The sequence below is a fragment of the Albidovulum aestuarii genome (assembly GCF_029961185.1).
In the GTDB taxonomy this organism is placed as follows: domain Bacteria; phylum Pseudomonadota; class Alphaproteobacteria; order Rhodobacterales; family Rhodobacteraceae; genus Albidovulum; species Albidovulum aestuarii.
In genome coordinates, this window is the sequence record NZ_JASBQQ010000001.1 from 393,117 (window position 1) to 449,923 (window position 56,807).

A 56,807-nucleotide genomic window follows, 5' to 3' on the forward strand; every position below is an offset into this window, starting at 1 on the left:
TCGAAGATCGCGATGACTTCGCGCAGCAGAGAGTCATCACCTTTCTGGAATGCGCCCAAAAGCCGGGGCACAAGAGTGGCGGTTCGGGCATCGATCAGTTCCGGATCGATCTGCGGGCGGCGCAACGCACCTGCAAAGACGACACGGGTGACGCCCTCGCGCGCGAGATGATCGAGAAAGGGGGCAAGCCGTTCGATCCGGTAACGGACGGGATCGGCGCCGGGGATGTCCGCGGGGAACCCCTCCATCTCAGCGATGAGATGTGCCTCGCCCGATGCCTTCAGCGCAGCGGCGAGACGGACCGGCAGACCGCCCTGCCCGGCAATGAGTGCGGTTTTTGTCATCGTGGAGTGAGGAAGGACCGGTCGGAGGGCCCCAGGATAAAATCCAGCACCTCGCGGACCAGTTCGCTATCGGTGCCCGCCTCGGCACGCGCGCGCGCGGTTTCTCGGAAAGTACCCTGCCCGAGCTCGCCTATCAGATCTCGAAGTGCTGCAATATCGGCACGCCCCGCCCCGCGCCGCTTCAGCCCGACAACATTCAGCCCATCCAGCGTGCCGCGCGGCCCCTGGACCAGCCCGTGCGGTATTACGTCGGCCGTGACCATGGTCACGGCACCTATCATAGCCCCGCGGCCGATGCGGACGAACTGATGGACGCCGGAAAGGCCTCCGACGATGACCTCGTCTTCCAACACACAATGGCCGGCAAGGGCCACGTTGTTGACAAGGATCACCTTGTTGCCGATCTGGCAGTCATGGGCGACATGGCATCCGGTCATGAAAAGCCCGTCATCGCCGATCCGTGTAACGCCGCCACCGCCTTGGGTGCCGGCATTCATCGTCACACCCTCGCGGATGCGGTTGCGTTTGCCGATGACCAGTCTTGTCTTTTCGCCCTTGAACTTCAGATCCTGCGGCACCTCTCCGAGCGTCGAGAAGGGAAATACCACCGTCTCCTCACCGATCTCGGTCTCGCCGGTGACTATCGCATGACTTTTGAGTTCGACTGCGCGCGCCAGCGTCACCTCGCCGCCGACAACGCAGAACGGACCGATCCGGCAGTCCGGACCGATCACGGCCCCCGGTTCGATAACGGCCGATGGGTGGATCGCGGCGCTGTCGGCGATGGTCATCTGGTCAGTCCCGAAGATCCATCATCGCCGCGATGTCGGCCTCGCAGGCCAGCTCGCTGCCAACCTTCGCCGCGCCATGGAACTTCCAAATCTTGCCGCCACCACGCTTGACCGTCATGTGCAGTTCCAGAACGTCTCCCGGCACCACCATGCGGCGGAATTTGCAGCCGTCGATCGAGAGAAAATAGGTCAAGAGATCGCGCCCGACCACATCCATCGAGATGCCGACGAGAACCGCCGCCGCCTGTGCCATCGCTTCGACGATGGTCACACCGGGCATGATCGGCTTGGCCGGGAAATGGCCCTGGAAATGCGGTTCGTTGAACGTGACGTTCTTGATGCCCGTGCAGCGTTCGTTGGGAACGATGTCCACGACCTTGTCGATCAGCAGGAATGGGTACCGATGCGGGATGATCCGCTGAATCAGATGGATATCTGCCTCGGTGATCGGCGTTGCGGTCATGCGTTCTTCTCCCGGAGGGACATGTCGGTCTGGCCTTGCTAACAACTCGGCCTCACACTGGCAAGCGGGAGCACTTAGTCGCCGTTCGCTGCACCGGCTTCTGGCTGAACGATATCAGCTGCGTCGGAATCTTTACCGGCGCCAAGTTCCGTATCGATACGTTCAATCAGGATATCGGTAATATCGATCGCATCTGCGGCAAGAAAGATCGCCCGTGAATCGAGCACGGCAACCGCCCCTCGGCTGCGGACGACTTCGCCGATTACGGGAAAGGCCGCAGCGAAAAATCGCTGGCGCTCGGTCTCCTGCAGGCGGCCGATGGCGCGAAGTTTCGCATCCTGAGTCTGGCGGATCTCGGTCACTTTGGCATCAAAAGCGTCGGCAGCCGCCCGGAACTCGTCCGGTGTCATCGTCGCCCGGAGGTCGGTCAACGTCCGCTCCTCGACCGTCAGTTCCCCTTCGATCTGCCGGTTCTCGGCGGCCAACTCGGCAGAAGTCGCCGCGATACGGTCTGCCGCCCGCTTGCCCCATTGGGTTTCGGTAAAGAGCCGTTCCTGATCCAGCGTCAGGATCGGACTTTGCAGCGGCGCAGGCGTTTCCTGCGCACCCGCGCCGCCAAACCCGGCGGCGAGGGCCAGAACCACCAGCGCCGCCAACAGCCCGCGCATCAGAACCGTGTCGAAACGGTCAGGTCGAAATTCTGCTCCTTGTCGTAGCTTTCCTTCTGCAACGCCTTGGAGAAGTTGAAGCGCAACGGTCCGAGTGGGGTATCCCAGAAGATCGAAACGCCAATCACGCTCCGAAGCTTCAGGTCATCATCGATTGCGCCCCCGAGATTGTCATCCAATCCCCAGACCGAACCCACATCGGCGAAAAGACCGCCGGTGATGCCATATTCCTCAGGCAGACCCAGGGGGAATTCCGCCTCGAAACGCGCTACTGCGAAGAAGTTACCGCCGAGCGCGTCCTCGTTTACCACGGTAAGATCGCGCGGGCCGATACCATTCGGTTCAAACCCCCGGATTTTGCCGTTGCCGGTAAAGCGGTCGAGCAATCGGCTGTCGCCATTGGCCGTCACAACGGCGCCTCCCTCGACCTCAGCGCGCAAAGTAACCTCTTCGCGGAAGGCTTTCTGTTGATACGACGCCACCGCGTTTGTCGTTACAGACTGGATATCGCCACCGACACCTGCGAAATCCTGACCGAATCTCAAGCGGAGCGAGCGGTTCGGGTCGAGACCGCCAATGCGGGTGTCATATGTATAGGCATAGCCAAGCGAACTGGTGATCTGAGCGCCTAGCGCTTCTTCATTCATGAGCAATGTCGAGGAATTCGCATCTACATCGAACAAATCGTCCTGCGAGATGCTGTAACGCAGCTCCAGCCTGCCGAACTCGCTAATGGGAAACTCGATGGACGGTGAGAACCCGATGCGCTGCGTTGAATAGTCCGCATTGGCGTTTTCCGTGGTGTTGTAATAACCGGCAAAACGGAACCGCAGATCACGATCGAGGAAGGCAGGTTCAACGAAGGTAATCGAGCTGTTCTGGTTGTCAGTTCCTGCCGAAAGATTAACACCAACGAACTGGCCGCGGCCAAGAAAGTTCGACTCAGTCAGGCCAATATTGAAGCCGACACCGTTCGACACGGAATAGCTCGCGCCAAAGGTCAACGACCCGGTGGGTTTTTCCTCCACATTGACATCGACGATGACCTGATCCGACGCCGTCCCCTGACGTGCGTCAACCTCTGCCGTCTCGAAGAAATCGAGCGCGCGAATTCGCTCAGCGCCCTCGCGAATTTCGCGCGCATTGAACGGGTCGCCTTCTACTGTCTTGAACTGACGGCGGATGACCTTGTCGAGTGTCGTGGCATTGCCCTCGATATCGATGCGCTCGACAAAGACGCGCGGGCCCTTGGTCAGCGCAAAAACAACGTCCAGAGTCTGGTCGCGCTCATTCCGCGTGATCCGGGGAACGACCGCCATGAAGTTGACGCCTTGCTTGAGCGCGACCGCTTCGAGCCGGTTGATATTGTTGTCGATATGGTTCGGGGAGTAGGTCTGACCGGAGCGCAGTTTAACAGCCTTTGCGTACTCGGCGACATCCACACCTTCGTATTCGCTTACGGTGGAAATATTTCCGAACTTGTAGCTCAGCCCCTCGCGCACCGCGAAGGTCAGGAAAAACGCGTCGCGTTCCTGTGAAAACTCGCGCGAAACCGACAGTACCTGAAAGTCGATATAGCCGCGCGAGCGGTAGAAATCGGTCAGGAGCTGTTTGTCGAACTCGACCCGGTCGGCAATGAAGGTGTCACGCTGAATGATGTTGCGCAGCAAACCGGCTTGCTTGGTTTCCAGCACCTGGCGCAGACGACGGTCCGAATAGGCGCGGTTGCCGGTAAAGGACAGCCGCTCGATCTCGGTCACCCGGCCTTCGCGGATTTCAAACACCAGATCCACGCGGTTGCCGTCGCGTTCGATGATCCGGGGTTCGACCCGCGCTGCGAGCCGACCCGCGAGGGCGTAGGCCTCGGTTATGGCTGCCGCATCGGCCTCCGCCTGCAAGGTCGAGTAGACGCGCCGCGATTGCGATTTGATCACACCGGCGAGTTGCTCATCCTTGATCCGTTTGTTGCCCTCATAGGCGATAATGTTGATCGTCGGGTTCTCCACCACCCGGATGACCAGAGTGCCGCCCGAGGGCACAACGTCCACGCTTCTGAACAGACCCGAGGCATTCAGCCGCTGAACCGCATCGTTGAGCGCGCCCGCTGTGACGCTTTCGCCCTGGGCGATTCCGGCGAATTTCACGATCGTGGCGGGTTCGATATGTTCATTGCCCTCGACCACAATACGCGAGAACGCGTAGTTCTGCGCGATCGCTGAGGTAAAGAAAAGACCGCAAAATATTGTAATAAAAACAAAAAGTGACGCCTTTATACGACCCGCGAGAGCATGCCCTGCGCCCAGTACGCCCTGCCCGTCCGACACCATGATCTGCCCCCTGGATAAATGCCACTATCTTTGGAAACGTGACTACCGATAAAGCCGATGCTTGTCAAAAGCGACGGCGCGCCACCGAGAGGGGCGCGCCGAAAAAAGTCAGTGCCGGAGGGGCGGTGTCCTCAGCGAATGAAATGCTGCTCTGGCTTCTGTACCTGGGTGAGTTCTGCACCGATCATCGCGCCGCCCGCAAGTCCGACCACGATCGCAAGAGGAATGATGATCCGGTCGAGGCCAAGATCCATCATAAGGGAAAAGCTCCGATATCCGTTCTGGATCAATTGCATTGTCCCGCGCCTCTTGCAGAGTTCAGTTACCCAAAACGCTAGATAGCGAATGTGGCGGTTTTGCGGCTTATTCGCGGTGACAAAGCGCTTCTTGCGTCCTTCAGACGCAGAACAAGTCGTTGCTCAGCCCAAAGACCATGAGCGCCAGGACGATCGTCAGACCGATCGCCATCGCCGCATTCATCACCTTGTCGGACGGCGGCCTTCCAAACGCCCATTCATAAGCGTGGAAGACCAGATGTCCTCCGTCGAGAACCGGAATCGGGAACAGGTTTAAAAGCCCGATCGCAGTCGAGAGCGCCGCTACAAGCCAGATGAACGATGACACCCCGGCACTTGCCGCCGTGCCGGTTGCCTGAGCGATGGCGATCGGTCCGTTAATATTACAACTGGAGATTTTGCCGCCAACAACGCTGCCGATACCGATGAACGTACCTTCGATCACGCGGTAAGTCTGCATCACTCCGATCCGCGCCGCCTCGGTCAGACCGGGAAGACGGGTCATCGGCTCAAAGACATAGCTCGAGCTGAAGCCAATCAGATACCCCGTTTCCAGACCGCCATCGTCGGCCTCAACCGGGCGCGGGCGAGGCTTGAGCCGGGCTTCAAGGCTTTCGCCCGCACGCCAGACAGTCAGCGTCACCTCTTGCCCACCGCCCGAGCGGATCAGGTTTTGGACATCGGAAAACCGCGGCGTGGGCTTGCCGTCAACGGCGGTGATGACATCACCGATCATCAGCCCTGCATCCTGCGCGGCGCTCTTGGGCTGGATGCCGCCGATCATCGGCGGCATCAGCGTCGGCCCGGTTACGTTTACCTCTGCCCCGTCGCGCAGCACCCGGTATTCCACCGTATCGCTCGCGGGGAGCGTATCGACAGCCTCGTTCAACGCCTCATAATCCGGCGTTTCATGTCCGTTCACCTCGAGAATGCGGTCCCCCGGGGCAAGTCCATTTTCCACAGGCACCGGCATCAGCGCGGCGATTTCCGGCCGGTCAGTGGCAATGCCGGTCGCAAACGGCATTGCCGCGAAAATCAGAAAGGACATGACGAAATTGAAAAGAGGACCGGCAAACACCGTCGCAGCACGCGCCCAAAGCGGAGCCCCGTGCATCGTGTGGCGGCGCTCTTGGTCGGACAGACGTGACATCGTGTCTTCGTCCGCACCCGCCGAGGCCGCATTGGCATCACCGAGGAACTTCACGTATCCGCCGAAGGGGATCGCGGCCACCTGCCAGCGGGTGCCGCGCTTGTCGACGCGCGACCAGAGTTTAGGCCCGAAACCGAGGGAAAAGACTTCAGCATGGATACCGGACCAGCGCCCGACGATGTAATGGCCATATTCGTGAACTGCCACGATGATCGACAGCGCGACGATGAAGGCGCCAACGGTCTGCAAGGTATCAAGAGCGGAAGCCAGAAGGCCGGGAAAATCCAAGGTCACGTCCTCTGCATATCTTTAATCACTTCAACAGTCATGCGGCGCGCGGCGCGATCCGCATCCAGAACCATATCGAGGCTTGTGGCCGATTTGCCAAGCCCCGTATCCCGCGAAAGCCGTTCCAGCACGTCCTCGACCACGTCGGCCATCTTGGTGAAACCGATGCGACCGTCAATGAAGGCATCAAGCGCAGCCTCCTTCGATGCGTTGAACGCCGCGCCAGTCAGCCCGCCCGCCGCCATCACCTCGCGCGCGAGGCGCAACGCGGGATAGCGCGCCGGGTCGGGGGCCGAGAAGGTCAGTTGCCCGATCTTCGCGAGGTTCAGCCGCGACACCGGTAGATGATTGCGTTCGGGCCAGTTCAGCGCATAGCCAATCGCGTGGCGCATATCCGGCGCCCCAAGATGGCCGATAACGCCGCCGTCCCGGAAACCGACAAGCGCATGGACGAGGGATTCCGGATGAACGAGAACTTCGATCCGTTCAGGTTCGATACCGAAGAATTCGTGGGTTTCGATGATCTCCAGCGCCTTGTTGAACATCGACGCGGAATCGATAGTGATCCGCTGTCCCATCGCCCAGTTGGGGTGGGTGGAAGCCTCTGCCACCGTTGCCGTCGCCAGCCGTTCGAGCGGCCAATCACGAAAGGCGCCGCCCGAGGCGGTGATGGTGATCGCTTCCACCGCCTCCATTTCTTCGCCGACCAAAGCCTGAAAAACCGCCGAATGTTCGCTGTCCACGGGCAGGATACGGGCACCATGGGCCCGCGCCTCGGCCATCAGCAAAGGCCCGGCGGTCACGAGGCTTTCCTTGTTGGCCAAGGCCAGAGTGCCTCCATGCGACAGGGCACGGAATCCGGGCGCAAGACCGGCGGCACCGACGATACCGGACATGATCCAGTCGGCGGGGCGGTCAGCGGCTTCCATAAGCGCATTCTGCCCGGCTGCCGCGACAGTACCAGAACCGTGAAGCGCGGCTTTCAGGTCGGGCAGCAGCGTCTCGTCGGCGATAACGGCGATCTCGGCCTTCAGTGCCTTGGCCTGTTCGGCCAGTCGCGCAACATTGCGACCGCCGGTCAGGGCAACCGTCCGGTAGGCCTGCGCCCCACCCTGCCGCATCAGCAGGTCAAAGGTGCTTTCGCCAATGGAACCTGTGGCGCCGAAAACCGATACGCTGCGCATCGCCTCAGAACCGGACGACGGGGACGGGTGTGAGCTGGGCCACAAGCAACATGAAGAGTGCCGCCCCCAGAAGCCCGTCGAACCGGTCCATCAAGCCGCCATGGCCAGGGATGAGGCGCGAGCTGTCCTTGACGCCCGAGCGCCGCTTGATCGCGCTTTCGGCAATATCGCCAAGCTGCGACGCAAAGGCCAGAAGCGCCGAAATCCAGATCAGGTCCCGTCCGGCGGTGGAAACCTGAAGGAAGATGAGTCCGACAATTGCCGCCGCGATCCATCCCGCGGCAGTGCCTGACCAGGTCTTCTTGGGGCTGAAGCGGGGCCAGAATTTCGGTCCCCCGAAGATGCGGCCCGCGAAATATCCGGCAATGTCCGTCACGACGACAACTAGGATCAGCCACAGAAGCCAAAGCATTCCGTAGCCTTCGCGGAAGGCGACGAGCCCGTAGCAAGCGATCATGATCGCAAACGAATAGACACCGTAGTCCACCCGCATCGGCCGCCCGGGCCGCACCAGCCCGACGATCGTCGGCAGCACCAGAAGCGGCAGGAGGAACGGATCGCGGGTGAAAAGCACGATGGCCAGGGCAAAGGCAGCGAGAACCGCAAGGACCACGGCCTCGGACGGGCGTCCCTGATCGGTCATCGCCGCCAGTTCCCAGACCATCAGCGCACCTGCGACGATGGCCAGTGTCGCGAACCACGGGCCTCCAAGCCAGACCAGAAGCAATCCGCCAAGCGCCATCGCCGCGCCCGAGATCAGGCGCGGCGCGAGGTCGCCCCATTTACCGGATGCATCGCTCATGCGGTCATTGCGCCGCCGTAACGGCGTTCGCGGTCGGTGAAGCGGGCCATGATCGCTTCCAGCTCAGCCGGGGTGAAATCAGGCCAGAGCGTGTCGGTGAACTCGTATTCCGAATAGGCCGACTGCCAAAGAAGGTAGTTCGAGATCCGCGTCTCGCCCGATGTGCGGATCACAAGATCTGGGTCCGGCAGGTCGTGGGTATCAAGGCGTGCCTCGATCGCTGCCTCATCGACCTCATCAGGCGTCAGGCGACCGGCGGCGACATCCTCGGCGACCTTCCGCGCCGCGCGCATCAGTTCGTCCCGGCCCCCATAGTTGATGGCGACGGTCAGATGCAGCCGGTCATTTTCCTTCGTGCGCTCCTCGATCCCCGCCATCAGCTTTTGCAACTTCTTGTCGAGCCGTGACCGCTCGCCAATAAAGCGCAGCCGAACACCCTCTGCCGAAAGCCGTTCTGCCTCGGACTGGATGTAGCGGGCGAAGATCGTCATCAGGCCGATGACCTCTTCGGTCGAGCGCTTCCAGTTCTCGGTCGAGAAAGCGTAAAGCGTAAGGTAGCGGATACCGAGCCCCGGTGCCGCCTCGACGATGGTGCGAACACGTTCCGCCCCCCGACGGTGGCCGACAAGACGAGGCCAGCCGCGGCTGGTCGCCCAGCGGCCGTTGCCATCCATGATGATGGCGACATGCGCCGGAACGCTGCCTGTGATGTCCTTCGCGGCCATCGGCCTGCCCTTTCCGCCCCCGGGACCCACAGGTCCTCAGACCTGCATGATCTCCGCCTGCTTTTCTTCCAGCGCCTTGTCGACAAGCGCGATGTGCCGGTCCGTCATGGCCTGAACTTCGTCATGCCAGAACTTCTGGTCGTCCTCGCTCATGCCGTCGCCCTTGGCCTTCTTGATCTGGTCCATGCCGTCGCGGCGCACATTGCGAATCGCTACACGAGCATTTTCGGCATATTGTGCCGCAACTTTGGTCAATTCGCGGCGACGCTCCTCGTTTAGCTCCGGAATCGGCAACATAATGATCGTGCCGTTGAGTTGCGGATTGATGCCGAGCCCGCTTTCGCGGATCGCCTTTTCGACCTTGCCGACCAGTCCCTTGTCCCAGACATTGATCGTGACCATGCGCGGCTCGGGCACGTTGATCGTGCCCACCTGATTGATCGGCGTCATCGCGCCGTAAGCGTCGACCATCACCGGTTCGACCATCGTCGCCGAAGCCCGTCCCGTGCGCAAAGTGCCGAATTCGTGCCTGAGAGCGCCAAGCGCGCCGTCCATACGGCGCTCAAGGTCATCGGTGTCGATCTCGATATCGTCGGACATGGGGTATTCCGTCTTGTGCTCGTTAATCTTTTCGTTTTGCGCCCTTTAGCACGAAAACGCGCTGAAAGGATAGGATTTCAACCGCCGACCAGCGTGTAGGTTCCGTCACCCGACAGGATGCCGCGGAAACCGCCCGGCTCATCAAGGGAAAAGACGATGATGGGCAGGCGATTGTCGCGGGCAAGCGCAATGGCCGAGGCATCCATGACGCCCAGATGCTTTTGCAGCACCTCGTCATAGCTGACCTTGTCGTAGCGTTTGGCGTCGGCGTGCTTTACCGGGTCCTTGTCATAAACCCCGTCCACCTTGGTGCCCTTGAAGATCGCCTCGCAACTCATCTCATTGGCGCGCAAAGTCGCGGCGGTGTCGGTGGTGAAATAGGGGTTGCCAGTGCCGGCGGCGAAGATACAGACCCGCTTTTTCTCAAGGTGCCGCACGGCGCGGCGACGGATATAGGGTTCGCAGACCTGATCCATCGGAATGGCGCTGATCACGCGGGTATGGATGCCAAGCTGTTCAAGGGCTGCCTGCATTGCCAACGCGTTCATCACGGTGGCGAGCATCCCCATATAGTCGGCGGTCGTCCGCTCCATCCCCTGTGCAGAGCCTTGCAGGCCCCGGAAGATGTTGCCGCCGCCAATGACCATGCAGATCTCGACACCAAGATCGTGGACCGATTTCACTTCGGCCGCGATGCGGTTGACGGTCGGGGGATGCAGGCCATAGCCCTGATCGCCCATCAGGGCCTCGCCGGAGATTTTCAGAAGAACGCGTTTATAGGTGACTTTCGGTTCCTGTGACGCGTCCATGCTCTACTTCCCTTGCCGCCCCGGTGGATCGCGCGCAAAATGGAGGAAATCGGCGGCGGGTTCAACCGGACTCGGGCGGAAAGTCCGGCCGGAATTTACCTGCGGCACAAGGGCACATGAGCATCGGCAGGCAAGACACTGGATTTTATAAAGAACATAGATTCAGAGAGACCTGTCGTGATCGCCGGGGCGACCGCTTCAGGCAAATCTGCACTGGCGCTTGAAATCGTCCGGGTGCATGGCGGTGTTATCGTCAATGCTGACGCATTGCAGGTCTGGTCCTGCTGGCGGGTACTTTCCGCCCGCCCCAGTGCCGAAGACGAAGCACAGGCGCCGCACCTGCTCTATGGCCATCTGGCAAGCGATGCGGAGTATTCCGTCGGCCATTGGCTGAGGGAGGTTTCACAGATCCTGCAAGGCCCGGAACGCCCGATCATCGTCGGCGGAACCGGCCTTTACCTTACTGCACTGACCGAAGGACTTGCCGACATTCCTGCCGTACCAGCCGCCATTCGGGCCGCGGCAGATGATCGCCTCGTCCACGCCGGGCACGAGGCGATGCTGGCCGAGCTTGACCCCGCCACCGCCGCCCGCATCGACCGACGGAATCCCGCCCGCATCCAGCGGGCATGGGAAGTGTTGTATGCGACCGGGAGGGGATTGGCAGAGTGGCAGGCCGAGACCGGAAACCCGCTTTTGCCGCTCAGCGACTGTACCGCGCTTGTCCTCGATGCCGACCGCGACTGGCTGGCCCGACGGATCGACCGAAGGTTCGAAATGATGGTGAATACGGGCGCTCTGGATGAAGTCAGGGCGGTCCTGCCGGACTGGTCTCCCTCCGCCCTCTGGGCCAAAGCCATCGGCGCGCCGGAACTGGTCAGTCATCTCAGGGGTGAGATCACTCTGCAGGAGGCGATCGCGGCAGCACAGGCTTCCAGCCGCCAATATGCCAAACGCCAGCGCAGCTGGTTCCGGGGTCGGATGCGGGACTGGCGGCGGATTGCCCGCCCGTGACCGGTCGGCCACGCACCGCCGACCGCGCTGCAATCAGGAGTTTTCCCCTTGGGTTTCTGATTCGGCACGCATAGACTCGCCGCGCCCGCGCCCCGAGCCGCTTGCAACCCACTGGTCGATCACGTTGCGACCTGACTTTGAGGATTTGTCCCGTGAAACTCTTCACTGGCACACCACTGTCGAAATTCTCCGATCCGTCGGCAAAGCCGGACGCCCGCGGTAGTGGTGCCAGCCCGGCTGAAATGGCGGCCGCCGCCAAGACCCCGCCCGCGAATACGTCGAAGCTGCGTATCGTCCCGATCCCGCGTCTTGCGGCAGGTGGGCGCTGGCGGGTCGAAGCGATGCGGTCCTATTCCGAACCGCTTTTGTTGTGGTTCACCCGAGGACAGGGGCGCATCACGGTAAATGGGGTCACCCGCGGCTACGGCGCGCATAATGCGATCTTTATCCCGGCCGGTGTCATGCATGGCTACGACGTTGGCAGCCAGTGCTACGGGACAGCCGTATTCTTCGGGCGCTCCACCGATCTTTCCCTGCCCGACGTGCCTCATCATCTGCGCATCCGTGATGTTGGACCGCAGGCGGAACTTTCGGGACTGATCGACAATGTCCAGCGCGAGCTGGACAGCGGCAAGCCCGGCGCTGAACGTGCCGCCCATCACCATCTCGGCCTCCTTGGCGTCTGGCTTGAGAGACAGGTGGAGATCGCCAAGGCGGATGCGAAAAAGCCCGGCGCTGCAGCTAGGCTGGCCGTGCGCTATGCCGAACTGCTCGAACGCGACTTCCGGAGCGGGAAGGGCGTGGCCGAATACGCCCGTGAACTGGGTGTCACTCCGACCCATCTGACGCGGGTTTGCAATCAGAGCTGCGGCCGTTCCGCCTCGGACTTGCTGCATGACAGGGTGATATTCGAAGCGCGACTGCTTCTAACTGAAACGCGAATGCCAATCTCGCGCGTCTCGCAGGAGCTTGGCTTCACGTCTGCCGCCTATTTCACACGGGCGTTTCAACACCGCACAGGCAAGACACCGTCGGCATTCCGCAAAGCCGGCTGAAGACTGGTTCAGCCAAACTGAACTTCGGCGCCGAACTGGTCGGCAATGTCGTAAAATTTCCGAAAGTGACGGAATCCGGCGTTGACGCAGAGGCAAAAACCGGGCGCAATGCTTCGGTGAGTAATTTCGTTGCGCATGGGGGGCCGGTATCCGACCGGTCGTTGCCGCAGCGGAATAAAAAAAGTCACGCAGGGAGAAAAAGCATGACAAAGCACTTCACGCCGGATGTCCATCCGGCGGCCAAACGTTACGCCGATGAAGTTCGCGACGGTACGCTGAGCCGCCGCGAATTCCTGACCCGGGCCTCTGCGCTTGGTGTCAGTTCGGCTGCCGCCTACGGCCTTCTCGGCCTCGCAGCGCCGCAACAAGCGCGCGCCCAGACGATGGGTGGCACGATCCGTTGCCAGTTGGAAACCAAAGCACAGAAAGACCCGCGCACCTGGGACTGGTCTGAATACGCCAACTTCGGTCGTGGCTGGCTCGACTATCTGGTCGAGTACAACAGCGACGGCAGCCTGCGCGGCATGCTGCTGGAAAGCTGGGAAGTGAACGAGGACGCCACCGAATACACGCTGAAGGTCCGTCAGGGCGTCAAGTGGAACAATGGCGACGACTTCACCGCCGCCGATGTGGCCAACAACATCACCCGCTGGTGCGACGGCAATGTCGAAGGCAACTCCATGGCCGCGCGCATGGGCGCGCTCGTGGATGGTGAGTCCAAGATGGTGCGCGACGGCGGGATTACGGTGGTCGACGATCACACCGTCAAGCTGACGCTTCCGTCGCCTGATATCACGATCATGGTCGGCATGGCGGACTATCCGGCTGCCGTGGTGCACTCGTCCTTTGACGGCGGCGACCCCTCGGCCAATCCGATCGGCACCGGCCCCTATATTCCGGAATCGAATGAGGTCGGCGTCAAGCAGGTTCTGGTCCGCAACCCGGACCACACCTGGTGGGGCACCGAGGTCTATGGCGGGCCGTATCTCGACCGGATCGAATATATCGATCTCGGCACCGATCCGTCCTCGTTCCTCGCTGCGGCAGAGGCCGAAGAGATCGACATGCTGCACCGCACCGACGGTGATTTCGTCGACATCTTCGACAGCATCGGCTGGACCAAGTCCGAAGCGGTAACATCGGCGACGCTCGCCGTGCGCTTCAACCAGGACGCGGAGCTTTACAAGGATGTGAATGTCCGCAGGGCGCTGCAGATGGCGGTGGACAACGCGGTGGTTCTGGAGCTTGGTTATGCCAATCTCGGCAGCCCGGCCGAAAACCACCATGTCTGCCCGATCCATCCGGAATATGCCGAACTGCCGCCGCTGGTGGTCGATCCGGCAAAAGCGAAAGAGATGATCGACGCGGCCGGCCATGCCGATACCGAGTTCGAGCTGATCTCGATCGACGACGCCTGGCAGGCCAACTCCTGCGACGCGGTTGCGGCACAGATGCGGGACGCCGGTATCAACATCAAACGGACGATCCTGCCCGGCTCGACCTTCTGGAACGACTGGGCCAAGTATCCGTTCTCGGCCACCGAGTGGAACATGCGCCCGCTTGGCGTGCAGGTCCTGGCGCTCGCCTACAGGTCGGGCGTGGCCTGGAACGAAACCGCCTATGCCAGCGCCGAGTTCGATGCGCTTCTCGACGAAGCCATGGCGATTGCCGATGCCGATGCGCGGCGCGAGGTGATGGCGAAGATCGAGAAGCTGATGCAGGACGACGGCGTGCTGATCCAGCCCTACTGGCGGAACGTCTATCGCCACTTCCGTGAGAACGTGAAGGGCGCGGAGATGCACCCCACCTTCGAGCATCACCACTACAAGTGGTCGATCGAGGCCTGATCGGTCTTAGTGCGGCGTGCGGAGTTCATCCGCGCGCCGCTTTTTGTTGACGTGACAGCCCACGCACTCCAACCTGCCCCTACGTTCTTTGGGGGGAAGGACATGAAAAAATGCTGATATTCCTGCTCCGGCGGCTGTTGACGATGGTCCTGACAGCCCTCTGCCTGACGTTCGTCGTCTTCTTTCTGACGAACCTGCCACCAAACCTTGAAAAGCTCGCCAAGACTGAGGCAGGCAGCCGCATCACCGACGAAGAGGTGCAAAGCTGGCTCGACAAGAACGGGCACGGCAGCCCGCTGCTGGTTCGCTACGGTGAATGGCTCGGCGTCATTCCCGGCTGGACGCGCGAGGAAAATGGGGTCACGACGGGCCGCTGTATACAACGCGGACAGGACCCGGAGACCGCGTCAAGTTTCTGTGGCGTTCTGCAGGGGAAATGGGGTTTCTCCTCGGTCTTCAAGGACGAGGTGTCGACCATTGTCGGCACAAGGCTGTCGCTGACAGGCATTCTCATGTTCTGGGTCATGGTCGTGATGGTGCCCGTCTCGCTGATCATCGGCGTCCTGGCGGGCATGCGCGAGGGGTCGAAGCTTGACCGGTCGCTCTCCACCTTCTCCATCGCCACGACGGCAACGCCGGAATATGTCTCGGGCGTTATCCTGATCGCGGTCTTCGCCTCATCCATGTTCGGGCTGAAATGGTTCAAGGGCACGGCATCGAGCGCGATGGACGGCATCACGTTTGAAAACTTCTTCCTGCCGGTCATCACCATCGCGCTTTACGGCATCGGCTATATCGCCCGGATGACCCGCGCGTCGATGACCGAGGTCATGACCGCGCAGTACATCCGCACTGCAAGGCTGAAAGGCGTGTCATTCCGCAACGTTGTGATGAAACACGCTCTCAGAAACGCACTGATCGCCCCCTTCACGGTCATCATGTTGCAATTCCCGTGGCTTCTGAACGGCGTCGTCATTGTCGAGACCTTGTTCAACTACAAGGGCTTCGGCTGGACGCTCGTCTCGGCGGCCGGCAACAACGACATCGACCTCCTGCTGGGCTGTTCGGTCGTCGCCGTCTTCGTGGTTCTGGTCACCCAGCTTATATCCGACATCGGCTATGTCTTCCTGAACCCACGCATCCGGATATCCTGAGGAGGAACTGACAATGGACCCGTTAACCTGGACCGGCGCCCTTTCCGTCCTCAACCCGGTCACCATCGCCATCGCAGCCGCCTTCGCGCTTGCCATCATCGCCCAAATCGCCCTGTCGTTCGTCGCGCCAGAACCGACCATCGTGGCCAATCCCGATGGTACGGTCGCCGCGCGTGGCGGGGCCTACGGGACAAGCGAAAAGGCCGTGCGCTGGCTTTTCCTCGCCCTTGTGGTGCTCGCGGTGGTTTACCTTCTGGCGGGCGTCGTCATGCCCTATGGCAAAGTTGGCATCATCGGCGGGCTGGCCAAGCGTTTCTTGCCGGTCTGGCTGTCGCTGATCGTGCTGTATGCCGTCTCCATCCGCTACAAACGGCGGCTGGGCCTATATGGCAAGCTCTTCGATTCGACCATCGGCATGATCGGTTTCGCCATCGTCATGTTCTGGGTCTTCTCGGCGATCTTCGCCACCACGATCGCGACCCATGACGTCCTCAGCCAGATCAGCCAGATGAAGAACAAGGTGCCCGGCACCCCTACCCCGGACGATATGGGCTGGTATCTGCTCGGTGGTGATCATCTGGGCCGCGATGTCTTCAGCCGGGTTGTCCTCGGCAGCCGCATCGTGGTGCAGATCGCGCCGCTGGCGACGCTCTTTGCCTTCATGGTGGGGATCACGCTGGGCCTTCCGGCAGGATACTATGGCGGCAAGCTCGACACGTTCCTCTCGTTTCTCGCCAACCTCATCCTTGCTTTCCCGGTAATCCTTCTCTTCTACCTGCTGGTGACCCCGGAAATCGTCGCAACCGGCATGCCGCAATATATGGCGATGGTGCTCTTCCTCTTTCCCATCGTCTTCCTGCTGGTGCTGGTCAATTCGCGCTACTATGTGGTGCCCGCTCTGCGGAACAAGATGATGACGATCATCGCGGTGATCGGCGGCTATCTTTACCTGTCGCTCGTAGGTGAGGTTGGCACCAAGGTGGCGGTCCTGCCCAACATGCTGGACCTGATCCATGTGCCGGGCAATATCCTGATCGTCTTCGTCTCGGTCGTCTTCGTGAACTCGCCCACCGTCTTCCGTATTGTGCGCGGCATCGTTCTGGACGTGAAGACACGGGACTATGTCTCGGCCGCGCAGACCCGTGGCGAGCGGCCCTGGTACATCATGCTGTGGGAGATCCTGCCTAACGCGCGCGGGCCGCTGATCGTCGATTTCTGCCTGAGGATCGGCTATACGACGATCCTTCTGGGTACCCTCGGCTTCTTCGGCCTCGGCCTTAGCCCCGAAAGCCCTGACTGGGGCTCGACGATCAACGCAGGCCGTAAGCTGATGACGGTCGCGCAGCACCCCGCCATCGTACCCGCGCTCGCGCTGATGAGCCTCGTTCTGGGCCTCAACCTTCTGGCCGATGGCCTGCGCGAAGAAAGCCTCAGGGATTAAGGGAGACGGAATATGACCAAATGGGACTATGACGGCCCGATCCTTGAGATCGAGAACCTCTCGATCAGCTTCTTCACCCGGCTGAGGGAAATCCCGGCGGTGATGGATTTCTCCTGTACCGTTCAACCCGGCGAAGCCATGGGCCTCGTCGGGGAATCCGGGTGCGGCAAATCCACCGTCGCGCTCGCCGTGATGCGCGATCTGGGCAAGAACGGCCGTATCGTGGGCGGCACGATCAAGTTCAAGGGCCGCGACCTGACGACGATGAGCGAGGAGGATCTGCGCGACATCCGCGGATCGGAGATCGCGATGATCTATCAGGAACCGATGGCCTCGCTGAATCCGGCGATGAAGATCGGCAAACAACTGATGGAAGTGCCGATGATCCATGAGGGGACATCGGCGGAAGAGGCCTATCAGCGCGCCTTGGAGGTCGTAACCGACGTGCGCCTGCCGGATCCCGAGCGGATCCTGAAAAGCTATCCGCACCAGCTTTCGGGCGGGCAGCAGCAACGGATCGTCATCGCCATGGCGCTGATGTCGAAGCCCGCCCTGCTGATCCTCGACGAACCCACGACCGCGCTTGACGTTACGGTCGAGGCGGCCGTCGTCGACCTCGTGAAGGACCTCGGCAAGAAATACGGCACCTCGATGCTCTTCATCTCGCACAATCTCGGTCTGGTGCTCGACACCTGCAACCGGCTTTGCGTGATGTATTCGGGCGAGGCGGTGGAGACGGGCTCGATCAAGGATGTCTTCGACAAGATGCAGCATCCCTATACACAGGCTCTCTTCCGTTCGATCCCGCTACCGGGGGCGGACAAGAACGCGCAGCCCCTGATCGCCATTCCGGGCAACTTCCCCTTGCCGCATGAACGCCCCAACGGCTGCAACTTCGGCCCCCGCTGCGACTACTTCGCCGCCGGGCGCTGCGATGCGGGCGATATCAAGATGCGGAACGTGCCGGGCGATGACCGTCACGATACGCGCTGCCTGAAAGTCGACGAGATCGACTGGAAAGCCCCGCCACAGGTTGCGGCCAAGGCCGAAAAGACCCCGATCGGCGATGTGGTCCTGAAGATGGACGATCTGCGCAAGTATTACGAGGTCAGCGCCAATGCACTCTTCGGCGGTGGCGACAGGAAGGTCGTCAAGGCCAACGAGACGCTGAGTTTCGAGGCGCATGAGGGCGAAACGCTCGCTATCGTCGGCGAGAGCGGTTGCGGCAAGTCCACCTTCGCCAAGGTGCTGATGGGTCTGGAAACGGCAACGGCCGGTAAGATCCTGCTGCACAATCACGAGATTCAGGACACGCCGATCGAAAACCGGTCGACCGAGACAATTTCAAGCGTACAGATGGTGTTCCAGAACCCGTTCGACACGCTCAATCCGTCGATGACGGTCGGACGTCAGATCATCCGCGCACTGGAGATTTTCGGCGAAGGCAACTCCGACAAGGAACGCGAAGAGCGGATGCTGGAACTGCTCGATCTGGTGAAACTGCCGCGCGCCTTCGCCGAACGGATGCCGCGCCAGCTTTCCGGCGGGCAGAAGCAGCGCGTGGGAATCGCCCGGGCCTTCGCGGGCGGGGCCAAGATCGTCGTGGCGGACGAACCGGTCTCGGCGCTCGACGTGTCGGTTCAGGCCGCTGTCACGGACCTCCTGATGGAGATCCAGCGCGAGAACAAGACGACGCTTCTCTTCATCAGCCACGACCTCTCCATCGTGCGCTATCTCAGCGACCGGGTGATGGTGATGTATCTCGGCCATGTGGTGGAACTTGGCACGACCGATCAGGTCTTCTCGCCGCCCTACCACCCCTATACCGAGGCGCTCCTCTCGGCGGTGCCCATCGCCGACACCCGCGTGGAGAAAAAGCGCATCGTGCTGGAAGGCGACATTCCCTCGGCGATGAACCCGCCGCCGGGCTGCCCGTTCCAGACCCGCTGCCGCTGGAAGTCCAAGGTTCCGGGCGGGCTTTGCGAAAAGGACGTGCCACCGGTCCAGACGCTGTCGAACGGACATCAGATCAAATGCCATCTATCGTCGGCCGAGTTCGACCATATGGAACCGGTAATCAAGATCGCGGCCGAGTAAGGGCAGGCAGGACAAGCATCGTGGCGCCTAAGGGCGTCACGGTTGCACCGCTGCCGATCTTGAACCGGGCGAGGCCAGGTGCGGCCTTCTCATTCACATCGCCAAGATCGAGCATCCGATAACCCTGCAAGCGCAGGTCGCGGATCACATGCCAGAGAAGAAACTGATGGGCGTTCAACCGCCGCCCCTCGCCCCCTGACCAGCCGATGTGATAATTCGCCCCGGGTCGGTGCAACAGGACGAGCATCGTCGCAATCGTTCGGTCGCGCTTGCGTGCCTCGTAAAGGATCGCGCCCTCAGGATCTGCCGACAGCCAACCAGATGTGAATGACGGTGGCAGGGCCCGATAACAGAGTCGTTGTTGCTGTTCGGCTTCTTTGGTCAGGAGCCCGGCAAGATGCGCTGCGTCCGGAACCGATTGCCGGACGGATATCCCCTCCCCCTCGGCCCGCACCAGCCGGTTACGCCACTTCCCGCCAAATCCGGCGCGGATCGCCGCTGGATCAGGGCGAAGGTCGATCATCGCCTCATGCCGCGGTGCGACAAGCGGAATGCACCCCAGACCCCGCAGGGCGGTGTCCGGCGTCACGATCATGATCCCCGCACCACGCGCAAGCGCCCGCAGCGCACGGACCGCGACTTCGGGCGCAACCGGCTCCAGCCAGACCGGTCCCCGGCTGAGCAACGTCAACCGCAAGGGTCCAATCCGCCTGGAAACGACTTGTGCAAGACCGACCCGTCGCCCCGCGACGATGATTTCGGCACGGCGAACCGTTCTCCCGTGCGCACTCAACACCGATCCATAGGTCCAGTGCTGTTGCATAGGCAGCGGCAGCGCTACCGTGGCCTCGCTCCACCCCTGCCGGGCAATCCTGTCCCAAACGATCTGCATCCCGACATTTGATCGTCCGGAACCTAACGTCGTGCTAATGATGCCGAATGTTCGCGTGATACCATTTTACAGCAACACATGGCGCTCATGCCCGGGCGCCGCCGCCGAAGTCGCGCCGCACTTGATACTCCTCCCGGATTGGGCATAACAGACGGGGAATCCAGCCAGGAGATTGCACAGTCTGATGCCGGCATCCCTTTCCCTTGTGGTCGACATCGGCGGCACCAATACCCGCGTCGCGCTGGCGCAGGGTGCCAGAGTTGACCGTACAACGATCCGGCGTTTTGCGAACGCCGAGTATCCGGGATTGAGCGAGATTTTGTCGACCTATCTCGCCGCAGCCAATAGGCCGGTCTGTGCTGGCGTCTGCGTCGCGGTTGCCGGTCCCATCGACAACGGCGTTGCACGAATGACCAATCTCGACTGGAGCATAGACAGTGACACCGTTCGGGCAGCGACGCAGGCCAAACATGTCGCGATCCTGAATGACCTTCAGGCCCAAGGCCATGCACTTGGCCATATCGAGCAAAACAGCCTCGTACCGCTGATTGAAGCAACAGAGCGCCCCGGAGCATCGCAGCTGGTGATCGGTGTCGGCACCGGCTTCAACGCCGCCCCGGTTGTCGACCAGGCCGGGTACAGGACCGTTGCGCCGGCCGAATGCGGACAGATCAGCTTGCCCGTGCAAAACGAGGACGATCTGAGGTTGATGCGCTTTGTCTCCTCAAACCAGGGCTTTGCCTGTGTCGAGGATGCGTTGTCGGGGCGTGGCCTGGAACGGCTTTTCGCCTTTCACGCGCACGAGGCGGATCAGAGCCGGACCCTGGATGCAGCGTCGATCATGAAGGCATTGGCAACCAGAGAGGATTCCGTGGCCGAGGCCACCGGGCGAAGCTTTGTCAGGCTGCTCGGCGCGGTCTCTGGCGATCTGGCACTGGGATATCTTCCTTTTGGCGGCATATTTTTGATCGGCGGCGTCGCCCGGGCATTCGCGCCGCACTACCAGCGCTTCGGTCTAGCCGAAGCGTTCCGCAACAAGGGCCGTTTTGCCGCATTCATGCAGAATTTTTCGGTAGCACTGGTCGAAGACGACTATGCCGCACTCGAAGGTTGTGCACGGCACCTCGCTGCGACAGCCTCCTGATCCCACCGGCCGCATCAAGCCTATCTTAATACTTCGCGGCCTAGCCTACCCCGGCAGTTCCGACAAAGGGGAAGCCCGTGAACACTGATAGGATAGACGGGCTGGACGGTAGGTTGACTCTGATCCTCGACCCCCGTCTCGATCTGCCGGCGGCCGGGCGCCTGCACGCGGCTTTGCTGGCACGTACGGGAACACCGTTGGAAATCGATGCGACCGCAGTGTCGCATCTCGGCGCACTCTGTTTGCAGGTTTTGCTCGCGGCAGCGCGAACCTGGAAGAAGGGCGGCGTTTCGCTGGTGATCAGACCAAGATCAGCACGGTTCGAGACCGCCCTGGATACATATGGTGTATCGCTGGACGACCTGCAGTCGGACCCGGCGGAGGCCGAGTGATGGGCATCAAGGTTCTTGCGGTCGACGACAGTCGCACAATCCGCGACATGCTGGCTCTCGTTCTTGGCGAGGCGGGCTATACGGTGCAAACGGCCGAAGATGGCCAGGATGCACTCGACAGGATCGATGACTTTGAGCCAGATGCAATCATCTCCGACATCAATATGCCGCGGCTGGACGGGTTCGGATTCGTCCAGGCCGTCCGGCGGGTCGAACGGTACCGCGCCACCCCGATCCTGGTGCTGACGACCGAAAGTGCTCCGGAACTCAAGGCCAGAGCTCGTGCAGCCGGCGCTACGGGTTGGATTGTGAAGCCATTCGATGCCGAAAAGCTCGTCCGGGCGCTTCAGGCGATCGCAGGATAAAGGACAGGTCATGGTCGAACTCCACGATCCAATGTCTGAGATCCGCGCCGGTTTTTTCGCTGAATGCGCCGAACGCATCGAGCAACTGCACGACGCGCTTGCTGCATTAGAAGAAAGCTGCAGCAACGGTCGAACGGCAGATCCTGAAATCATCAATACTGCATTTAGAGCAATTCATTCGATCAAGGGCGGCGGTGGCGCGTTCGGTTTCGATAATTTGGTAAGATTCGCACATGGTGTTGAGTCAGTGTTTGACCTTATGCGTTGTGGGCAGGTCGCCCCCTCATCTGCGCTAATCGCCAACCTGACCCGCGCTGGCGACCACCTCGCCGATCTTGTCGATGCCGCACAGGCGGGGAAGGAAGTACCTGCAAATGGCAGCGAAATCCTGGAAGCACTGTCCACTCCGACATCTATAGGTGTGTCGGATCCGATGGAGTTCGGGCTCACACAGCCATGGATTTTGCAATTTCGCCCGCATACATCGCTCTATGCCTCGGGCAATGATGCGCTATTTCAGCTTGTGGCCCTGCGGGAACTCGGCGCGGCCGACATCTGCTGCGATACGTCAATGGTGCCGGATCTTGCCGCCCTTGACCCCGAAAAAGCCTGCCTTACATGGACGTTGTCGCTTCCTGCCGATCGCGATGAGGCGGAGATTGTCGAGATATTCGACTTTGTCGTCGACCTCTGCGACCTTTTGGTTCAGAGGAAAGAACTTTCGTCGGCGACCGTGCAGAACACTGTTCCTTCGGTCTCAGCGGAAACTGCGCCGTCCATGCGGGTCGACCTTGACCGCATCGACCGGCTCATGAATCTCGTCGGTGAATTGGCGATCAGTCAATCGATACTGGTCCAGTGCATCGCCGAGACACGTCCCGACCCGCAATCGCACTTGATCGAACGTCTCGAAACACTGACCGGCCTGACACGTAACCTCCAGGATAGTGTGATGACGATCCGGGCGCAGCCGGTCAAATCGCTCTTTCAGCGCATGGCGCGGGTCGTGCGAGAAACTTCCGCCGCGCTCGGAAAGCCTGCCCGGCTCCGTTTGGAGGGTGAGGAAACCGAGCTTGATCGAACCGTAATCGAAAGACTGGCCGATCCACTCATGCATATGGTGCGCAATGCGGTCGATCATGGCCTGGAGTCGCCCGCAGAACGCAAGACGCAGCAGAAGCCCGCTGAAGGAACCATCACCCTGTCTGCCGCCCATCGCGCCGGCAGGTTGGTCATCGAACTCAGCGATGACGGTCGCGGCCTCGACCGCAACCGCATCCGCGCGAAGGCAGAGGAACGCGGCCTTGTCACTGCCGACGCCGTGTTGGGCGATGCGTTGACTAACGATCTGATTTTCCATCCAGGGTTATCAACTGCCATGGGGTTGTCCGACATTTCCGGCCGCGGCGTCGGGATGGATGTCGTAAAGACCGCGATAACCCGGCTTGGAGGACGTATCTCGATCGTATCTGAGCCGGGTCGTGGCACGCGGTTCACGCTGTCGCTTCCGCTCACGCTGGCGGTTATGGACGGGATGGTGGTACGAACCGCTCGGCAGATGCTGGTAATCCCGGTTGCGGCCATTCTCGAAACCGCCGCCCTCCAAAGACTCGACCGCCGCAAAGCCGGTGATGAGGGCGAACTGGTCCGGATGCGCGACGCGTTCGTGTCGCTGATTGATACCGGCGTTGCTTTGGGAATACGCAATCCGGGATGCCCGCCCGGCAGCGCAATCGCAGTTCTGATTGCAGCAGAGGATGGTCGTCGCGCCGCTCTTATAGTCGACGCGGTTATTGATCAGCGGCAGGTCGTGGTCAAACCCCTGCGCGGCGGATTTGCCCGGAATCCGGGAATTTCCGCGGCGACCATCCTCGGCGATGGACAAATTGCGTTCATATGTGACCCCGGCGAGCTCGCTCGCAGCGTACCAACTGGTCGCGCCGATCTGACAGCAGTGGCATAGGGGAGAAAGATGCCAGAGGCGGGATCAATGATAGAACTGCTCGCCTTTCGGCTGGGCGAGGATCGCTTCTGTGTTGATGTGGCTGTCGTACGCGAGTTGCGCAGCTGGTCCCGGCCAACCCCCCTTCCCCACGCGCCCGCCTTTCTTGCCGGGGTTATCAATCTTAGAGGAACGATCTTGCCAGTACTGGATCTTGCGGTGAGGCTCGGACTTTCGCCTGTGGCGGCAGACAATAGAAACGTCATTGTCGTGGCCGAAATTACCGGACAAAGCGTGGGTCTGATCGTCGATGCGGTCAGCGATATTCACTGTGTTCCGCGCAGCATTCTCGAACCACCGCCCAGGGTGCAGGGGCCCGCGCAGTTGACGTGCATAGCCGCCCTATCGCTCATTGACGGCCAGATGATCCGGGTGATCGACGTGGCGGCGCTGATGCCCACTGGTGTGACCGGGGCTGCATGAAGAGTTCATCCAAATCTCATGACCATGACAGTATTCGGCTTGATGAACTCGCCGCGCATCTTGCCGACGAGCTTTCGAACCTGCTGCAGCTTAGCCAAACCGTTCAGCAAGCCCTTTCGGATTGCATTTTCGCAGAACCACCGGATGCCGAGACACTGTTCCGGCTCCAATCCCTCGACCGCATTGGTCAAGGTCTGGCCGATTTGTCTCGATTGATGCAATACTTGCGCGCGGATCTGCCCGAAGAGGCAACCGTGCCGATCGGACAGGTTCTGGAACATCTGCATCTGCGCGAACTCGCCGATCGGTTTTCCCGGCAGGACCGCGGCGCAGGACCTGATCGGCGTGTGATCTGCGGTGACGTGGTCTGGCTCTAACCGCCAAAGGCTCGACCGTTGTCGCCAGCAATGGCCCAAAACCAACCGGGAGCAAGGTGACCTGCGTTTGCCGACACATGGCCGGATACAATCGAGATCAGGATTTACGATCCGATCTTACCTGCCGGAACAACGGGTCGGCCGTGTCGGCGGCACCCGAGGCAAGTTCCTCCCGAGCACTCAGCACAGGTCATTGGAACCGTCGGATACCGTCCCGGTCCAGTCATCAGAATTTGTCCAAACCTGTGGGCTCGGCGGAAGATACCGATCTGCCCCCACCTACCGAAGCAATGCGGATGGGATGTGTCACGCCAGAACCCGCCTCGGCAACGGCGTGGGACAGGGCACCGGACGCATTGCGGGATGTATCTCTGGGTGCCGGCTGCCCAATCCGGAACCGGGCAATCGTCGCGGTCAGCGCCTCGGCGCCCCTGGTCAGCGATTGGCTGGCAACCGAGGCTTGACTGAACAGTGCGGCATTCTGTTGCGTCACCTGATCGATTTGATTCACCGAGATATTGATTTCTGCAAGGCCTTCCGATTGGTCCTGCGCCGAAGCTGCGATTTCCGAGACCCTTTGTGCGATATTTGAAACGGATGCGACGATGCTCTTAAGTGCGCGTCCGGCCTCATCCACAAGACCAACACCGCGTTTGACCTGAGCCGAGGATGCCGAGATGAGACTATCGATCTCGCGCGCAGCTTCCGACGAACGTTGTGCCAGTGCCCGGACCTCGGCCGCGACAACGGCAAACCCCCGTCCGGCTTCCCCGGCTCGGGCCGCCTCGACGCCGGCATTCAGGGCAAGCAGGTTTGTCTGGAAGGCAATGTCATCGATTACACCGATAATCCGCGCGATCCGTTCCGAGGAAGTCTCAATCTCGCCCATCGCCCGGACGGCCTCCTCGACCACAGCGCCCGATGCCTCGGCTGATGCCCGTGCATCGCCGACCACCGCGCTGGCTTCGGAGGCTCCGACCGCCGCTGATCGGACCGAAACCGTCAACTGGTCGAGTGAAGCAGCGGTTTGTTCCAGTGTCGCGGCCTGTTTTTCCGTCCGACCGGTCAGATCTTCGGCCGAGCGTGCAATATCTGCGGCCTCACTTTCTATTCCGGATGCGTTTTCCATAACCACGGCCATCGCTGCGGCCAGTTGCTCAATGGCGTTGTTGAAGTCATCGCGCAGGGTCTCATACTGAGCGACGAAATCACCCTCAATTCTGGCCGTAAGATCTCCTTGTGATAGCCCGCTCAATCCCACGCGAAGCGCTTCAACGACGTCGTTTTGCGCCTCCTCCAGCAACCTGCGTCGTTCCTCGGCGCTTCGCAGGCAACGTTCTGCTTCGGTCATATCGGCCCCCATCAGCACGACTTTCAGCAGTACACCGTCGTGATCATGGATGGGTGAAAGGCTTCCATCGACGACACCTTCCGGACCATTTTCGATCTTCGCCCTGAAGCGCCCAAAAACCGATGACCCCGCCATTAGGCGGTCCCACAGAGATCCGGTCTCAGCCGTCGCGTCGTCATCGAGATGCAGCAGGTCCGTGAGTTGACACGACTTAAGGTCGCGATCTGAAATACCGAGCAGTGATCGCATCTTGTCGTTGGCCCCAATCAGGCCGCCATCTGCCTCAAATTCCGCCGTTGCAAGATTGCGGTCGATCGCGGACAGAACTGCTCGGTTCATACGCTCAACGGTAACGTCGCGCCACTCAACAACAAATCCGATACGGCCCTGCCCCTCCATCTCGACCTCATTGATATCGAGTGCAAATCGGGACTCTCCGACAGGAATTTCTGCCTGGTGCGGAAGAAATTCTGCATCTGCCAGCCTTCGGCGCACTATTTCCTGTGCCGTGTGGAACGCATCCTGAGCGTGCCCAATCACGGCCTCAGGATCGAAGTCGGATGCGACCTTGCGGAACGCGTCGATATGTTGCCTGAAGAGGGTTTCGACTGATGGGTTCGCATAAGATATCACATAGTCGCGGTTCATGATCATCAAGGCGGCAGACGATGCCTCGAATGCAGCACTCTTGAACGCGGCGTCCCGGGCGATCTCGGCGCTTTTTGCCAAGCCATCACGAAACGTCTCAAGCGCGCGCGCTATGGTGCCAATCTCATCGCGCCGCGAGATATCCCGCACGGAAACGTCGTAGTTGCCCTCCGCGATTTCCCGCATGACCGTTGAATTCGCTATGAGAGGGCGTGACAGGCTGCGCGCGATCAGGAAGACAGCCCCGCCAAGGACAAACATGGAAACAAGGCCCGCTGTCACAAGGCTGGCGGTCAGGTCACGAACCGGCGCCAATGTCGTTGCCAGCGGCACCTCATGTACCAGTACCATGTCAAGTCCCGGCAGGGCGACACGACTTGCCATCACGGTCGATCTGACCCCGAACAGGCCGGGTTCCTGTGTCACGGCTTCGTCGGCGGCAAAGGCAGACCTGACCGTCTGAGCCGTGCTACGCAGGGACAGAACGGCGTTCCCGTCAAAGCCGTGGACATCCGACCGGAGTTTGAGGTCTTTGCCCACGAGATAGGTCAAACTGCCTTCAAGGTGATGTTCTGCAGCGCCCCGTGTCAGAAGTGTTACCTGTTGGGCAGAGATCTGGAAGATCAGGGCACCAACGGTCTTGTCGTCGTTGTCCCGCAACGGAACGGCCGCAAAACTCGCCGGTCCGGCACCCGATGGACTGTAGTAGGAAAAGTCGGTGAAGATAACATCCGTCTGGGGCAAGTGCATGACCCGGCGTGCGAGACGCGACAGACTGCTGGAACGCAGTTCGCCAGTGAAAAGATTCTGCCCCAGATCCTCTTCCTTGGCGACGGAATACAAGACGTTTCCCGCCACGTCGATCATGAGGACATCGTGGTAACCTTTCTGTTCGACAAAGGCAGAATAGGCACCGTGATAGCGTCCGTGTGCAATGGAATAGTCCGAAATTTCCGAGACACTCTTCAGCTTGTAGCGCTGCCCTTCCGGAAGGGGATTGAGTTCGATGAAATGGCGACGGAGCAGTGCGCCCGGCGCATCGCCCATCCGTTCCCATGCCCGGGAATAATCTCTCAGCGCGCGAGCTGTCTGCGGGCTTTCGGCCAGCGAACGCAAATCGGCAGAGACGACTGCGAACCAGGCCTCGATCTCCAGCTCCTTGGCATCGACGATTATTTCGACCTGTTCCTCCCCCGCTTTCAAGAGCGCAGCGCGGGCATAGTAGTAGCCGGTGTATCCCATCGTCAGAAGCGCCACGAGTGCGACCGAGCCGAGTACGACCGGCAGCTTCAGGGCCAGACTGACATTGTCCAGTAAACGCATGGGCATCTCCCGCCGGAAAACGCCTTGCGGCGTGTATCCCGGTCAAGATGCGTGCGTGGGCTGAAGATTCGCTTAACTACAACCGCTCAGGCGCCGCGCAGCCAGCCGACGAGCGCGCGGGTGGATCCATCCTTACCGGCCCCGTCCTCCTGTCCGGAAAGGACCGGCTCCAGCGCCAGCGCCAGTTCCTTGCCCAGTTCGACCCCCCATTGATCGAAGGAGTTGATCCCGAGGATCACGCCTTCGACAAAGACCCGGTGTTCGTAAAGCGCGATGATCTGACCGAGAACGAAGGGCGTGAGTTTCGGGTAGAGCAATGTCGTCGATGGCCGGTTGCCGGGAAAGACCCGGTGACGCGCCTGCCGGTCCAGTTCCGCACCGGTCAGCCCCTTTCCGGCCATGATCGCGCGGGCCTCTTCAAGGGATCGCCCGCGCAACAGCGCCTCGGACTGGGCGAGGCAGTTGGCGGCAAGAAGCCGGTGCTGGTGGACCAGATCGGGCTCATGACCTTCGCGGCCCATAAGAAACTCGCACGGGATCACCCGGGTGCCCTGATGGATCAGTTGATAGAAGGCGTGCTGGCCATTGGTGCCGGGTTCGCCCCAGACAACCGGGCCGGAATGGATGGCCAGATCGGTCCCGTCAATCGCCACGCGTTTGCCGTTACTCTCCATCTCCAGCTGCTGAAGATAGGCGGGCAGTCGGGCAAGGCGCTGTTCGTAAGGCAGGACCGCGCGGGTCGCATACCCGCAGATCTGGTTATGCCAGATGCCGGTCAGCGCCAGCATTACCGGCATGTTGCCGGCGAAGGGCGCGTCGCGAAAATGCGCGTCCATCGCCGCGCCGCCCTTCAGAAACTCCTCAAAATCCGCCGGCCCGACGGCGATCATCAGTGACAGGCCCACCGGCCCCCACATCGAATAGCGCCCGCCGACCCAATCGGCGAAACCGAAGACCCGGTCCGGCGCGATACCGAAGGCCGCCGTCTTGTCGGCGGCGGTGGAGACTGCGGCGAACTGCGCGGCCGGGTCGGCGACCTTGTCCGCCATCCAGCGCCGCGCGGTTTCGGCATTTGTCATCGTCTCGATGGTGGTGAAGGTCTTCGAGGCGACGACGATTAGCGTCGTTGTGGGGTTCAGCCCGGCCAACACGTCATGCACATGCGCGCCATCGACGTTGGAGACGAAATGCGCACGCGGCCCGTCAGCATAGGGCGACAGCGCGACGGCGGCCATGGCGGGGCCGAGATCCGATCCGCCAATGCCGATATTGACCACATCGGTGATGCGCCCGCCCTGCCCCGTGATGCGCCCCTCGCGGATGTCGCGGGCAAAGGCTTCCATCCGCGCATGGGTCGCGCGCACCTCGGGCATCACGTCGCAGCCATCGACCGTGACCGAGCCGTCGAGGTTGCGCAGCGCGGTATGCAGGACCGCCCGGCCCTCGGTCTCATTGATCTTTTCGCCAGAAAACATCGCATCCCGTCGGCTCGCCAGATGCGCGGCCTCAGCGAGTCGGACCAGAAGGTCGCGGGCATGGGGGTCGATGGAGGTCTTGGAATAGTCGAAATAGAGCCCATCGGCAGACACCGAGAAATTCTCTGCGCGCCCCTCGACCTTGAACAGATCAAGGATCGGGCGGTCCGAATGGGCTTCATGGTGAAAGCGCAGGTCTTCCCAAAGGGTCATGGTCTCTCCGCAGGATCAGGGGGCCCAGTGAACGGTCGCGTTGGCAAGGACGGCAGCGACCGGCGCTTCTTCGGGCTGCAGGCTTTCGGCCCGTTCGATGGCCGCGCGTTTCTCCGCGCCGGTGATGACGATGTGGCAGGCCATCGCATCGGCCAGCACGCGGGCGGAAAGCGTCATTCGCGGCTCATCCGCACCGGGCGCGCGCATCGGGATCACGATCGGCGCATCCGGGGCCAGCGCCTCGGCGAGCCGGTCTGCGCCGGGAAAGAGTGAGGCGGTATGCATATCCGCCCCCATGCCCAGAAGCAGCACGTCAATCGGCAGGCAGGGTTCGATGGCGGCGGCCAGCGCCCCGACCGCGTCCTCGGGTTCAGGCGTATCGGCGTATAGCGGCAGGAAGGTCGCGGCGGCGGCACGGCCCGTCAGCAGGCGGCGTTTCAACAGCCGCGCGTTCGAGCGTTCATGGCTTTCCGGCACCCAGCGTTCGTCGTTCAGAAAGACCGTCACCCGGTCCCAGTCGAGCTTCACACCAGAAAGGACGTCAAAGATCGGGCCGGGCGTCGTGCCTCCGGGAACGCAGAAGCTGGCCCGGTCATTCTGGCGCAGGGCGGCGGCCAGTTCGCTGGCCAGAAGGTCGGCCAGATCGAACATCATCAGTTCACTGTCTGGGTATTCGACAAACTTCATTCGCGGATCTCCCGCCACCTCCGGCCATCCCTGTGCAGAAGCATAAGCGCATCTTCCGGTCCGGACGACCCCGGATCGTAGCCTTTCGGTCGGTCGCCGCGCGCCTCCCAGGCCGCGATGATCGGATCGGTCCAGGCCCACGCGGCCTCCACCTCATCCCCGCGCATGAAAAGCGTCTGATTGCCGCGGATCACATCCATGATCAGGCGTTCATAGGCGTCCGGAATATCGGCGCCATCCTCGCCCAGAGCCTCGGCAAAGGACATGTCGAGCGGCACCTCGGTCAGACGCATGCCGCCCGGCCCCGGTTCCTTGATCATGACGCTAAGGTTCATGCCCTCATTCGGCTGCAACCGGATCGCCAGCACATTCTCGCGCCAACCCTCTTCATCGCCGAAGATCGAATGAGGGACTTCCTTGAAGACGATGGCAATTTCCGAGGCCCGCCCGCGCAGCTTCTTGCCGGTGCGGAGGTAAAAGGGCGTGCCTTTCCAGCGCCAGTTGGCAATATGCGCCTTCAGCGCGATATAGCTTTCCGTCTTCGTCGCGGGCTCGCCCACATCCTCGGCATAGGAGGGCGCTGCGCCCTTCTTGCCGCCGCCGCGATACTGGCCGCGCACGATATCCTCTGGCTCCACCGGCAGAAGTGCATGGATGACCTTCAGCTTTTCATCCCGCACCGCGTCGGGGTCAAAGCGATAGGGCGGTTCCATCGCGATGAGACACAGAAGCTGCATCAGATGGTTCTGCACCATGTCCCGCATGGCGCCCGACTTGTCGTAATAAGCGCCGCGACCGCCGACGCCTACCGTCTCGGCCACGGTGATCTGGACGTGATCGACATGGCGGGCGTTCCAGAGCGGCTCGAACAGGATGTTGGCGAACCGCACCGCCATCAGGTTCTGGACCGTCTCCTTGCCCAGATAGTGGTCGATCCGGTAGATCTGGCTTTCGTCGAAATGCTCGGCCAACGTCGCGTTCAGCGCCTTGGCACTGGCAAGGTCGCGGCCGAAGGGCTTTTCAACCACGATGCGCGAATTCGGCGTCGCGATGCCGTGGCGGTGCAACCGCTCGGCCAGATCGCCGAAGAGCGACGGACCGACAGAGAAGTAATAGGCCTGCACAACATCGCGGCGGATCAGAGCCGCCAGTTCCGGCCAGCCGCCATCGCCTTTCGCATCCACGGCGACGTAGTGCAGATGGTCGAGGAAACGCGCTACGCTGTCCGCATCACGCCTCTTCACGTCGAGGAATTCCTCGATCGCCTCGGCGACAAAGGCGCGAAAACCCGTCGCGTCCATCTCGGTTCGGGCCGAACCGATGATGCGCGACGTTTCAGGGATCTGCCCGGCGACGAACCGGCGGTAAAGACCCGGCAGGATCTTGCGCCGTGCCAAATCGCCTGTTGCACCGAACACGACCAAGTCGAACGGATCGACCGGAATCACCCGTGAGACCATGTTTCCGTTCCTTTGCGGCTTCCGTTAGCGCTAACGGTGCTGCTAATAGCGCCTTGTCGACAGGAAGTCTAGCATTGGGTATCAGGGCTGACCATCGGCATGGAGAATTCGCGAACACGACGTTTCAGGTCCCCACGGTCACACCCACCTGGACACAATCCGTCGCCATCAGCCTTGCGTTGCAAACCGCAGGGTGAAAGCCTGTCCACCAAGCGGGGAGATTGCGGGATCGGACACATGAGATTATTGCTTCTGTCAGCGGCACTGATGCTCGGGACGGCTCCAGCGGGCACCGCGCAAGAGGCCGTCTTTATCATTCGACACGCCGAGAAGGCCACCGATGGTCAAGACCCCGACATTACCGAAGCCGGGCGCGAACGCGCCAACGCATGGGCCCGACTTCTTTCCGATGCCGGGCTTGACCATGTCATCACGTCCGACGCGCGACGAACGCGTGAAACGGGCAAAATCATCGCCGATAGCCTTGGCCTGCCATTCGGCAGCCTGCCCGTTGCCGACGTCACCGGCCTTCTCGACATGCTGGAATTCGATCACATGGACGACCGTGTCCTGATCGTCGGCCATACCGAAACGATACCGGGCATACTTGAACGTCTGGGAGCCACGGACAAAATCGAGCTTGGCCAGAACGACTATGACAATCTTTTCGTGCTCGTGGCGTCAGATGCGGAACCGCGGCGCGTGATCCGTCTGCACATGCCTTGAATGCGCGAACGCAAATCGCGGTTTGCCTACTGCCCGTACATCCGCTTCTTGCGCGCCCTTGTGTCCTTCGTCCCGGCCTCTGTCCCGTCGTGGAAGGTGCCGAACCAGCGATCCCACGGCATTTCCTGATTGCCATAGTTGCACTCGTAGTATCGGTGGTGAAGCTGGTGATAGAAGGTACCCAGCGCCAGCCTCCTTTTGTCCTTGATCAGCAGGTCCTCATAGCCGGTATGCGTCATCGCCGCGCCGGGGCCCTGATAGAGAACATGAAAGATCAGATGGACCGGATGAGTGGGCACAATCCAGTGGATGGCGAAGGACGAGAAATAGAGGAACGTTTCGACCGGATGCATCGACATGCCGGACCAGGGGCCGATATTGACGTTGCGGTGATGCAGCGAATGAACGGTCCGATACAGGAACGGCACATGCAAAAACCGGTGCACCCAGTAGAAATGGAAGGCCGACCAGATCGGCAGCAGCATCAGGGCAAGAACGAACCAGACAGGGTGTTCGGCAAACCTGATCACCGGCACATGGCCGTTTGCCATCAGCCACATCGTCACCACCTGCCAGAGGGTCAGGAAGGCCACACCCGGTCCAAGCGTCCAGAACATGTTGTCATGGACCTGATCGGCGAAATTCCACAGCCGGTTGCCCCGCGCCTGATCCTTATGGTCGAATTTCAGCCGCCTGCCCTGCCCTTTCCGCATGTAGAAATACCAGTGCAGCCCGCCCGCCACCGCAACCACCAGGCCCATGTTGATCGCCCAGACCTGTGCGACCCAGCCGAGGGAAAAACTCTGTGCTGTTTCCAGCGCGGGATAGGCGGTGAGGTAGAGGAGGACGGCAAGGATCACCATCATCACCCGCTCGCTCAGCATCAGCCAATGCCGGGCAAGCCAGCGGATCAGGAACCCCGGATCAGGCGGCCAGCGAAAGATCGAGGGATCGGCAAGCGGCAGGTCCGGGTGGTAGTTCCACTCGCGGCTCATCGGCGCGTCGTCGCCAAGGCTCATCCCGTTGCCCCCGAATACGGATGCGATCGGGATCAGGCTATCGCCGGGTTCGGTTTCCCGGCAACGCCATTTGCGACCTTATGCGTCGCCCGGGTGCAATCGGCCCGCATCCGGACGACGCGCGAAACGCGCTCAAGCGTTCACGTCGACGACGACGCGGCCCTTGACCTGACCTTTCAGGATGTCGCGGCCAAGGCCGGGCAGGTCCGAAAGCGTCGCGGGTTGGATCATCGCCTCAAGCTTGTCCATCGGCAGGTCCTTGGCGATCCGCTCCCATGCGCGAACACGATTGGCATAGGGCTGCATGACCGAGTCGATGCCCAGAAGGTTCACACCGCGCAGAATGAAGGGCGTGATCAGTGCGCCCTCTATGGCGGCCCCGCCTGCAAGACCCACGGCGGCGACCGAGGTGCCGTATTTCATCTGCTTCAGCACCCGGCCCAGCATCGCGCCCGCCACCGCATCAATGCAGCCCGCCCATTGCTCGCCCTCCAAGGGCTTGCGGGTCACTTCGGTCAGCTCGTCGCGTGCGACGATCTGCGTAGCGCCGAGGCTTGTCAGATAATCCGCCGTCTCGGGCCGCCCGGTAACGGCAGCGACCTCATGACCGAGCTTGGCCAGGATCGCGGTCGCGACCGAGCCCACCCCACCGGCGGCGCCCGTCACCAGAACCGGTCCGTGGCCCGGCTCAAGCCCGTGATCCTCCAGCGCCATGACCGAGAGCATTGCGGTCAGGCCTGCCGTGCCGACCGCCATCGCCTGCCTTGTGGTCAGGCCCTTGGGCAACGGCACAAGCCAGTCGGCCCTCACGCTTGCCTTTTGGGAATAGCCACCCCAATGCGCCTCGCCCACGCGCCAGCCGGTCAGCACGACCTTGTCGCCCGCCTTGTAACGCGGATCAGACGATTTCTCGACCGTACCCGCGAAGTCGATGCCCGGCACATGGGGATAGTTGCGTACAAGCCCCCCGCCCGGCCCAATGCAGAGCCCGTCCTTGTAGTTCACAGTGGAATATTCGACCGCGACAAGAACCTCGCTTTCGGGCAGCCGGCTTTCCTCGATCGCCTCGACCGCAGCGGCGGTCTTGCCGCTTTCCTCGTCCTTCGTGACCACCAGCGCGTTGATCATCGCCTCTCTCCTCAAATCCAGAATTTCTCCTGCACGACTGCATCTCGCATGCCGTCCTGCGTTTCCACTTCGACCTTGCTGCCCGCGTCCCAATGGCTGTCGGCGATCATACCGATAGCGACATTGGTGCCGAAATCGGGGCTGCGCACGGCGCTTGTCACCTGTCCAACGGTCTCGCCCCGGGCATAGACATGCCAGAGCCGGTCGCAGGGCGGGATGTCTCCGTCTATCGCCACCGCCCTGATCATCTTGCGCGCCGGACGAAGCCCCAGCCCTGCCTTGCCGATATACTCGGCCGGCGCATTGACGAACTTGCCAAGCCCTGCCTCCATCGGCGTGTTCTCCCGCGTCATGTCGTTACCGTAGCTGAGCAGACCGCCCTCGACCCGTTCGATCAGATTGGGGCACCCGGCGCGCACGTCCATGTCTTCGCCCGCCTTGAACAACGCCTCCCAGAGCGGCATGCCAAGATCGAAATCATCGACATAGATCTCGAACCCGCCCTGTTTGGAATAGCCCGATCGGGCTATGACGAAGTCATGCCCTTCGAAGGCCAGCCGCTTGTAGCGGAAGAAGCGGATGTCGCGCACCGCGTCGCCGAAGACCCGGGCCATCAGATCATCCGATTTCGGCCCCTGAATGGCGAGGGGAGAGACATCGGGTTCCTCCACCACGACATCCAGTTCCAGCGCATCCGCGATACCCAGCACGTATTGCAGGAAATCGCTGTCGGCGATGGAGATCCAGTAGTGATCGGGGGCGAGTTTCACCGCCACAGGATCGTTCAGCATTCCTCCATTCCGGTCCACGACCGGAATATAGTAGCACTGATCGTCCGCCATCTTTGTGAGGTCTCGCGGACTGAGCAGTGTCATCAGGCGAAGCGCGTCGCGTCCCTTGACGCTTACCTGCCGCTCGCACGCCACGTCCCACACCTGAACATTGCGCTTCAGGTGATGGTAATCATTGACGAAATCCTGCCCAAACCGGGTGGGAAGCAGCATGTGGTTATAGACCGTGTAGCCCTTGACCCCGGCGGCTTCGACACCGGGCGTGAAAGGGGTTCGGCGCACGCGCCGCGAGGGGGTGATGTCGGCCATGTTTGTCCCCGATCAGGTCAGTTCGGACCATGCCAGTCGATCTGGCAGATCTCGGCCGAACGGCCATCGAAATCCCAGACCCGGCCGAAGGCGCGCACCTTGCCTTTCGAAGCTTTCGCTACGGTGATGTCCGGGCCCATCCAGTATTCGGTATTGCTGACGACGATATCCTCGCCGCCCTTGCCCGCAACCGGCGCAATCTCGCCCTTGATAGCCTTGCCCACCATCAGGCGGCGGGTCTTGCCCTCGGTCTCATAGCTGACCGGTGCGCGTTCGGCGCCCAGAAACTCGCTGACCAGCACCTTGAACAGCCCGGTCGTGCCGCGTGCCTGGCCAGTGAAGACCTTCAGCAGCCCCTCAAAGGCCTTGTCGCTGGCGCGGTCATCGATATAGGCTGCCGCCTTCCAGTTGCCACGTCCCATCTTGCCGGGGATTTCCAGGAGAAGGCCGATATTCAGGCCCGAAATATCCTCGCCGTCATAGTGGCCCTTGTCGATGCGGATACCGGCCCAGCCCATGCAGTAGCCTTCGGTCGGGGGGTGGTCGCCGAGCGAGATCACGCAAGGACAGAAGACCGTGCAGTTGCAGTTGAGGATCAGTTCCCCCTTGATGGCCCATTCGGGCAATGTGTCGGCCATATCGGTCCTCCGTCAGACGAGTTGCAATGCGCGAAGAGTGACGATACCCCCCGCAAGGATCAGCGCCCAACCGGCGGGCCGGCTGAGCCAACGCCCGATCTCGGGCAGTTTTTCCAAAGTCATGAAGAGCGTCGCCGCCCCCATCCAGATCAGGTTCATCGCGCCGCCGACGAAACCAAGGGCCATCAGCGCCCAGCAACAACCGAGGCAAAGCGCACCGAGGCGCAGGCCCATCGTCAGGGCGGCGGCGGGGCCGGGCTGCCAGTGCTGCATGAAGAAAGTCAGCGGCATCCGGCATTTCGCAAGACAGGACGCCTTGAAGGCCGAGAACTGATAGGCCCCCGCACCGAACAGCAGCGCCGCCGTCAGCCAGGGCGACAGGCTCGCCCCTGCTGGCGTCAACATGCCCTGTCGTGCCAACGCCCATTGCGTGGACGCCCCGAGAACCGACGCGACCAGCCAGACGGCGACATACCCCGCGACTAGGGCCGCAGCGCCTATCCCCGTCGTTGCCCCGGTGGCCGACAGATCATTGAAGGTTCGAAGCGCGGGCACGAAGGTCGGCAGCATCATCGCCGTGGCCATCAGCGCCCACATCGCCCAGAGGGCAATGGGGTTCGCATCGGCCGCCGAAGCGCACAGCGCCGCCCAGAATTCGGCGGGAACATCGGCAAGTTCGGCCCCTGGCAGACCGCGCGCCATCAGCGCAACGGCAATCCATGACAGAAGGATCAGCCCATAGAAACCAAGCCAACCCACCGCGCGTGGGCTGAGCCAGACAGGCCCTCGCCTTTCACCACGCAGGATCGGTGCGGACATGGTTGCCCCCAGGCAGAAAAGGATGGACGGACAGCCCCGTCCTGCCTAGGGTCTACCTATCCGGGGCAAATGTCAAACATTTAATGTCTGACAATTGAGGGCGGTGTGATGAAGGGCTTGAAACTCGGTACCGAAGGCGAATTGCCGATCCGCATCGCGGCAGCAATCCGTGACGCGATTGTGGCGGGGCGGCTCATCGTCGATGAACGCCTGCCCTCGGAACAGGAACTGGCCGAGCAGTTCAGCGTGTCGCGCCCCACGGTGCGCGAGGCGCTGAAACGCCTCGCGGCGCAAAGCCTGATCCGCACTCAGAGGGGCGCGACCGGCGGCGCCTTCATCAACCGGATATCGTATGAGGAGGCGGCGGGGCAGCAGATCACGACCTCGACACTGCTTCTCAGCATGAACGCGGTGGATTTCGAGACTGCCTGCGAAGCGCGCTACGCACTCGAACGCGCCTGCGTACCCTTTGCCGCCGAACGGCGTGAGGCCGACCATCTCGCGGCGATGCGGGCTGAAATCTTCCGCCAGACCCAGCCGGGTCTGTCGGACGAAAGCTTTTGCGCCTCGGACGTGGCCTTTCACCGCGCGCTCGTCGATGCGGCGGCCAACCCCGTTCTCTCTTACCAACTTGCCGGTGCGGTTGAGGCGATGCAGCCCCTGATGAACATGATCACATTCACCGCCCGGTCGCGCGAAAAGATCGTGTCCTTTCATACGACCATAGCCGATGCCATCGAAGCCAGGGACACAGCCACAGCAGAGGCAGCGCTGGCAGATCTTGCCGCCTATACAATCGGACTTGCCGCCGACATCCGCGCCAAACGCCTTACGACGAAAGGCGCGGCCGGGCGGTAAAGGTCTACCGGGCGCTCAATCCCCGAACAGAAGGAACGGCAGGCGCGCGGCAAGCGGCAGCGCGTTGACCTGATCGGCGCTGACCGTCGTTGCGGGCGCGGTTTCAGCGGCCGCCATTTCACCTTCACCCGAGGCTTCTGGCACGACGAATGTCGGCAAAACCGCAGGCGCTTCTGGGGCCGAGGCCTGATCCGCCTTGCCCGCAATCGTATAGGCCGCCTTACGCACCAGTTGCATCCGGTCGGGCTGACCCGGCGTGAATGGCACCGTTCCCGTCGTCGCGGCGGCCGAAATCGCCATGTCGTACCAGTCGAAAGCCAGATCCGCCCGCTGTGCGGCACCGAAGCCCTGGCTCAGATGATGGCCGAGCAACTCGCCATAGGCGCCCTCGCCCAAGGCCGCGAGTATGAGACCCGAAGCAACGGCTATATCCATATTGTCCTCGGCATAGCCAACCGACAGGCAGATCTTCGCCGTGGCGGCAAGCTGCACGGGTGCCATGCCTGAACTCAAGGCAAAGCCGCGCACATCGGCGACGACCGCCTCGGCCGGTTCCAGCGACAGTGCGGCAACCTGCGCCTTCATCGCCGGACCAAAGCCCGCACATTGCGCCGAGATATCGGCCTTCGTCACACCCGGCACCTTGGCGGCCAGTTCCTCGCCCTCGGCGATGGCGAAGCTACGGACAAGGCAGAACTGCTCGCCAAGCGCGGTCATCGGGTCGGTCATCGTCGCCGCCGTCATGTAGCCGCCATTGGTGGAGGTCATCAGCCCGATCCGGTTGCAATGCGAGGCAAGCGAGGCAGCCACCGCACCACCGCCAAGGAAGGTCGGCAGGCCCGGCGCTGCTGGTTCGGTTTCCGGCTCGGTCATGGCTTCGGTCGCTGCCGGGGCTTCGGGCGCCGGGGCGGGTGTGGTGGGCGTAACCGCGAACTGCGTCTGCGGCACAATGCCTGCCGCCTCATCCCGCCACTGCAGCAGGAGGCCACGCATACCCATCGGGTTCGCCGCGGCTTGCTGCATCGTCACCGGTCCACCCGCGATGGCGCGGTGGTAGGAGGTGATCAGATGGTTGCGCTCATAATCGGTCAGATAGCCCGTCGCCGGATAGCCGAGCGTCGACTGGTACTGCGCGATCGCGGCCCGCGACTGGCGGCCGAGAACGCCGTCAGGCGCGCCGACGGGATAGCCAAAATAGTTGAGCGCGACCTGAGTGTCGCGATTTACGGCGCGTGTCGCCGAACTGATGCCCGAGCTTGTCGACTTGCGCACGACGGTGCGCTGCCTCTTCTTGTTGGATTCGTTGACGATGGCACCGCCAATCAGCCCCCCGATGATGCCGCCGGCGATGGCATCGCCCGCATCGGCCAGAACCGGTGTCGCCGGCGTGAAGGCCAGCGACATCGCCACGGCACCGGTTGCAAATCCCTTGCAGATCATAGTCCCCTCCCAAATGGCAGACGGTCCGGACCCGCAAGCAGATGGGCCCGGCACCGCATCTCAAGAATATCAATACCCGCCAGTCTGCGCCCTTTTTGCCGATCTGGCAAATCCGGCTTCAGCCTCGATCACTCGTCACGGGTTATCCGGATGTAACTCGCCCGGTTCATCTGGGCATGGGGTGCGACCAGCCGCGTGACCTGACGCGCGGTATGCCGCGGCACGTAACGGTCGGGTTCCACGACGGGCTTGTCGTAAAGCACCCGGTTCATCTGGGCTGTGGGTTGCGGCACCTCTGCCTGCGCGGCGATGAGGACGGATGCAAACAAAAGACCTGCAATAACGGCGACCGATCCGGCCGCCACATGGAATACACTCATGGCTGCCTCCAATGGCATCTATTGAAATACGGGATGGGGGAATGCCCCCGACTTACTGGAATGGTCGCATAATGCGCCCGGCCCGGTCCTGCCGCCAGTCCGGTATTCCTGCCCCGTCAGGTTCCCAAGCGAGAGATACTTTTCACCTCTTGCGCGAGGGGGTATGTCCATGCGGAGAACGCCGCTTGAGGATCAACATTGGTCGAATGGATCACCAGCCCGGGCCTCGTGCCCTACGACCACGCGCTTGCCGAGATGGAAGCGCGGGTCGCCGCCATGGCCGAGGGCCGCGCGGGTGAGGCGATCTGGCTTCTGGAACACCCGCCGCTCTACACCGCGGGCACCTCTGCCCGCGCCGAGGATCTGACCGATCCCGATCGGTTCCCGGTTTTCGTGGCGGGACGCGGCGGGCAATACACCTACCATGGCCCCGGCCAGCGCGTGGCCTATGTCATGCTCGACCTGAACAAACGCGGCCGGGACGTGCGCGCCTTTGTCGGTCGGCTGGAAGCCTGGGTCATCGCGGCGCTTGCCGAGTTCAACATCCGGGGCGAGGTCCGTGAGGGCCGCGTCGGCGTCTGGGTCACGCGGCCCGACAAGCCGCCGCTGCACGATGGCAGCCCGCGCGAGGACAAGATCGCGGCAATCGGCGTGAAGCTGAGGAAATGGATCAGCTTTCATGGGATTTCCATCAACGTCGAACCCGACCTGTCGCATTTCGACGGGATCGTGCCCTGCGGTATCCGCGACCACGGGGTCACAAGCCTCGTCGATCTCGGCCTGCCTGTGACGATGGACGACCTCGACGGGGCACTGAAAGCGACCTTCGCGACGGCATTCGGATGATATCCTTCGCAGGGCACCGGCACCGGGTAACGCGCATTTCCTACTGACTATTGTCAGAGAAGTTTTTTGGCCGCTTCCCTCCTGATCGCAAAAACGTATGGAACTAGTATGTCAACCCGGCCATTTGACTTATCGCAAGTCGCCGGGGAACCGGCCATGCTATGCGCGCGTGACGCAGTTCACCTGCGCGCGAGTTACGACAAAGAGGACCATGATGATGAAAACCAGATTTCTTGCCCTTGCCGCCGCGCTGACCCTAGCCGGTCCCGCCTTTGCCGAAGGCGATGCCGCCAAGGGCGAATCGGACTTCAAGAAATGCAAGGCCTGCCACATGATCGTGGCCGATGACGGCACCGAAATTCAAAAGGGCGGCAAGACGGGTCCGAACCTTTACGGTGTGATTGGCCGCGCCGTCGGCTCGACCGATTTCAAATACGGTGACTCGATCAAGGCCCTCGGCGAAACCGGGCTGGTCTGGGACGAGGCGGAGCTTGCCGCCTACATCACCGATCCCAAGGCCTGGCTTCAGGACAAGTCCGGCGATGCTGCGGCGAAGTCGAAGATGACCTTCAAGCTGACCAAGGGCCAGGAAGACATGGCCGCCTACCTCGCCTCGGTCACCGCCCAGTAAGCATTTCGCGCGAAAAAACAGCGCCCCACCTCTTTTTACAAGGGGGTGGGGCGCCGTACGAGGGCACGGATTGCCCCAAGGTGCGGCAATTTTTCCTGTTCCCTGCGGCTTGGTGGATTGCCCAAGCTGAAAACGCCCACTATTACGGGGCCGGACGAGGTATCGGTGCAACGGCCGGTGCCCCCGTGCATGGAATGGGAGAACAGCATGGCCGACGCAGCCGTTCATGGCCACGGTGATCATGGGCACCCCGGGTTCTTTACCCGCTGGTTCATGTCCACCAACCACAAGGATATCGGTATCCTCTACCTCTTCACGGCTGCCGCCGTGGGTCTGATCTCGGTGATCTTCACCGTCTATATGCGTTTGGAGCTGATGCATCCGGGCGTGCAATATATGTGCCTTGAGGGCGCGCGGTTCTTCGCATCTGACGAGGTCTGCACCCCGAACGGCCATATCTGGAACGTGATGGTGACTTATCACGGCGTCCTGATGATGTTCTTCGTGGTCATTCCCGCGCTCTTCGGCGGTTTCGGCAACTATTTCATGCCGCTGCATATCGGTGCGCCCGACATGGCCTTCCCGCGTATGAACAACCTGTCCTACTGGATGTTCGTAGCCGGTGTGGCGCTTGGCGTCGCCTCGCTTCTCTCGCCGGGCGGCAACGACCAGGCGGGCTCGGGCGTGGGCTGGGTTCTCTACCCGCCGCTGTCCACTAACGAGGCAGGCTGGTCGATGGACCTCGCGATCTTCGCGGTCCACGTGTCGGGCGCGTCCTCGATCCTTGGCGCGATCAACATGATCACGACCTTCCTGAACATGCGCGCACCGGGCATGACCTTGCACAAGGTGCCGCTTTTCGCCTGGTCGATCTTCGTCACCGCCTGGCTGATCCTGCTGTCGCTGCCGGTTCTGGCGGGCGCGATCACCATGCTTCTGACCGACCGCAACTTCGGCACCACCTTCTTCCAGCCCTCGGGCGGCGGTGACCCGATCCTCTACCAGCACATCCTGTGGTTCTTCGGTCACCCCGAGGTTTACATCATCATCGTGCCGGGATTCGGCATCATCTCTCACGTCATCGCGACCTTCTCGAAGAAGCCGATCTTCGGCTACCTCCCGATGGTCTATGCGATGGTCGCGATCGGTGTTCTGGGCTTCGTCGTCTGGGCCCACCACATGTACACCGTCGGCATGTCACTAACCCAGCAGTCCTACTTCATGCTGGCCACGATGGTGATCGCGGTGCCAACCGGCATCAAGGTCTTCAGTTGGATCGCGACGATGTGGGGCGGCTCGATCGAGTTCAAGACGCCGATGCTCTGGGCCTTCGGGTTCCTGTTCCTCTTCACCGTCGGCGGCGTGACCGGCGTGGTGCTGAGCCAGGCCCCTGTCGACCGGGTCTATCACGACACCTACTACGTCGTGGCGCACTTCCACTACGTGATGTCCCTGGGCGCCGTCTTCGCGATCTTCGCGGGCGTCTATTTCTGGATCGGCAAGATGTCGGGCCGTCAGTATCCGGAATGGGCGGGCAAGCTGCACTTCTGGATGATGTTCATCGGTGCGAACCTGACCTTCTTCCCGCAGCACTTTCTGGGCCGTCAGGGCATGCCGCGCCGCTACATCGACTATCCGGAGGCCTTCGCCCACTGGAACTTCATCTCGTCGATGGGCGCGTTCCTGTCCTTCGCCTCGTTCCTCTTCTTCATCGGCATCGTGTTCTACACGCTCCGCGCCGGGAAGCGGGTGTCTGAGGCGAACTACTGGAACCCCTATGCCGACACGCTGGAATGGACCCTGCCCTCGCCGCCGCCGGAGCATACGTTCGAACAGCTCCCCAAGCAGAGCGACTGGGATCACGGGCACGCCCACTGATCAAAGCAAAGGGCCCCGGAGAAATCCGGGGCCTTTTTCTTTCCAGCCGCGCCTCAGAGATCCGCACAGATAGCCCATCCCGGACCACACCTCGATCCGCCGATGGTCGTGCTCGCCGACATGGTCTTGCCGGGACGTTTCGTTGATGATTTCCCCGGTCCGGTCACCGGAGAAGATGTAGCCAAGACAGGGGGGCGGTGGTCATCTCGGCAGCGGCTCAGCCCTCCTGACCACGTTGAACCCGACGGGAATCACGGATAGGCAGGTGGGTAGCAAGCGGCTGGAGACATACGCAGTTGCCCTATGAATGGATCAGACGCGAACCGACCGATCTTGTCCCGGCCGAACTGCATCTCTGGCCCTATCGGTCGCTGCCCCGCAAGGGCTTCGTGTTCTTCATCGGGGTGACGGCCGCGCTTCTCGCACTTCCGCTTTTCGCGGCCCTCGGCACGCTGGTTTTCTGGGGGCTACTGCCTTTCCTCATCGCCGCCGTCTGGGGTCTCTGGCATGCGCTGTCACGCAGTTACCGGCAGGGCGAGACGGCCGAGGTCTTGCGGCTCTGGCCCGACCGGATCGAGATTTCGCGCCGCATGCCGGACGGCGGTGAAAAGCACTGGCACGCCAACCCCTATTGGGTCCGGGTGACGCTCTACAGATCCGGCGGGCCGGTCCCCTTCTACCTCACGCTCAAGGGTGAGAACCGCGAGGTGGAGCTTGGCGCGTTTCTGACCGAGGCGGAACGCAAGGCGTTAGAGGGCGAGGTGCGGACAGCGCTGGCCACCCTGCCCTGACCGGATTAGCCGCCGGGCTTAACACCCGACACCGCCCATATCCGGTGCGGCACGGTCAGGGGGTCTTCCGGAAAACCTGTGACCAAAAGATCGGCCAGTTCCATATCGAACTGCGCCACCTCCCCGTCCTTCAGCGAGGCTTTGATCGCTGCGCTCGCTTGGATGCGGCCGCGCCAGGCCTCATGGCTGTAGGATTGCCGGTGATCGAAGGAGAAGCTCTCAATTCCGTCGAATCCTGCGCCAGCCAGATCGGCAAACCAGCCAGGATAGAGCCCGGTGCCGCCACCCATCGTCCAAGCTGGATTATGGCGCAGGATCAGATTCTCGGTCGCGGCCACGACATTGCCCGGAAAGGGCAGCCAGTCGAAATGCGCGATCACGATGCGCCCGCCGGGCCGGATGAGGCGGAAAGCCTCGGCCGCCGCACGCGGGCGGTCGAACCAGTGCCAACACTGCCCCGCGGTAACAAGGTCCAAGGATCTGTCCGCTCCGCCCGGCAACTCCGCTTTGCCGCTCCGGTATGCCACCGTAACTCCGGCTTCAGCATCCAGCGCCTGCGCCTCTGCGATCAGCGCGTCGGAAGGATCGAGCCCCTAAACCGTCAGACCAAGCCGCGCAAGCCCCCGCGCCACCGTTCCAGTTCCGGTCCCGAGATCGAGCGCCCGCTCACCGGGAATCGCCCATCTCCGATGCGACAGAACACGGAAAAATCGGTCGGGAAAACCGGCCCGATGGGAGCGGTACTCCCCCGCCACCCGGCCGAAATCCACCGATCCGCCAAACTCCCGCGTTGCGTTGATATCAGGCCCGGCCATGCCCCTCACTTTCTGTCCGAAAATACTCTCGGGGGGAATTGCCCGCAGGGCAATGGGGGGCAGACAGCCCCCCATTGGACGTCTCAGCCGAGCTTTGCCTTGACCATGGGGCCAACCGCGCCGAAATCCATCTGCCCGGTAAACCTTGCTTTCAGTGCCGCCATCACCTTGCCCATGTCGCGGATTGACCCGGCACCGGTCTCGGCGATGGCCGCATCGACCGCCGCCGCAACCTCCGCCTCGTCAAGCTGGCGGGGCAGGAAATCCTCGATCACCCGGACTTCGTTGAGCTCCTTCTCGGCCAGTTCCAGCCGCCCGCCCTCTTCATAGGCGCGCGCCGATTCCTGGCGCTGCTTAACCATGCGGCCGAGGATAGCCAGCACCTCGGCATCACCGACAGTGCCCTCGCCGCCCTCGCCCCTTAGGGCGATGTCCTTGTCCTTGATTGCGGCATTGATCAACCGCAGCGTCGACAAACGCTCCGCATCCTTCGACTTCATCGCGTCCTTCAACGCGGTGCCGATCCGTTCGCGCAGTTCCATCGGGTCTCCATCCCCTGAGCTTCCGAAGACCCCCACCATATCTGCAACGCAAGTCCGACACAACCGGCAGATTTTTCAATAACTCATTGAAATCGTTACGTAAGCCATATCACACCTACCCCCTTGACCCCGCTTGCCCCGCCCCTTAGGTTCCGCGGGATTTGACCGCCGGGGAGTCGCGCCATGCCCAACAGTGACAAGCCCACCGCCTGCCTCGCGCTGGCCGACGGCATGCTCTTTTACGGCAAGGGTTTCGGCGCCACGGGCGAGACGGTCGCCGAACTGTGCTTCAACACCGCGATGACCGGGTATCAGGAGATCATGACCGATCCCTCCTATGCCGGGCAGGTCGTGACCTTTACCTTCCCCCATATCGGCAATGTCGGCGTGACGCCCGAGGATGACGAGGCGGCCGAGCCGGTCGCCGCTGGCATGGTGGTGAAATGGGACCCGACCGAGCCGTCGAACTGGCGCGCGGCCGGTCATCTGGTCCAATGGCTGGAAAAGAACGGTCGCATCGGCATCGGCGGCATCGACACTCGCCGCCTGACCCGCGCGATCCGACAGCAGGGCGCACCGCATGTGGCGCTCGCGCATGACCCCGAGGGCAATTTTGACATCGCCGCACTGGTTGCGAAGGCGCGGGCATGGTCCGGCCTTGTCGGCCTCGATCTGGCCAAGGACGTGACCTGCGCCCAGAGCTACCGCTGGGATGAAACCCGCTGGGCCTGGCCCGATGGCTATGGCAAGCGCGAGGGCGAAGGTTTCCGCGTCGTGGCCATCGATTATGGCGCGAAACGCAACATCCTGCGCTGCCTCGCCTCTGCCGGCTGCGACGTCACCGTCCTGCCAGCCACCGCGACCGCCGAAGAGGTGCTGGCCCACAATCCCGAAGGCGTGTTCCTGTCAAACGGCCCCGGCGATCCTGCGGCGACCGGCGAATATGCCGTGCCGATGATCAAGGACGTATTGTCCCGCGACCTGCCGGTCTTTGGTATCTGCCTTGGCCACCAGATGCTCGCACTCGCTGTCGGCGCCAGGACGATCAAGATGAACCACGGCCATCACGGTGCCAACCATCCGGTGAAGGATATGGAGACCGGCAAGGTCGAGATCACCTCGATGAACCACGGATTCGCCGTTGATGCCCAGACCCTGCCCAAAGGCGTGAAGGAAACCCATGTATCGCTCTTCGACGGATCGAATTGCGGCATAAGGCTGGAAGGCCGCCCGGTCTTTTCGGTGCAGCATCACCCGGAGGCGAGCCCCGGCCCGCAGGACAGCTTCTACCTCTTCGAGCGCTTCGCACAGGCAATGCGCGACCGGCGCGCCGCCTGACAGCCGGGCGTTTCTCTGGAATCACCTGCAAATCTTAACAAAGTTTTCCGGGTTCCCTTAACCCGGCATTAACCCTGTCGGCCTCAGGCTCAGCGAAAGCTCGGCACCGGAGGCCCCATGGCACCCGTCGTTTCGCATCTTCGTCTCGTCCCGGACCCTGCGGCCCAGGCGCCCGCCGCGACCACTGATCTGCCCGCGCGCAAGCCGCGCCGCACGCAGCGGCCCGACCGCAAGCCGCTCTGCCAGATCCTCATCGACATGAAGGCGGTAGAGCCGGGCAATATGCTCAAGGCGATCGCGCTCCGGGACCGGGAAGAGGCGCGGCTCGGCGATATCCTTCTGACCCATGGCTGGGTGACCGAGGCCGACCTCACGGCGGCTCTCTCGCTGCAATGGGGGGCGCGGGCGCTAGATATCATCGCCAATCCGCCAGACGCGCGGTTGCTGGACCGGCTTGGCGCCGGGTTCTGCCTGAAACACGGTGTCCTGCCCTGGCGCCAGATCGGCGGCGCGACGGTCGTCGCGACCTCGCGGCCCGAAGAGTTCGCCCAGCTTCGCAACTCTCTGCCGGAGGATTATGGCCCAGTTATCATGGCGCTGGCCCCCGAGCGCGACCTTCACACGGCCCTTGTCGCAACGCGCGAGACGACGCTGATCCGCAAGGCCGAAACACGCGTTCCCGAAGCTGAAAGCTGCCGCAGCCAGAACATCATTCGCGCGCGCCGCATTGCCGTCACCGCGCTTGCCGCGCTGGCAACGGGCGCGGTGATCGCGCCGGTGCAGACCTATCTTGCCCTCGCCTTCTGGGCGGTCCTCTCAACCGTCGCGTTCACGGGGCTGAAATTTATCTGTTTCCGCGCCGAATCCCGTGCCCAACGCCGCGCCCCGCCGTCGCTGCCGCCAAGGCCGATGGCCCGATTGCCCATCGTGTCGGTCATGGTTCCGCTCTTTCGCGAGGACGACATCGCACCACGGCTGATCCGCCGGATCGGCCGGATCGACTATCCTAAGGAACTGCTCGACATCCTTTTGGTCGTCGAGGAGGACGATCACCAGACCCGGACCGCGTTGGAACGCCGTGGCCTGCCGCGCTGGATGCGGGTCGTCACGGTGCCTGACGGGCCGATCCGGACCAAACCGCGGGCGCTGAACTACGCGCTCGACTTCTGCCGTGGCTCCATCGTCGGCATCTGGGATGCCGAGGACCGCCCAGAGCCACAACAGATCCGCAAGGTCGTGCGCGGATTTCACGAGGCGGCGCCGGATGTCGCCTGCCTTCAGGGCATTCTCGATTTCTACAATGCCGGGCACAACTGGCTGACCCGTTGTTTCACCGTCGAATACGCCTCGTGGTTCCGGGCCTTCCTGCCCGGACTGGCGCGGCTCGGCTTCGTCGTGCCGCTCGGCGGCACCACGCTCTTTTTCCGGCGCGATGTGCTGGAGCAGCTTGGCGGCTGGGACGCGCATAACGTGACCGAGGATGCCGATCTTGGCGTCAGGTTGGCCCGTCATGGCTACCGGACAGACCTGATCGACACAGTGACAGAGGAAGAGCCCAATTCCCATGCCGTGACATGGATTCGTCAGCGTTCGCGCTGGCAGAAGGGCTTTGCCGTCACCTGGGCCAGCCATATGCGTGACCCCGCCCGGCTGTGGCGCGAGCTTGGGGCCAAGCGGTTCTGGGGCGTGCAGATCCTCTTTGTCGGCTCACTGTCGCAGGCCGTTCTTACACCGGTCCTGTGGTCGTTCTGGCTCATCACGCTCGGCCTGCCAACGCCTTTGAACGATGCGCTGCCACCGATGCTGCTGCTGGCTGTTGGGCTCGTCTTTGTCTCGGCCGAGGCGATCAATATCGCGGTCGGTATCTGGGCAACGAGCGGTCCCGTGCACCGGCACCTGCAAAAATGGGTGCCGACGCTGCATGTCTATTTCCCGCTGGCGGCGCTGTCGTCTTACAAGGCGCTTTATGAATGGATCACCCGTCCCTTCTACTGGGACAAGACTGCTCATGGCGTCGTCGCCGCACAACAGGACATCGCGGCCATGCTACCGGCCTATCTCCTGACCGATCCCGTGCATGTTCCGGCCGACCTGCCGCCTTCGGTCCAACTCCATTCCGACCGCAGCGCCGATTCCCGGCTGCATCTCTTCAGCATTGGCGACAACGGACATACGCAGCCATATTCCATGGTGGCCGAGCCGCGTGCAGATTTCGCACCGGCTTCGCCGCAACGCCCCGCCCTGGCGCTTTTACCAAGCGCGCCCGAGGCGACCTATCTTCTGTTGTCGCCTCTACCCGGCACTGCGCACCGAACCGGCATCGAGCTTCAGCCGGGTCTCGAAGGCGCGGGAGATATGTGACCTGAGCGCATCGGCGGCCGCATCACCATCGCCCGCCGCGATCGCCTTTACGATCGCCTCATGTTCGCCAAGCGCCGCCTCCCCCCGCCCCTCGGCCGCAAGCGAGGTTGTGGCCAGAAGCGCCATCGACCGATGCACTAGGTCAAGCTGCTGCACCAGATAGCGGTTGTGCGAGGCAAGGTGGATCTGCTTGTGAAACCGCCGGTTGGCGCGCGACAGCGCCGGGGGATCGTTCAGGAACTCACGGTCCGCCTCGACCATATCGGCAAGAACTTTGACCTCTTCCGGACTCGCATGTTTCGCCGCGAGCTTGGCTGCTAGGCCTTCCAGTTCGGCGCGCACGACGTAAAGCTCGGCCAACTGGTTGTGATCGAGCGAGGCCACGATCAGCGACCGCCCGTCGCGCGCCAGCATCGACTGGGTTTCAAGCCGCTGCAACGCCTCTCGCACCGGGGTCCGCGACACTCCGAACCGCTCGGCCAGTTCCGCCTCGACCAGCCGATCGCCGGGCCGGTAGATGCCCTGATCGATCGCCTCCAGAATTAACGTATAGGCGTCCTTCTGCATCGTGGTCCCTTCTGCCCGTCCCCCGCGGCGCGGAGCCTAAGCGCCTGCGGTCACTCTTGGCAACCCATCCCATTGCGGCGCATGCGCGCAGCGCATAATGTCGCGCCATGCCGCGCGAAGCCTTTTCCCATGTCGAGGCCTGGGTCTTCGACCTCGACAATACGCTCTATCCGCCCTCGGTCCGGCTCTTTGACCAGATCGAAGTACGGATGACGGCCTATGTGATGGACGCGCTCGGCGTCCCGCGCGAAGAGGCCGACCGGCTGCGCAGCCACTACTGGAAGCTCTACGGCACGACGCTGGCGGGGCTGATGCATGAACATGGGCTCGACCCGGATCCCTATCTCATTGATGTACATGATATTTCGTTCAGCGCGCTGAAACCCGACCCGGGCCTGCGCGAGGCGATCGCAGCCCTGCCGGGTCGGCGGATCGTCTACACCAACGGCTCGGCACCCTATGCCGAACGGGTCCTCGCCGGGCGCGGACTCAGCGGACTTTTTGACGCGGTCTATGGCGTGGAACATGCAGGCTACCGGCCGAAGCCCGAACGCATGGCCTTCGAGACGATCTTTGCCCGTGATGGCGTCGCCCCCGAAAAGGCCGCCATGTTCGAAGACGATGTGCGCAACCTCGCCGCCCCGCATGAGATGGGCATGCGGACCGTGCATGTGGCACCCGCGCCCGAGCCTGCACCCTTCATCCACCACCATACCGACGACCTTCCCGCCTTCCTCAAAAGCCTCCTGAGCTAATCCCGGCCTGCGGCATTCAGACCCGTTGCCGCACGGCCAGCGCGTTCATATCTGCCCTTCCGCGCAACAGGAGAACACCATGACTGTAACCACTGCCCACCGACCCTGGTACTTCGCCATCCCCGTCATCGGCTGGATCGCGCGCGACCTGATCCATGGGACACGGGACAATATCCTCTATTTCCTCGTCATCCTGCTGACCCTTCTGGTGCTGGCGGTGAAAACCTGGGGACTTGTGGCGCTGGCCATGACCGCGCTCGCCACGGTGCCGGTGATCTTCGCGACGCTGATCCTGATCACGCTCGGGAAGTAGTCCCGCGACGGTGTGCCATCTGGCTGTTCATCCGCCTCTGGCCTATTGTCCTTTCAAGTGAAAGGCGGGGCCATGGCAGAGACGACCGGTATCCTGATTTCCGGCGGCGGGGTCGCCGGGCTGACCGCAGCAGCGGCCTTCGGTGCTACGGGGTTTTCAGTGATCTGCACCGATCCCGCCCCCCCCGTCACCGATGATGGCGAGGGTGCCGACCTGCGCACCACCGCCTTTCTGCAGCCGGCCCGTTCCGTCCTGACCGAGGCCGGACTGTGGGACCGGCTTGCCCCTCACGCGGCGGAACTCAAAGTAATGCGCATCGTAGATGCAGGTGGCGAAACGCCCGAGCCGCGTGTCACAAAGGATTTCGACGCCGCCGAGATCGGCGACGAGCCCTTTGGCTGGAACTTTCCCAACTGGCTTCTGCGCCGCGAACTGGTGGCCCGGGTCGCCGAATTGCCGAATGTCGATTTCCGCCCCGGCATCGCGACACGCGGGGTTCTGACCCGCGAAACCGAAGCGCGGGTGACGCTGTCGGACGGGGCGCAGGTCTCGGCCCGGCTTCTGATCGCCGCCGATGGGCGGGGCAGCCCGGTGCGTGAAGCCCTCGGCATCGGCGTGAAGACCATGCGCTATGGCCAGAAGGCGCTCGCCTTCGCCGTTACCCACCCGATCCCGCATCAGAATGTCTCGACCGAGATTCACCGCACCGGCGGGCCGTTCACCCTCGTTCCCCTGCCCGACCGCGACGGCAAACCCTGTTCCGCCATCGTCTGGATGGAACGGGGACCGGAAGCCGAACGCCTCGCCGCCCTGCCCGTCCCGGAGTTTGAGACGGCGATGTTCGAGCGCTCCACGGGTCTCTTCGGGCCGCTGACACTGGTCACAAAACGGTCGATCTGGCCGATGATCGCCCAGATCGCCGACCGGTTCGAGGCCGAACGCACCGCGCTGATCGCCGAGGCCGCCCATGTCGTGCCACCCATCGGCGCGCAGGGGCTAAACATGTCGCTGGCCGATCTTGCCTGCCTTCTGGACCTTGCGAAAGCCGCGCCGGAGCGGCTTGGCGACCGGACCATGCTGCAAAGCTATCACCGCCGCCGCTGGCCCGAGGTTAAGGCGCGGGTTCTGGGCATCGACCTTCTGAACCGTACCTCGATGCTCTCGCCCCGCCCGCTGCGCGACATGCGGGCCAGCGCCCTGAATGCGCTCTATTCGCTCGCGCCGGTCCGAAAAACGCTGATGAAAGCCGGACTGGGGATGCACTAGGCTTCGCACAGAAAGCTGACAGTCCGGATGCGGCACTCGGTGAGGTTCTGCACCTGATTGCGCACCATTTCTTCAAATCCCTCGCCAAAGACGATCCCGCTTGAACTCGCACGCGCACCGGACCGGGCGATCCTCGCAGCCACGTCCTTGAACCAGTCCAGACTTTCTTCGGTTGAATCGATCCGCTCCAGCCGCGTGAACCCGGCGGCAACAAGCAGTTCGCCAACCTCATCAGGCGTCGCCACGAAGCTGATCGACGCGTCCCGCGCCCATGGCACCGGATAGATGATGTCACCGCCCTCGCCCTGCATGACATCATAGACCGCAAACCGCGCGCCCGGTTTCAGCACGCGATGCGCCTCGGCATAGAGCTTGTCCTTGGCGGCAATGTTCATCGCGACGTGAACGGTCAGCGCGGCGTCGAACGCGTTATCCTCGAAAGGCAGAGCCGTGGCATCGCCCTGAACGAAACGCACCTTGTCGGAAAGCCCGACCCAGCCGCTCATCTCATCTGCGGCCCGGCAAAACTCCGGCGTGAGGTCGATCCCCGTGACGTGACAGCCCCAGGTCTCGGCCAGCGTCCGTGCAGGGCCACCTAGGCCCGACCCGAGATCGAGCACTCTCGTCGTCGGACCGAGCAACAGCGCCTCGCCGAGTTCCAGCGTCGCCTTGCGGCCACGGATGTGAAACTCGTCCACCGGACCCAGATCAGCCGTGGTGATCGCCGCCAGATCCTTGCCATCCTGCTTCAGGCTCGCCGCGATCCTTGCGGCAAGCCCTTCACCACGGGTGTAGTGTTCTGCGACATCTGTCATCGTCGACCCTCCCCCCGCGGCCAAGTCTAACCGCAGGCGGGCCGTCCGGGCAAATTTGGTCAGCCCATCGCGGCGTCGAGCGCACGTTTGATCCGCTCGACCGTACCCTCGACATCGTAAAGCTTGTCGAGACCGAAGAGGCCAAGGCGGAAGCTGCGATAGGCCTCGCCCTCGCCCACCTGCAAGGGAACGCCCGCTGCAATCTGCACGCCGGCGGCGAGGAATTTCTTGCCGGTCTGGATATCGGGATCGTCGGTGAAGCTGACCACCACACCCGGCGCGCCGAAGCCTTCGGCGGCAACCGACTTGATGCCGCGCGACTTCAGTTCGGCCCGAACTGCATTGCCAAGCGCCCATTGCGCGTCTCGCAACTTCTCGAAACCATAGTCCTTGGTCTCGACCATCGTGTCGCGGAAGGCCGTCAGCGCATCGGTCGGCATGGTCGCATGATAAGCATGACCGCCGCCTTCATAGGCCGCCATGATCGAGCGCCATTTCTTCAGGTCCATCGCGAAGCTGGAGGAATTCGTGCCCTCCATCCGCTTCTCCGCCTCGGCAGTCATCATCACGAGCCCGGCCGAAGGCGAGGCCGACCAGCCCTTTTGCGGCGCCGAGATCAGCACATCGACGCCCGTCGCCTTCATGTCGACCCAGACGCAGCCCGAGGCGATGCAATCCAGAACGAAAAGCGCGCCAACCTCATGCGCGGCATCGGCCAGCGCCTTCAGGTAATCGTCGGGCAGGATCATGCCGGATGCGGTCTCCACATGCGGCGCGAAGACGACATCGGGCCTTACCTCGCGGATGGTCTTCGTCACGTCCTCGATCGGCGCGGGGGCGAAGGGGGCCTGCACATCATTGCCCGCGCGGCGCGCCATAGCGACATGTGTCTCACCGGCAAAGCCGCCCGCCTCGAAGATCTGGGTCCAGCGGTAGGAGAACCAGCCGTTGCGCACAATCAGCGCGCGTTTGCCCGAGGCGAACTGGCGGGCGACGGATTCCATCGCATAGCTGCCACCCCCCGGCACCAATGCCACCGCATCGGCGTTGTAGACCTCTTTCAGCATGGACGAGATATCCCGCATAACCTGCTGGAACTTCTTGCTCATATGGTTGAGCGAGCGGTCGGTGAAGACGACCGAAAACTCTTCAAGGCCATCGGGGTCGATATTGGGCAGTAGCGCAGGCATGGAGCGTGTCCTCAGTAAAGTGTGTCAGGTGCAGAGATCAGACATGTTGAACGATGACGCATTCGAAGTCCTCACCATCGAGGACCCGTGTATGGTGCCCCTTTCCGGTGGTGTCTTCCATGCGCCAGACCGTGCCCGCCCCTATCGTTCGTTCGGTTCCGTCACTTGCCGTTACTATGGCCGTGCCCCGCAGGCAAACCAAAGTCTGCGGGATCGGGCTTGCATGGGCAGGTTCGTCCCATCCGGCGCGGAGCCTGAGAAACAGCATCTTGCCCGCGCGGACCGGGTCGGAGATTTCGATCGCCTTCGCAGGCGGTGCGAACGTGCGTTCCCTGACGCTGACCTCAACATCGCGCCAGCGGCTTTCCCCCGTCTCATCCGCATACAAATGGTGGTACTGCATTATCCCTCCCTCGGCTCAGCCAATCGGACCCGGCCGCCGTTCCTCGGATAGAAGCACATTGGCCTCGACGTTGCCAACACCGGGCAGGGTCATGATCCGGCGGCGCAGGACCCGTTCAAAATCGGCCAAATCGCGGGCGGTCACACGCAGGCGGTAATCATAAAGGCCAAGAACGTGCTGGACAGTCTGCACCTCGGGGATGGCGGTAGCGGCGCGCTCGAAATCCTCAAGGCTGACTCGACCCTTTGTGGCGAGTTTCACGCCAAGAAAAACGGTGACGCCGAATCCGAGCCTTTCGGCATCAAGCTCGATGCGGCGCCCCGCGATCACCCCCGCCTCCTCCAGCCGTTTGATCCGTCGCCACGTCGCAGGCTGGGAAAGCCCCAGCGACCGCCCCACGGCGCCCGCGCTTTGCGTGGCATCCGCGACCAACGCACGCAGGATCGCCCGGTCGGTATCATCAAGGTCGATCACAGCGCGAGGCTCCTGGTTTCCTTGATGGTCGAGACGAGCATCAGGCTTTCGATATCGGCGATATGCGGCAGGGTCAGGATACGGTCGCGGTACACTTCCTGATAATGGCCCATATCGCGGGCGATGACGTTGAGGCGGATATCGACGCGGCCAAGGAAGGTCTGAATCTCGATCACCTCTGGCACCTCACGGGCAGCGTCTAGAAATTCGTCGAAGGCGCGCGGATTGGTCTTGTCGAGTGTGAAGCGCAAGCTGACCTCGACCGCCCAGCCGAGCGCGCGCCAGTCGATCACCGCGTGCTGGCCCTTCAGCACGCCCGCCTCGGTCAGCTTCTCCAGCCGCCGCCAGCAGGTGGCCGCCGTCACGCCCGCCCGTTCCGCCAGTTCGGCGGTGGCAAGGCCCGGCTCTGCCAGAAGCTGGCGCAGGATGCGGCGGTCTGTGTCGTCGATTTGCATGATTTTTTCGTATTGTACCGACAAATAGAATTGAATTTCACGATATACGTGAATCTTATCGAACTTTGAACGGTAAATCACCCGCGCCTGTCTATCTTCGCCCCAGCAACGAAGAAAGGAACGCATCATGCGCGTCTATTACGATCGCGACTGCGATATCAACCTGATCAAGGACAAGAAAGTCGCCATTCTCGGCTACGGCTCGCAGGGCCACGCCCATGCGCTGAACCTGCGCGATTCGGGCGCCAAGAACGTGGTCATCGCGCTCCGCGAAGGTTCGCCCTCCGCCGCCAAGTGCGAGAAAGAGGGCCTGAAGGTCATGGGCATCGCCGAGGCGGCTGCCTGGTGCGACGTGATCATGTTCACCATGCCGGACGAACTGCAGGCCGAGACCTACAAGAAATACGTGCATGACAACCTGAAAGAGGGTTCGGCGATTGCCTTCGCCCACGGCCTCAACGTGCATTTCGGCCTGATCGAGCCGAAGGCCGGCGTCGACGTCATCATGATGGCGCCTAAGGGCCCCGGCCACACCGTGCGCGGCGAATATGTCAAGGGCGGCGGCGTGCCCTGCCTCGTGGCGGTCCACCAGGACGCGACCGGCAAGGCGATGGAAATCGGCCTTTCGTACTGCTCCGCCATCGGTGGCGGCCGGTCCGGTATCATCGAGACGAACTTCCGTCAGGAATGCGAAACCGACCTCTTCGGCGAACAGGCGGTGCTCTGTGGTGGCCTTGTCGAACTGATCCGCATGGGCTTCGAGACTCTGGTCGAGGCGGGCTATGAGCCCGAGATGGCCTATTTCGAATGCCTGCACGAGGTGAAGCTGATCGTCGACCTGATCTACGAAGGCGGCATCGCCAACATGAACTACTCGATCTCGAACACCGCCGAATACGGCGAATACGTCTCGGGCCCGCGCATCCTGCCTTACGACGAGACCAAGGCCCGGATGAAGGCGGTTCTGACCGACATCCAGACCGGCAAGTTCGTGCGTGACTTCATGCAGGAAAACTCGGTAGGCCAGCCGTTCTTCAAGGCGACCCGTCGCCTGAACGACGAACACCAGATCGAACAGGTCGGCGAAAAGCTCCGCGCCATGATGCCCTGGATTTCCAAGGGCAAGATGGTCGACAAGTCGCGGAACTGACCCTACGTCGAATCGAAACAAGAAAGGGCAGCCTGAGGGCTGCCCTTTGTCATTTCCGGAATTTTTGTCAGACCGCCGCTTCGACCGCCGCGACGATGCCATCGACAACCTCGGTCAAAAGCGCCTCATCCTCGCATTCGGCCATGACCCGGATCAGGGGCTCGGTGCCAGATTTGCGGATTAGAAGGCGACCAGAGCCGTTCAGCCGCGCCTCGGCGCCGGTAATCGCGTTCTGCACGGATGCGGCGGAAAGCGGTTCCTTTCCGGCACCATAGCGGACGTTCTTTAGAAGTTGTGGCACG

General features: G+C 62.1%; 57 protein-coding genes and 1 pseudogene (2 of these 58 cut by a window edge). 24 read left to right on the forward strand and 34 right to left on the reverse strand.

Going from position 1 to position 56,807, the window contains the following annotated elements; genetic code table 11:
* The 12 genes from QKW60_RS01990 to pyrH form a co-directional block, all read right to left on the reverse strand.
* A protein-coding gene (locus tag QKW60_RS01990; RefSeq protein ID WP_282366026.1) for an LpxI family protein crosses the window boundary here: on the reverse strand, nt 1-344 show its 5' portion. 481 nt of this gene lie to the left of the window's left edge; 344 of the gene's 825 nt are visible here — the first part of the coding sequence; its start codon is at nt 342-344; its stop codon lies beyond the left edge, outside the window.
* Complete coding sequence (gene lpxA / locus QKW60_RS01995) at nt 341-1,135, reverse strand: acyl-ACP--UDP-N-acetylglucosamine O-acyltransferase (protein ID WP_282366028.1); 795 nt, start codon at nt 1,133-1,135, stop codon at nt 341-343. The genes QKW60_RS01990 and lpxA overlap by 4 nt, the downstream gene beginning before the upstream one ends.
* Before the next feature lie 4 nt (nt 1,136-1,139).
* On the reverse strand, nt 1,140-1,598 hold the full coding sequence (gene fabZ, locus QKW60_RS02000) for a 3-hydroxyacyl-ACP dehydratase FabZ (RefSeq protein WP_263740533.1): 459 nt from the start codon (nt 1,596-1,598) through the stop codon (nt 1,140-1,142).
* Between the two features lie 74 nt (nt 1,599-1,672).
* Complete coding sequence (locus QKW60_RS02005) at nt 1,673-2,266, reverse strand: OmpH/Skp family outer membrane protein (RefSeq protein ID WP_282366031.1); 594 nt, start codon at nt 2,264-2,266, stop codon at nt 1,673-1,675.
* Nucleotides 2,266-4,593, reverse strand: a complete 2,328-nt coding sequence (bamA, locus tag QKW60_RS02010) for an outer membrane protein assembly factor BamA (protein ID WP_282366032.1) — start codon at nt 4,591-4,593, stop codon at nt 2,266-2,268. The genes QKW60_RS02005 and bamA overlap by 1 nt, the downstream gene beginning before the upstream one ends.
* A gap of 131 nt (nt 4,594-4,724) precedes the next feature.
* Nucleotides 4,725-4,847 (reverse strand): hypothetical protein, encoded by a 123-nt coding sequence (locus QKW60_RS02015; RefSeq protein ID WP_282366033.1) that lies wholly within the window; start codon nt 4,845-4,847, stop codon nt 4,725-4,727.
* A 142-nt stretch (nt 4,848-4,989) separates the two neighbouring features.
* Nucleotides 4,990-6,327 (reverse strand): RIP metalloprotease RseP, encoded by a 1,338-nt coding sequence (rseP, locus tag QKW60_RS02020; RefSeq protein WP_282366034.1) that lies wholly within the window; start codon nt 6,325-6,327, stop codon nt 4,990-4,992.
* A gap of 2 nt (nt 6,328-6,329) precedes the next feature.
* Entirely contained in the window at nt 6,330-7,511 is a 1,182-nt protein-coding gene (gene dxr, locus QKW60_RS02025; protein ID WP_282366035.1) for a 1-deoxy-D-xylulose-5-phosphate reductoisomerase, read from the reverse strand.
* A gap of 4 nt (nt 7,512-7,515) precedes the next feature.
* Nucleotides 7,516-8,313 (reverse strand): phosphatidate cytidylyltransferase, encoded by a 798-nt coding sequence (locus QKW60_RS02030; RefSeq protein ID WP_282366036.1) that lies wholly within the window; start codon nt 8,311-8,313, stop codon nt 7,516-7,518.
* Nucleotides 8,310-9,038, reverse strand: a complete 729-nt coding sequence (locus QKW60_RS02035; RefSeq protein WP_282366038.1) for an isoprenyl transferase — start codon at nt 9,036-9,038, stop codon at nt 8,310-8,312. The genes QKW60_RS02030 and QKW60_RS02035 overlap by 4 nt, the downstream gene beginning before the upstream one ends.
* A 36-nt stretch (nt 9,039-9,074) precedes the next feature.
* Nucleotides 9,075-9,638 carry a ribosome recycling factor gene (frr, locus tag QKW60_RS02040; RefSeq protein WP_282366039.1) on the reverse strand — a complete coding sequence of 188 codons (564 nt, stop codon included), beginning with the start codon at nt 9,636-9,638 and terminating at the stop codon, nt 9,075-9,077.
* Between the two features lie 77 nt (nt 9,639-9,715).
* On the reverse strand, nt 9,716-10,447 hold the full coding sequence (gene pyrH / locus QKW60_RS02045; protein ID WP_282366040.1) for a UMP kinase: 732 nt from the start codon (nt 10,445-10,447) through the stop codon (nt 9,716-9,718).
* Nucleotides 10,448-10,585: 138 nt separating this feature from the next.
* On the opposite strand from pyrH, the gene miaA reads away from it, so the two are divergent.
* From miaA to QKW60_RS02075, 6 genes are all read left to right on the forward strand, one after another.
* A complete protein-coding gene (gene miaA / locus QKW60_RS02050) occupies nt 10,586-11,461 on the forward strand; it encodes a tRNA (adenosine(37)-N6)-dimethylallyltransferase MiaA (protein WP_282366848.1) in 876 nt (291 codons plus the stop codon).
* Nucleotides 11,462-11,613: 152 nt separating this feature from the next.
* The gene (locus tag QKW60_RS02055; protein ID WP_282366041.1) at nt 11,614-12,516 is read left to right on the forward strand and encodes an AraC family transcriptional regulator; all 903 of its coding nucleotides are present in this window, start codon (nt 11,614-11,616) and stop codon (nt 12,514-12,516) included.
* Nucleotides 12,517-12,719: 203 nt separating this feature from the next.
* Nucleotides 12,720-14,363 carry an ABC transporter substrate-binding protein gene (locus tag QKW60_RS02060; protein ID WP_282366043.1) on the forward strand — a complete coding sequence of 548 codons (1,644 nt, stop codon included), beginning with the start codon at nt 12,720-12,722 and terminating at the stop codon, nt 14,361-14,363.
* 110 nt (nt 14,364-14,473) lie between these two features.
* Complete coding sequence (locus tag QKW60_RS02065; RefSeq protein WP_282366047.1) at nt 14,474-15,517, forward strand: ABC transporter permease; 1,044 nt, start codon at nt 14,474-14,476, stop codon at nt 15,515-15,517.
* 13 nt (nt 15,518-15,530) lie between these two features.
* Entirely contained in the window at nt 15,531-16,958 is a 1,428-nt protein-coding gene (locus QKW60_RS02070; protein WP_282366049.1) for an ABC transporter permease, read from the forward strand.
* Nucleotides 16,959-16,970: 12 nt separating this feature from the next.
* Nucleotides 16,971-19,055 carry a dipeptide ABC transporter ATP-binding protein gene (locus tag QKW60_RS02075; protein WP_282366051.1) on the forward strand — a complete coding sequence of 695 codons (2,085 nt, stop codon included), beginning with the start codon at nt 16,971-16,973 and terminating at the stop codon, nt 19,053-19,055.
* Here the strand turns inward: QKW60_RS02075 and QKW60_RS02080 are convergent.
* On the reverse strand, nt 19,036-19,752 hold the full coding sequence (locus QKW60_RS02080; protein WP_282366053.1) for a GNAT family N-acetyltransferase: 717 nt from the start codon (nt 19,750-19,752) through the stop codon (nt 19,036-19,038). The genes QKW60_RS02075 and QKW60_RS02080 overlap by 20 nt on opposite strands.
* Before the next feature lie 376 nt (nt 19,753-20,128).
* Between QKW60_RS02080 and QKW60_RS02085 the strand changes: the two genes are divergently transcribed.
* From QKW60_RS02085 to QKW60_RS02110, 6 genes are all read left to right on the forward strand, one after another.
* Nucleotides 20,129-21,091, forward strand: coding sequence for a glucokinase (locus QKW60_RS02085; protein WP_282366850.1), 963 nt, complete (start codon nt 20,129-20,131; stop codon nt 21,089-21,091).
* A 77-nt stretch (nt 21,092-21,168) separates the two neighbouring features.
* Complete coding sequence (locus QKW60_RS02090; RefSeq protein ID WP_282366054.1) at nt 21,169-21,483, forward strand: STAS domain-containing protein; 315 nt, start codon at nt 21,169-21,171, stop codon at nt 21,481-21,483.
* Nucleotides 21,483-21,848 carry a response regulator gene (locus QKW60_RS02095; protein WP_282366055.1) on the forward strand — a complete coding sequence of 122 codons (366 nt, stop codon included), beginning with the start codon at nt 21,483-21,485 and terminating at the stop codon, nt 21,846-21,848. Before QKW60_RS02090 ends, QKW60_RS02095 begins: the two co-directional genes overlap by 1 nt.
* Nucleotides 21,849-21,858: 10 nt before the next feature.
* Nucleotides 21,859-23,811 (forward strand): chemotaxis protein CheA, encoded by a 1,953-nt coding sequence (locus tag QKW60_RS02100; RefSeq protein WP_282366056.1) that lies wholly within the window; start codon nt 21,859-21,861, stop codon nt 23,809-23,811.
* Nucleotides 23,812-23,838: 27 nt separating this feature from the next.
* Nucleotides 23,839-24,273, forward strand: coding sequence for a chemotaxis protein CheW (locus QKW60_RS02105; protein ID WP_282366057.1), 435 nt, complete (start codon nt 23,839-23,841; stop codon nt 24,271-24,273).
* Nucleotides 24,270-24,650, forward strand: coding sequence for a hypothetical protein (locus tag QKW60_RS02110; protein WP_282366059.1), 381 nt, complete (start codon nt 24,270-24,272; stop codon nt 24,648-24,650). The genes QKW60_RS02105 and QKW60_RS02110 overlap by 4 nt, the downstream gene beginning before the upstream one ends.
* 226 nt (nt 24,651-24,876) lie before the next feature.
* Here QKW60_RS02110 and QKW60_RS02115 read toward each other — a convergent pair whose 3' ends face one another.
* The 4 genes from QKW60_RS02115 to zwf form a co-directional block, all read right to left on the reverse strand.
* On the reverse strand, nt 24,877-27,972 hold the full coding sequence (locus tag QKW60_RS02115; protein ID WP_282366061.1) for a methyl-accepting chemotaxis protein: 3,096 nt from the start codon (nt 27,970-27,972) through the stop codon (nt 24,877-24,879).
* 86 nt (nt 27,973-28,058) lie between these two features.
* On the reverse strand, nt 28,059-29,660 hold the full coding sequence (gene pgi / locus QKW60_RS02120) for a glucose-6-phosphate isomerase (RefSeq protein ID WP_282366063.1): 1,602 nt from the start codon (nt 29,658-29,660) through the stop codon (nt 28,059-28,061).
* Nucleotides 29,661-29,675: 15 nt separating this feature from the next.
* Nucleotides 29,676-30,347, reverse strand: coding sequence for a 6-phosphogluconolactonase (gene pgl, locus QKW60_RS02125; protein ID WP_282366065.1), 672 nt, complete (start codon nt 30,345-30,347; stop codon nt 29,676-29,678).
* Complete coding sequence (zwf, locus tag QKW60_RS02130; RefSeq protein WP_282366067.1) at nt 30,344-31,807, reverse strand: glucose-6-phosphate dehydrogenase; 1,464 nt, start codon at nt 31,805-31,807, stop codon at nt 30,344-30,346. The genes pgl and zwf overlap by 4 nt, the downstream gene beginning before the upstream one ends.
* A 237-nt stretch (nt 31,808-32,044) precedes the next feature.
* On the opposite strand from zwf, the gene QKW60_RS02135 reads away from it, so the two are divergent.
* Nucleotides 32,045-32,533 carry a SixA phosphatase family protein gene (locus QKW60_RS02135; protein ID WP_282366068.1) on the forward strand — a complete coding sequence of 163 codons (489 nt, stop codon included), beginning with the start codon at nt 32,045-32,047 and terminating at the stop codon, nt 32,531-32,533.
* A 26-nt stretch (nt 32,534-32,559) separates the two neighbouring features.
* Here QKW60_RS02135 and QKW60_RS02140 read toward each other — a convergent pair whose 3' ends face one another.
* From QKW60_RS02140 to QKW60_RS02160, 5 genes are all read right to left on the reverse strand, one after another.
* Nucleotides 32,560-33,552: a sterol desaturase family protein gene (locus QKW60_RS02140; protein ID WP_282366069.1), complete on the reverse strand. Its 993-nt coding sequence runs from the start codon at nt 33,550-33,552 to the stop codon at nt 32,560-32,562.
* A 132-nt stretch (nt 33,553-33,684) separates the two neighbouring features.
* Nucleotides 33,685-34,680: an acryloyl-CoA reductase gene (gene acuI / locus QKW60_RS02145; RefSeq protein WP_282366071.1), complete on the reverse strand. Its 996-nt coding sequence runs from the start codon at nt 34,678-34,680 to the stop codon at nt 33,685-33,687.
* An 11-nt stretch (nt 34,681-34,691) separates the two neighbouring features.
* Nucleotides 34,692-35,780, reverse strand: a complete 1,089-nt coding sequence (locus QKW60_RS02150) for a dimethylsulfoniopropionate demethylase (RefSeq protein ID WP_282366072.1) — start codon at nt 35,778-35,780, stop codon at nt 34,692-34,694.
* A gap of 17 nt (nt 35,781-35,797) precedes the next feature.
* Nucleotides 35,798-36,418, reverse strand: a complete 621-nt coding sequence (locus tag QKW60_RS02155) for a DUF1326 domain-containing protein (RefSeq protein WP_282366073.1) — start codon at nt 36,416-36,418, stop codon at nt 35,798-35,800.
* A 12-nt stretch (nt 36,419-36,430) separates the two neighbouring features.
* Nucleotides 36,431-37,237, reverse strand: a complete 807-nt coding sequence (locus tag QKW60_RS02160) for a DUF2182 domain-containing protein (RefSeq protein WP_282366075.1) — start codon at nt 37,235-37,237, stop codon at nt 36,431-36,433.
* A gap of 108 nt (nt 37,238-37,345) precedes the next feature.
* Here QKW60_RS02160 and QKW60_RS02165 point away from each other — a divergent pair, with 108 nt between their 5' ends.
* Nucleotides 37,346-38,095 (forward strand): FadR/GntR family transcriptional regulator, encoded by a 750-nt coding sequence (locus QKW60_RS02165; RefSeq protein ID WP_282366077.1) that lies wholly within the window; start codon nt 37,346-37,348, stop codon nt 38,093-38,095.
* A gap of 15 nt (nt 38,096-38,110) precedes the next feature.
* On the opposite strand, the gene QKW60_RS02170 is transcribed toward QKW60_RS02165, so the two are convergent.
* Together QKW60_RS02170 and QKW60_RS02175 are read right to left on the reverse strand one after the other, a co-directional pair.
* Complete coding sequence (locus tag QKW60_RS02170) at nt 38,111-39,535, reverse strand: peptidoglycan-binding domain-containing protein (protein WP_282366078.1); 1,425 nt, start codon at nt 39,533-39,535, stop codon at nt 38,111-38,113.
* Between the two features lie 128 nt (nt 39,536-39,663).
* On the reverse strand, nt 39,664-39,915 hold the full coding sequence (locus QKW60_RS02175; protein WP_282366082.1) for a hypothetical protein: 252 nt from the start codon (nt 39,913-39,915) through the stop codon (nt 39,664-39,666).
* 198 nt (nt 39,916-40,113) lie between these two features.
* On the opposite strand from QKW60_RS02175, the gene lipB reads away from it, so the two are divergent.
* From lipB to QKW60_RS02195, 4 genes are all read left to right on the forward strand, one after another.
* Nucleotides 40,114-40,761, forward strand: coding sequence for a lipoyl(octanoyl) transferase LipB (lipB, locus tag QKW60_RS02180; protein ID WP_282366083.1), 648 nt, complete (start codon nt 40,114-40,116; stop codon nt 40,759-40,761).
* A 217-nt stretch (nt 40,762-40,978) separates the two neighbouring features.
* Complete coding sequence (locus QKW60_RS02185; protein WP_282366084.1) at nt 40,979-41,392, forward strand: c-type cytochrome; 414 nt, start codon at nt 40,979-40,981, stop codon at nt 41,390-41,392.
* A 207-nt stretch (nt 41,393-41,599) separates the two neighbouring features.
* Entirely contained in the window at nt 41,600-43,270 is a 1,671-nt protein-coding gene (gene ctaD / locus QKW60_RS02190) for a cytochrome c oxidase subunit I (RefSeq protein WP_282366085.1), read from the forward strand.
* Nucleotides 43,271-43,566: 296 nt separating this feature from the next.
* A complete protein-coding gene (locus tag QKW60_RS02195; protein WP_282366086.1) occupies nt 43,567-44,061 on the forward strand; it encodes a DUF2244 domain-containing protein in 495 nt (164 codons plus the stop codon).
* A 5-nt stretch (nt 44,062-44,066) separates the two neighbouring features.
* Here QKW60_RS02195 and QKW60_RS02200 read toward each other — a convergent pair.
* The 3 genes and pseudogenes from QKW60_RS02200 to QKW60_RS02210 form a co-directional block, all read right to left on the reverse strand.
* Nucleotides 44,067-44,642: pseudogene (locus QKW60_RS02200) on the reverse strand (class I SAM-dependent methyltransferase); the annotation flags it as partial.
* A 12-nt stretch (nt 44,643-44,654) separates the two neighbouring features.
* On the reverse strand, nt 44,655-44,876 hold the full coding sequence (locus QKW60_RS02205) for a hypothetical protein (RefSeq protein WP_282366088.1): 222 nt from the start codon (nt 44,874-44,876) through the stop codon (nt 44,655-44,657).
* Nucleotides 44,877-44,959: 83 nt separating this feature from the next.
* On the reverse strand, nt 44,960-45,418 hold the full coding sequence (locus tag QKW60_RS02210; protein WP_282366090.1) for a GatB/YqeY domain-containing protein: 459 nt from the start codon (nt 45,416-45,418) through the stop codon (nt 44,960-44,962).
* A 183-nt stretch (nt 45,419-45,601) separates the two neighbouring features.
* On the opposite strand from QKW60_RS02210, the gene carA reads away from it, so the two are divergent.
* Nucleotides 45,602-46,756: a glutamine-hydrolyzing carbamoyl-phosphate synthase small subunit gene (carA, locus tag QKW60_RS02215; protein ID WP_282366092.1), complete on the forward strand. Its 1,155-nt coding sequence runs from the start codon at nt 45,602-45,604 to the stop codon at nt 46,754-46,756.
* A 117-nt stretch (nt 46,757-46,873) separates the two neighbouring features.
* Nucleotides 46,874-49,117, forward strand: coding sequence for a glycosyltransferase (locus tag QKW60_RS02220; protein WP_282366093.1), 2,244 nt, complete (start codon nt 46,874-46,876; stop codon nt 49,115-49,117).
* On the opposite strand, the gene QKW60_RS02225 is transcribed toward QKW60_RS02220, so the two are convergent.
* A complete protein-coding gene (locus QKW60_RS02225; RefSeq protein WP_282366095.1) occupies nt 49,049-49,684 on the reverse strand; it encodes a GntR family transcriptional regulator in 636 nt (211 codons plus the stop codon). The genes QKW60_RS02220 and QKW60_RS02225 overlap by 69 nt on opposite strands.
* Before the next feature lie 107 nt (nt 49,685-49,791).
* Between QKW60_RS02225 and QKW60_RS02230 the strand changes: the two genes are divergently transcribed.
* From QKW60_RS02230 to QKW60_RS02240, 3 genes are all read left to right on the forward strand, one after another.
* Nucleotides 49,792-50,439, forward strand: a complete 648-nt coding sequence (locus tag QKW60_RS02230; protein WP_282366096.1) for a pyrimidine 5'-nucleotidase — start codon at nt 49,792-49,794, stop codon at nt 50,437-50,439.
* Nucleotides 50,440-50,518: 79 nt separating this feature from the next.
* Complete coding sequence (locus tag QKW60_RS02235) at nt 50,519-50,752, forward strand: hypothetical protein (protein WP_282366098.1); 234 nt, start codon at nt 50,519-50,521, stop codon at nt 50,750-50,752.
* Nucleotides 50,753-50,824: 72 nt separating this feature from the next.
* Nucleotides 50,825-52,018, forward strand: coding sequence for a UbiH/UbiF family hydroxylase (locus tag QKW60_RS02240; RefSeq protein ID WP_282366100.1), 1,194 nt, complete (start codon nt 50,825-50,827; stop codon nt 52,016-52,018).
* Here the strand turns inward: QKW60_RS02240 and QKW60_RS02245 are convergent.
* From QKW60_RS02245 to QKW60_RS02265, 5 genes are read right to left on the reverse strand one after another with little or no spacing between them, the layout of a single operon-like run.
* Complete coding sequence (locus QKW60_RS02245; protein WP_282366101.1) at nt 52,015-52,833, reverse strand: class I SAM-dependent methyltransferase; 819 nt, start codon at nt 52,831-52,833, stop codon at nt 52,015-52,017. The genes QKW60_RS02240 and QKW60_RS02245 overlap by 4 nt on opposite strands.
* A 59-nt stretch (nt 52,834-52,892) precedes the next feature.
* Entirely contained in the window at nt 52,893-54,023 is a 1,131-nt protein-coding gene (locus QKW60_RS02250; protein ID WP_282366102.1) for an aminotransferase class V-fold PLP-dependent enzyme, read from the reverse strand.
* 37 nt (nt 54,024-54,060) lie between these two features.
* Entirely contained in the window at nt 54,061-54,426 is a 366-nt protein-coding gene (locus QKW60_RS02255; protein WP_282366103.1) for a cupin domain-containing protein, read from the reverse strand.
* A gap of 15 nt (nt 54,427-54,441) precedes the next feature.
* A complete protein-coding gene (locus QKW60_RS02260; protein ID WP_282366104.1) occupies nt 54,442-54,900 on the reverse strand; it encodes an Lrp/AsnC family transcriptional regulator in 459 nt (152 codons plus the stop codon).
* The gene (locus QKW60_RS02265; RefSeq protein WP_282366105.1) at nt 54,897-55,355 is read right to left on the reverse strand and encodes an Lrp/AsnC family transcriptional regulator; all 459 of its coding nucleotides are present in this window, start codon (nt 55,353-55,355) and stop codon (nt 54,897-54,899) included. Before QKW60_RS02265 ends, QKW60_RS02260 begins: the two co-directional genes overlap by 4 nt.
* Before the next feature lie 127 nt (nt 55,356-55,482).
* Here QKW60_RS02265 and ilvC point away from each other — a divergent pair, with 127 nt between their 5' ends.
* A complete protein-coding gene (ilvC, locus tag QKW60_RS02270) occupies nt 55,483-56,505 on the forward strand; it encodes a ketol-acid reductoisomerase (RefSeq protein ID WP_282366106.1) in 1,023 nt (340 codons plus the stop codon).
* 67 nt (nt 56,506-56,572) lie between these two features.
* Here ilvC and glmM read toward each other — a convergent pair whose 3' ends face one another.
* On the reverse strand, nt 56,573-56,807 hold the final stretch of the coding sequence (gene glmM / locus QKW60_RS02275; RefSeq protein WP_282366107.1) for a phosphoglucosamine mutase. Its footprint extends 1,109 nt past the window's final position; the window shows 235 of its 1,344 coding nt (coding positions 1,110-1,344); its start codon lies beyond the right edge, outside the window — the gene reads right to left on this strand; it ends in the stop codon at nt 56,573-56,575.

Coding starts and splice junctions, on each gene's coding strand:
- QKW60_RS02015 (WP_282366033.1), bottom strand. CDS start 4,847: ATGGATCTTGGCCTCGACCGGATCATCATTCCTCTTGCGATCGTGGTC.
- QKW60_RS02185 (WP_282366084.1), top strand. CDS start 40,979: ATGAAAACCAGATTTCTTGCCCTTGCCGCCGCGCTGACCCTAGCCGGT.
- acuI (WP_282366071.1), bottom strand. CDS start 34,680: ATGATCAACGCGCTGGTGGTCACGAAGGACGAGGAAAGCGGCAAGACC.
- pgi (WP_282366063.1), bottom strand. CDS start 29,660: ATGACCCTTTGGGAAGACCTGCGCTTTCACCATGAAGCCCATTCGGAC.
- QKW60_RS02095 (WP_282366055.1), top strand. CDS start 21,483: ATGGGCATCAAGGTTCTTGCGGTCGACGACAGTCGCACAATCCGCGAC.
- QKW60_RS02165 (WP_282366077.1), top strand. CDS start 37,346: ATGAAGGGCTTGAAACTCGGTACCGAAGGCGAATTGCCGATCCGCATC.
- QKW60_RS02240 (WP_282366100.1), top strand. CDS start 50,825: ATGGCAGAGACGACCGGTATCCTGATTTCCGGCGGCGGGGTCGCCGGG.
- QKW60_RS02150 (WP_282366072.1), bottom strand. CDS start 35,780: ATGGCCGACATCACCCCCTCGCGGCGCGTGCGCCGAACCCCTTTCACG.
- QKW60_RS02245 (WP_282366101.1), bottom strand. CDS start 52,833: ATGACAGATGTCGCAGAACACTACACCCGTGGTGAAGGGCTTGCCGCA.
- QKW60_RS02070 (WP_282366049.1), top strand. CDS start 15,531: ATGGACCCGTTAACCTGGACCGGCGCCCTTTCCGTCCTCAACCCGGTC.
- QKW60_RS02140 (WP_282366069.1), bottom strand. CDS start 33,552: ATGAGCCTTGGCGACGACGCGCCGATGAGCCGCGAGTGGAACTACCAC.
- QKW60_RS02255 (WP_282366103.1), bottom strand. CDS start 54,426: ATGCAGTACCACCATTTGTATGCGGATGAGACGGGGGAAAGCCGCTGG.
- pyrH (WP_282366040.1), bottom strand. CDS start 10,447: ATGGACGCGTCACAGGAACCGAAAGTCACCTATAAACGCGTTCTTCTG.
- QKW60_RS02175 (WP_282366082.1), bottom strand. CDS start 39,915: ATGAGTGTATTCCATGTGGCGGCCGGATCGGTCGCCGTTATTGCAGGT.
- QKW60_RS02155 (WP_282366073.1), bottom strand. CDS start 36,418: ATGGCCGACACATTGCCCGAATGGGCCATCAAGGGGGAACTGATCCTC.
- QKW60_RS02075 (WP_282366051.1), top strand. CDS start 16,971: ATGACCAAATGGGACTATGACGGCCCGATCCTTGAGATCGAGAACCTC.
- QKW60_RS02220 (WP_282366093.1), top strand. CDS start 46,874: ATGGCACCCGTCGTTTCGCATCTTCGTCTCGTCCCGGACCCTGCGGCC.
- QKW60_RS02205 (WP_282366088.1), bottom strand. CDS start 44,876: ATGGCCGGGCCTGATATCAACGCAACGCGGGAGTTTGGCGGATCGGTG.
- QKW60_RS02160 (WP_282366075.1), bottom strand. CDS start 37,237: ATGTCCGCACCGATCCTGCGTGGTGAAAGGCGAGGGCCTGTCTGGCTC.
- QKW60_RS02230 (WP_282366096.1), top strand. CDS start 49,792: ATGCCGCGCGAAGCCTTTTCCCATGTCGAGGCCTGGGTCTTCGACCTC.
- QKW60_RS02265 (WP_282366105.1), bottom strand. CDS start 55,355: ATGCAAATCGACGACACAGACCGCCGCATCCTGCGCCAGCTTCTGGCA.
- zwf (WP_282366067.1), bottom strand. CDS start 31,807: ATGGTCTCACGGGTGATTCCGGTCGATCCGTTCGACTTGGTCGTGTTC.
- QKW60_RS02035 (WP_282366038.1), bottom strand. CDS start 9,038: ATGGCCGCGAAGGACATCACAGGCAGCGTTCCGGCGCATGTCGCCATC.
- QKW60_RS02225 (WP_282366095.1), bottom strand. CDS start 49,684: ATGCAGAAGGACGCCTATACGTTAATTCTGGAGGCGATCGATCAGGGC.
- bamA (WP_282366032.1), bottom strand. CDS start 4,593: ATGGTGTCGGACGGGCAGGGCGTACTGGGCGCAGGGCATGCTCTCGCG.
- QKW60_RS02105 (WP_282366057.1), top strand. CDS start 23,839: ATGATAGAACTGCTCGCCTTTCGGCTGGGCGAGGATCGCTTCTGTGTT.
- QKW60_RS02100 (WP_282366056.1), top strand. CDS start 21,859: ATGGTCGAACTCCACGATCCAATGTCTGAGATCCGCGCCGGTTTTTTC.
- QKW60_RS02170 (WP_282366078.1), bottom strand. CDS start 39,535: ATGATCTGCAAGGGATTTGCAACCGGTGCCGTGGCGATGTCGCTGGCC.
- lpxA (WP_282366028.1), bottom strand. CDS start 1,135: ATGACCATCGCCGACAGCGCCGCGATCCACCCATCGGCCGTTATCGAA.
- QKW60_RS02110 (WP_282366059.1), top strand. CDS start 24,270: ATGAAGAGTTCATCCAAATCTCATGACCATGACAGTATTCGGCTTGAT.
- dxr (WP_282366035.1), bottom strand. CDS start 7,511: ATGCGCAGCGTATCGGTTTTCGGCGCCACAGGTTCCATTGGCGAAAGC.
- frr (WP_282366039.1), bottom strand. CDS start 9,638: ATGTCCGACGATATCGAGATCGACACCGATGACCTTGAGCGCCGTATG.
- QKW60_RS02135 (WP_282366068.1), top strand. CDS start 32,045: ATGAGATTATTGCTTCTGTCAGCGGCACTGATGCTCGGGACGGCTCCA.
- QKW60_RS02060 (WP_282366043.1), top strand. CDS start 12,720: ATGACAAAGCACTTCACGCCGGATGTCCATCCGGCGGCCAAACGTTAC.
- QKW60_RS02210 (WP_282366090.1), bottom strand. CDS start 45,418: ATGGAACTGCGCGAACGGATCGGCACCGCGTTGAAGGACGCGATGAAG.
- QKW60_RS02005 (WP_282366031.1), bottom strand. CDS start 2,266: ATGCGCGGGCTGTTGGCGGCGCTGGTGGTTCTGGCCCTCGCCGCCGGG.
- QKW60_RS02235 (WP_282366098.1), top strand. CDS start 50,519: ATGACTGTAACCACTGCCCACCGACCCTGGTACTTCGCCATCCCCGTC.
- QKW60_RS02065 (WP_282366047.1), top strand. CDS start 14,474: ATGCTGATATTCCTGCTCCGGCGGCTGTTGACGATGGTCCTGACAGCC.
- ctaD (WP_282366085.1), top strand. CDS start 41,600: ATGGCCGACGCAGCCGTTCATGGCCACGGTGATCATGGGCACCCCGGG.
- QKW60_RS02030 (WP_282366036.1), bottom strand. CDS start 8,313: ATGAGCGATGCATCCGGTAAATGGGGCGACCTCGCGCCGCGCCTGATC.
- QKW60_RS02250 (WP_282366102.1), bottom strand. CDS start 54,023: ATGCCTGCGCTACTGCCCAATATCGACCCCGATGGCCTTGAAGAGTTT.
- ilvC (WP_282366106.1), top strand. CDS start 55,483: ATGCGCGTCTATTACGATCGCGACTGCGATATCAACCTGATCAAGGAC.
- carA (WP_282366092.1), top strand. CDS start 45,602: ATGCCCAACAGTGACAAGCCCACCGCCTGCCTCGCGCTGGCCGACGGC.
- fabZ (WP_263740533.1), bottom strand. CDS start 1,598: ATGACCGCAACGCCGATCACCGAGGCAGATATCCATCTGATTCAGCGG.
- QKW60_RS02115 (WP_282366061.1), bottom strand. CDS start 27,972: ATGCGTTTACTGGACAATGTCAGTCTGGCCCTGAAGCTGCCGGTCGTA.
- pgl (WP_282366065.1), bottom strand. CDS start 30,347: ATGAAGTTTGTCGAATACCCAGACAGTGAACTGATGATGTTCGATCTG.